At 49.7% G+C, this 57671-nt stretch carries 51 protein-coding genes and 2 pseudogenes; 5 read left to right on the forward strand and 48 right to left on the reverse strand.

The window, feature by feature from the left end:
- From xseA to TX85_RS10820, 22 genes are all read right to left on the reverse strand, one after another.
- Window positions 1–738: exodeoxyribonuclease VII large subunit (xseA, locus tag TX85_RS27560; RefSeq protein WP_233500685.1), on the reverse strand; the 738-nt coding region annotated here is incomplete at its 3' end.
- 86 nt (window positions 739–824) lie between these two features.
- Window positions 825–1682 carry a bifunctional methylenetetrahydrofolate dehydrogenase/methenyltetrahydrofolate cyclohydrolase FolD gene (gene folD / locus TX85_RS10720; RefSeq protein ID WP_044479113.1) on the reverse strand — a complete coding sequence of 286 codons (858 nt, stop codon included), beginning with the start codon at window positions 1680–1682 and terminating at the stop codon, window positions 825–827.
- A 119-nt stretch (window positions 1683–1801) separates the two neighbouring features.
- Window positions 1802–2251 (reverse strand): transcription antitermination factor NusB, encoded by a 450-nt coding sequence (nusB, locus tag TX85_RS10725; RefSeq protein ID WP_044479114.1) that lies wholly within the window; start codon window positions 2249–2251, stop codon window positions 1802–1804.
- 409 nt (window positions 2252–2660) lie between these two features.
- Entirely contained in the window at window positions 2661–2894 is a 234-nt protein-coding gene (locus TX85_RS10730; protein ID WP_044479115.1) for a DUF2273 domain-containing protein, read from the reverse strand.
- Between the two features lie 12 nt (window positions 2895–2906).
- On the reverse strand, window positions 2907–3446 hold the full coding sequence (amaP, locus tag TX85_RS10735) for an alkaline shock response membrane anchor protein AmaP (protein ID WP_044479116.1): 540 nt from the start codon (window positions 3444–3446) through the stop codon (window positions 2907–2909).
- 82 nt (window positions 3447–3528) lie between these two features.
- Window positions 3529–3936 (reverse strand): Asp23/Gls24 family envelope stress response protein, encoded by a 408-nt coding sequence (locus TX85_RS10740; RefSeq protein ID WP_044479117.1) that lies wholly within the window; start codon window positions 3934–3936, stop codon window positions 3529–3531.
- Between the two features lie 110 nt (window positions 3937–4046).
- Window positions 4047–5390, reverse strand: a complete 1344-nt coding sequence (accC, locus tag TX85_RS10745; protein WP_044479118.1) for an acetyl-CoA carboxylase biotin carboxylase subunit — start codon at window positions 5388–5390, stop codon at window positions 4047–4049.
- Window positions 5391–5446: 56 nt separating this feature from the next.
- On the reverse strand, window positions 5447–5935 hold the full coding sequence (gene accB / locus TX85_RS10750; RefSeq protein WP_044479119.1) for an acetyl-CoA carboxylase biotin carboxyl carrier protein: 489 nt from the start codon (window positions 5933–5935) through the stop codon (window positions 5447–5449).
- Between the two features lie 428 nt (window positions 5936–6363).
- Entirely contained in the window at window positions 6364–7140 is a 777-nt protein-coding gene (locus TX85_RS10755) for a SpoIIIAH-like family protein (protein ID WP_044479120.1), read from the reverse strand.
- A gap of 45 nt (window positions 7141–7185) precedes the next feature.
- The gene (gene spoIIIAG, locus TX85_RS10760; RefSeq protein WP_044479121.1) at window positions 7186–7833 is read right to left on the reverse strand and encodes a stage III sporulation protein AG; all 648 of its coding nucleotides are present in this window, start codon (window positions 7831–7833) and stop codon (window positions 7186–7188) included.
- Between the two features lie 13 nt (window positions 7834–7846).
- Window positions 7847–8599 carry a stage III sporulation protein AF gene (gene spoIIIAF, locus TX85_RS10765; protein WP_044479122.1) on the reverse strand — a complete coding sequence of 251 codons (753 nt, stop codon included), beginning with the start codon at window positions 8597–8599 and terminating at the stop codon, window positions 7847–7849.
- 34 nt (window positions 8600–8633) lie between these two features.
- A complete protein-coding gene (spoIIIAE, locus tag TX85_RS10770; RefSeq protein ID WP_044479123.1) occupies window positions 8634–9827 on the reverse strand; it encodes a stage III sporulation protein AE in 1194 nt (397 codons plus the stop codon).
- Between the two features lie 15 nt (window positions 9828–9842).
- A complete protein-coding gene (spoIIIAD, locus tag TX85_RS10775; protein ID WP_044479124.1) occupies window positions 9843–10232 on the reverse strand; it encodes a stage III sporulation protein AD in 390 nt (129 codons plus the stop codon).
- Window positions 10233–10242: 10 nt separating this feature from the next.
- Window positions 10243–10446 carry a stage III sporulation protein AC gene (gene spoIIIAC, locus TX85_RS10780; protein WP_044479125.1) on the reverse strand — a complete coding sequence of 68 codons (204 nt, stop codon included), beginning with the start codon at window positions 10444–10446 and terminating at the stop codon, window positions 10243–10245.
- Between the two features lie 57 nt (window positions 10447–10503).
- Window positions 10504–11022 carry a stage III sporulation protein SpoIIIAB gene (spoIIIAB, locus tag TX85_RS10785; RefSeq protein ID WP_044479126.1) on the reverse strand — a complete coding sequence of 173 codons (519 nt, stop codon included), beginning with the start codon at window positions 11020–11022 and terminating at the stop codon, window positions 10504–10506.
- The gene (gene spoIIIAA / locus TX85_RS10790) at window positions 11015–12007 is read right to left on the reverse strand and encodes a stage III sporulation protein AA (RefSeq protein ID WP_044479127.1); all 993 of its coding nucleotides are present in this window, start codon (window positions 12005–12007) and stop codon (window positions 11015–11017) included. The genes spoIIIAB and spoIIIAA overlap by 8 nt, the downstream gene beginning before the upstream one ends.
- A gap of 109 nt (window positions 12008–12116) precedes the next feature.
- Entirely contained in the window at window positions 12117–12383 is a 267-nt protein-coding gene (locus TX85_RS10795) for a YqhV family protein (protein WP_044479128.1), read from the reverse strand.
- Between the two features lie 144 nt (window positions 12384–12527).
- Window positions 12528–13781 (reverse strand): aspartate kinase, encoded by a 1254-nt coding sequence (locus TX85_RS10800; RefSeq protein ID WP_044479129.1) that lies wholly within the window; start codon window positions 13779–13781, stop codon window positions 12528–12530.
- Window positions 13782–15538: 1757 nt separating this feature from the next.
- Window positions 15539–16096, reverse strand: coding sequence for an elongation factor P (efp, locus tag TX85_RS10805; protein WP_044479130.1), 558 nt, complete (start codon window positions 16094–16096; stop codon window positions 15539–15541).
- 129 nt (window positions 16097–16225) lie between these two features.
- Complete coding sequence (locus TX85_RS10810; RefSeq protein WP_044479131.1) at window positions 16226–17296, reverse strand: M24 family metallopeptidase; 1071 nt, start codon at window positions 17294–17296, stop codon at window positions 16226–16228.
- A gap of 14 nt (window positions 17297–17310) precedes the next feature.
- A complete protein-coding gene (gene aroQ / locus TX85_RS10815) occupies window positions 17311–17754 on the reverse strand; it encodes a type II 3-dehydroquinate dehydratase (RefSeq protein ID WP_044479132.1) in 444 nt (147 codons plus the stop codon).
- Window positions 17755–17878: 124 nt separating this feature from the next.
- A complete protein-coding gene (locus tag TX85_RS10820; RefSeq protein WP_044479133.1) occupies window positions 17879–18373 on the reverse strand; it encodes a YqhR family membrane protein in 495 nt (164 codons plus the stop codon).
- A 147-nt stretch (window positions 18374–18520) separates the two neighbouring features.
- Between TX85_RS10820 and TX85_RS10825 the strand changes: the two genes are divergently transcribed.
- Window positions 18521–19525 carry a DUF1385 domain-containing protein gene (locus tag TX85_RS10825; protein WP_044479134.1) on the forward strand — a complete coding sequence of 335 codons (1005 nt, stop codon included), beginning with the start codon at window positions 18521–18523 and terminating at the stop codon, window positions 19523–19525.
- 7 nt (window positions 19526–19532) lie between these two features.
- Window positions 19533–19868 carry a hypothetical protein gene (locus TX85_RS10830; RefSeq protein WP_044479135.1) on the forward strand — a complete coding sequence of 112 codons (336 nt, stop codon included), beginning with the start codon at window positions 19533–19535 and terminating at the stop codon, window positions 19866–19868.
- A gap of 28 nt (window positions 19869–19896) precedes the next feature.
- Here the strand turns inward: TX85_RS10830 and TX85_RS10835 are convergent.
- The 17 genes and pseudogenes from TX85_RS10835 to adhE form a co-directional block, all read right to left on the reverse strand.
- Window positions 19897–20864 (reverse strand): annotated as a pseudogene (locus TX85_RS10835) (patatin-like phospholipase family protein).
- A gap of 71 nt (window positions 20865–20935) precedes the next feature.
- On the reverse strand, window positions 20936–22561 hold the full coding sequence (locus TX85_RS10840; protein WP_044479136.1) for a family 10 glycosylhydrolase: 1626 nt from the start codon (window positions 22559–22561) through the stop codon (window positions 20936–20938).
- Window positions 22562–22693: 132 nt separating this feature from the next.
- Entirely contained in the window at window positions 22694–23119 is a 426-nt protein-coding gene (gene mntR, locus TX85_RS10845; protein WP_044479137.1) for a transcriptional regulator MntR, read from the reverse strand.
- 130 nt (window positions 23120–23249) lie between these two features.
- Entirely contained in the window at window positions 23250–23963 is a 714-nt protein-coding gene (locus tag TX85_RS10850) for a cytochrome c biogenesis CcdA family protein (RefSeq protein ID WP_044479138.1), read from the reverse strand.
- A 27-nt stretch (window positions 23964–23990) separates the two neighbouring features.
- Window positions 23991–24794: a metal ABC transporter permease gene (locus tag TX85_RS10855; protein ID WP_044479139.1), complete on the reverse strand. Its 804-nt coding sequence runs from the start codon at window positions 24792–24794 to the stop codon at window positions 23991–23993.
- 23 nt (window positions 24795–24817) lie between these two features.
- Window positions 24818–25576 carry a metal ABC transporter ATP-binding protein gene (locus tag TX85_RS10860; protein ID WP_044479140.1) on the reverse strand — a complete coding sequence of 253 codons (759 nt, stop codon included), beginning with the start codon at window positions 25574–25576 and terminating at the stop codon, window positions 24818–24820.
- A 35-nt stretch (window positions 25577–25611) separates the two neighbouring features.
- Window positions 25612–26631 (reverse strand): metal ABC transporter substrate-binding protein, encoded by a 1020-nt coding sequence (locus TX85_RS10865; protein WP_044479141.1) that lies wholly within the window; start codon window positions 26629–26631, stop codon window positions 25612–25614.
- 223 nt (window positions 26632–26854) lie between these two features.
- Complete coding sequence (metG, locus tag TX85_RS10870) at window positions 26855–28834, reverse strand: methionine--tRNA ligase (RefSeq protein WP_044479142.1); 1980 nt, start codon at window positions 28832–28834, stop codon at window positions 26855–26857.
- Window positions 28835–29172: 338 nt separating this feature from the next.
- Window positions 29173–29418, reverse strand: a complete 246-nt coding sequence (gene yidD / locus TX85_RS10875) for a membrane protein insertion efficiency factor YidD (protein WP_044479143.1) — start codon at window positions 29416–29418, stop codon at window positions 29173–29175.
- Between the two features lie 233 nt (window positions 29419–29651).
- Entirely contained in the window at window positions 29652–31871 is a 2220-nt protein-coding gene (locus TX85_RS10880; protein WP_044479986.1) for a stalk domain-containing protein, read from the reverse strand.
- 214 nt (window positions 31872–32085) lie between these two features.
- Window positions 32086–33732: a beta-N-acetylhexosaminidase gene (gene nagZ / locus TX85_RS10885; protein ID WP_044479987.1), complete on the reverse strand. Its 1647-nt coding sequence runs from the start codon at window positions 33730–33732 to the stop codon at window positions 32086–32088.
- A gap of 23 nt (window positions 33733–33755) precedes the next feature.
- A complete protein-coding gene (locus TX85_RS10890) occupies window positions 33756–35363 on the reverse strand; it encodes a response regulator transcription factor (protein WP_044479144.1) in 1608 nt (535 codons plus the stop codon).
- A complete protein-coding gene (locus TX85_RS10895) occupies window positions 35360–37180 on the reverse strand; it encodes a cache domain-containing sensor histidine kinase (protein ID WP_044479145.1) in 1821 nt (606 codons plus the stop codon). The genes TX85_RS10890 and TX85_RS10895 overlap by 4 nt, the downstream gene beginning before the upstream one ends.
- A 39-nt stretch (window positions 37181–37219) precedes the next feature.
- Entirely contained in the window at window positions 37220–38590 is a 1371-nt protein-coding gene (locus TX85_RS10900; RefSeq protein WP_044479146.1) for an ABC transporter substrate-binding protein, read from the reverse strand.
- 171 nt (window positions 38591–38761) lie between these two features.
- On the reverse strand, window positions 38762–39505 hold the full coding sequence (gene pflA / locus TX85_RS10905) for a pyruvate formate-lyase-activating protein (protein ID WP_044479147.1): 744 nt from the start codon (window positions 39503–39505) through the stop codon (window positions 38762–38764).
- 78 nt (window positions 39506–39583) lie between these two features.
- A complete protein-coding gene (pflB, locus tag TX85_RS10910) occupies window positions 39584–41854 on the reverse strand; it encodes a formate C-acetyltransferase (protein WP_044479148.1) in 2271 nt (756 codons plus the stop codon).
- A 256-nt stretch (window positions 41855–42110) separates the two neighbouring features.
- A complete protein-coding gene (adhE, locus tag TX85_RS10915; protein ID WP_044479149.1) occupies window positions 42111–44726 on the reverse strand; it encodes a bifunctional acetaldehyde-CoA/alcohol dehydrogenase in 2616 nt (871 codons plus the stop codon).
- 398 nt (window positions 44727–45124) lie between these two features.
- On the opposite strand from adhE, the gene TX85_RS10920 reads away from it, so the two are divergent.
- The gene (locus TX85_RS10920; RefSeq protein WP_044479150.1) at window positions 45125–45841 is read left to right on the forward strand and encodes a Crp/Fnr family transcriptional regulator; all 717 of its coding nucleotides are present in this window, start codon (window positions 45125–45127) and stop codon (window positions 45839–45841) included.
- Window positions 45842–47083: 1242 nt separating this feature from the next.
- On the opposite strand, the gene TX85_RS10925 is transcribed toward TX85_RS10920, so the two are convergent.
- From TX85_RS10925 to TX85_RS10960, 8 genes are all read right to left on the reverse strand, one after another.
- On the reverse strand, window positions 47084–47884 hold the full coding sequence (locus TX85_RS10925; RefSeq protein ID WP_044479151.1) for a formate/nitrite transporter family protein: 801 nt from the start codon (window positions 47882–47884) through the stop codon (window positions 47084–47086).
- Between the two features lie 15 nt (window positions 47885–47899).
- Window positions 47900–48247, reverse strand: a complete 348-nt coding sequence (locus tag TX85_RS10930) for a nitrite reductase (NAD(P)H) small subunit (RefSeq protein WP_044479988.1) — start codon at window positions 48245–48247, stop codon at window positions 47900–47902.
- A 33-nt stretch (window positions 48248–48280) separates the two neighbouring features.
- Window positions 48281–50713, reverse strand: a complete 2433-nt coding sequence (nirB, locus tag TX85_RS10935) for a nitrite reductase large subunit NirB (protein ID WP_044479152.1) — start codon at window positions 50711–50713, stop codon at window positions 48281–48283.
- A 252-nt stretch (window positions 50714–50965) separates the two neighbouring features.
- Window positions 50966–51535 (reverse strand): FAD-dependent oxidoreductase, encoded by a 570-nt coding sequence (locus tag TX85_RS10940; RefSeq protein ID WP_044479989.1) that lies wholly within the window; start codon window positions 51533–51535, stop codon window positions 50966–50968.
- Window positions 51536–51597: 62 nt separating this feature from the next.
- Window positions 51598–51915, reverse strand: a complete 318-nt coding sequence (locus TX85_RS10945; protein WP_044479153.1) for a winged helix-turn-helix transcriptional regulator — start codon at window positions 51913–51915, stop codon at window positions 51598–51600.
- A 207-nt stretch (window positions 51916–52122) separates the two neighbouring features.
- Window positions 52123–53091, reverse strand: a complete 969-nt coding sequence (locus tag TX85_RS10950) for a sugar phosphate isomerase/epimerase family protein (RefSeq protein ID WP_044479154.1) — start codon at window positions 53089–53091, stop codon at window positions 52123–52125.
- Between the two features lie 35 nt (window positions 53092–53126).
- Entirely contained in the window at window positions 53127–54209 is a 1083-nt protein-coding gene (locus tag TX85_RS10955; RefSeq protein WP_044479155.1) for a Gfo/Idh/MocA family protein, read from the reverse strand.
- Window positions 54202–54972 carry a sugar phosphate isomerase/epimerase family protein gene (locus tag TX85_RS10960; protein WP_044479156.1) on the reverse strand — a complete coding sequence of 257 codons (771 nt, stop codon included), beginning with the start codon at window positions 54970–54972 and terminating at the stop codon, window positions 54202–54204. The genes TX85_RS10955 and TX85_RS10960 overlap by 8 nt, the downstream gene beginning before the upstream one ends.
- A gap of 144 nt (window positions 54973–55116) precedes the next feature.
- Between TX85_RS10960 and TX85_RS10965 the strand changes: the two genes are divergently transcribed.
- Window positions 55117–55950, forward strand: coding sequence for an AraC family transcriptional regulator (locus TX85_RS10965; protein ID WP_044479157.1), 834 nt, complete (start codon window positions 55117–55119; stop codon window positions 55948–55950).
- Window positions 55951–56033: 83 nt separating this feature from the next.
- Here TX85_RS10965 and TX85_RS10970 read toward each other — a convergent pair whose 3' ends face one another.
- A complete protein-coding gene (locus TX85_RS10970; protein ID WP_044479158.1) occupies window positions 56034–56741 on the reverse strand; it encodes a TerC family protein in 708 nt (235 codons plus the stop codon).
- 329 nt (window positions 56742–57070) lie between these two features.
- Here TX85_RS10970 and TX85_RS27955 point away from each other — a divergent pair.
- Window positions 57071–57562 (forward strand): annotated as a pseudogene (locus TX85_RS27955) (TVP38/TMEM64 family protein); the annotation flags it as partial.
- Window positions 57563–57671 lie beyond the last annotated feature (109 nt).

Raw genomic sequence — 57671 nt, forward strand, 5'->3', positions numbered from 1 at the left:
AAAGTCGGCGATCGTAAAGTCCGTCTCGTGCCCCACGGCCGAGATGACCGGAATCGCCGACTGATAGATCGCACGCGCGACCTGCTCTTCATTGAACGCCCACAGCTCCTCCAGCGAGCCGCCGCCGCGCCCGACGATCAGGACGTCGGCCTCGCCCTGTTCATTCATCGTGCGGATAGCCCGCACGATGGAAGGAGCTGCTCCTTTGCCTTGCACAAGCACCGGATAGAGCACCACTGCCGCGAGCGGATAACGCCGCTGCAGCGTTGTCAGAATGTCTCTCACCGCCGCTCCGGTCGGAGAAGTGATCACACCGATGACTCGCGGATACTTCGGCAGCTCGCGCTTGCGCTCCTGGGCAAACAGTCCTTCTCCCTCCAGCTTGCTCTTAAGCTGCTCATAAGCCAGATAAAGGCTGCCAATTCCGTCAGGCTGCATGTGAACGGCATAGAACTGATACTGACCGTCGCGTTCATAGACCGTCACATTGCCTCTGGCAATCACTCTTGCGCCTTCCTTCGGAACAAAGGGCAGGCGCTGATTATGGGAAGCGAACATGATGCACTTGATCCGGCTTCCCTCATCCTTCAGCGTAAAATACATATGACCGCTGGAATGATGTGTAAAGTTGGATATTTCACCGCGAATCCACACTTCGGACAGAAGCCGGTCGGACTCCATCTTCATCCGAATATACCGGTTCAATTCCTTAATGGATAAGACGCGCTGTTGTTCCATCATGGGCACTCCTTTCCTAACGGCTCCCTCTGCTGACATTGCAGCCCAGCAATATTAACAATGGCCTGACCGCTGCCTTCGGCTTTTTAAGCCAATCCGTTCAGCCTCTTGGCCGCAATCAATGTATTCTGCATCAGCATAGTAATGGTCATCGGGCCCACGCCGCCAGGCACCGGAGTAATAGGTCCCGAAACTTCCTTGACGCTCTCGTAATCCACATCTCCGGCCAGCTTGCCGCTGTCAAGCCGGTTCATGCCGACATCAATTACAACCGCACCGGGCTTCACGTAAGAAGCATCAACAAAATTGGCCTTTCCGATCGCCACTACAAGAATATCTGCTTGCGCGGTCAACTCTTTCATGTTAGCGGTTCGCGAATGACACATCGTTACGGTCGCATGCTCACGCTGAAGCAACAGGGATACCGGCTTGCCCACGATATTGCTGCGGCCGATGACCACAGCATGCTTGCCGGCCATTTCAATTCCTGTACGCTTAATCAACTCAATGACGCCTGCCGGAGTACAAGGAAGCAAGCTGTCGTCTCCAATTACGAGATTTCCGACATTGACCGGATGGAATCCATCCACATCCTTCTCCACCGAAATGGCATCGATAATCGCCTTCTCGTTGATATGCTTCGGAAGCGGCAATTGCACAAGGATGCCGTGAATGTTAGTCTGACGGTTCAGCTTGTCCACCAATGCCAGCAATTCCTTTTCCGTTGTGCTTGCCGGAAGCCGGTGCACCTCCGAATAGTAGCCAAGATCCTGGCATGCCTTCTCCTTATTGCGTACATAGACCTGGGATGCCGGGTCTTCGCCTACCAGCACAACCGCCAGCCCCGGCGTGATTCCCTGCTTCACCAAACGTTCCACTTCTCCACGGAGTCCTCCGCGGATTTCCTCCGATACTTGCTTGCCGTTAATTACCGGTGCTGACACACTAATCCTCTCCCTCAACATGCTCAATATTTTAAGTTATATAAGTTGAACTAATGATTATACGCTTGGACTTTCTGCGTAGCTTCTTTAGTTCAACCTATATAGATGAACTTCCACGATTAAATACGCGCCTTCAACTGCTCAACATCCTGGATCATCTTTCCCAGCACCCCGTTGACGAACTTGCCGGATTCCACGGTGCCGAAATGCTTCGCCAGCTCAATCGCTTCATTAACAACGACCTTGCCAGGAACATCATCGCGGAAAATCATCTCGTATGCAGCCACTCTGAGCACCTGACGATCGACCTTGGACAGACGGCTGATTTGCCAGCCCTTCAAATAATCTGCAAGCAGCACATCAATCGTCTCCTTGTGACCCCAGGTTCCATTCACAAGCTCCAATACGAAGCTTTTGTCTCCCTCCAGATCAGCGGGCTTGACCTCGCCTTCATTCTCTCCAACCGCTTCGCTGAGCAGCATGGTGACCGCCTGGTCGGCTTCGACTTCATTCATCTCCATATGATACAAGCTTTGTACTGCAATTTCTCTTCCCAATCTACGTTTCATGGGTTCCTCCTTGATATTGGTCCTGCAATTATTATTACTATAATAAGTTGAACTAATGAGTTTACGTTCTAGGGGCAACGTGTGAAGTGTTCTTACGATCGCTGTTGTTCGCGGATTTCTCTAATTGAACTAAGCCATGATAAGGTAGAAATCCACTCACAAAGGCGAACGCTTACGCTTTATGCTTTCGAAGTAGCTTTCTTACAGAAAGCTTTTAACACTTCACACTTATGCCCTCTCTACGTAGTTTTTTTAGTTCAACTTATAATTGGTCAAATAGTCATTTTTTGATCACGCACTACAATTATTTTACCCTGCTCCTTCGGACAAAAAAAACCTGCAATACACTAACTCCACAAAATGGCAAAATAAAAAGGCTGCTCTTTTCGGAGAAAGCATATCACAGGAATCATTTAAAAGGACGCCAGCGCGATACGAGCCAGTTCTTCAATTCGCTCCAGGGTACGATAGGACCCTGATCCAGATCCTTATACTTGCCGAAGGTATAGCCGATGAACAGCAAGAGCGCACAGAATAGCATGTTCCAAAATCCGAAAAACAAGTAAATCGGGCATAAAAATACGGCGGCCGCCAAACCGAGGACGCGTCCCCGGTGAGTCTCCCATAACTGCTTCCAGAACACCCGCAACGCCCCCTATTCAACCCGGCTTTTCATCACAGGCGATTGAACAAGGTTGGCAATATACACCGATACATAAGAAACAGGTATTCCCGTAATCTCCTGCACATGGTCGTGAACCTGCTTCTGGACCTCCTCGGTCAAGGACGGTATGGATGAATCGCCGTCAACAACAGCACGAATCATAATCTCAAGTCCGGCATCCGTGATGCGAATGCGGGTCTTCACTTCCCGAATTCCACGAACACGGCTGGCTGCTTTGTAGGACAGGTTCTCAATCGTATCTGTGGAAATCTGAATATCGCCATACTCCGTTCTCTGGTCAATCGACGTAAGCGCATGACGATCACGGCGGATCGAAATATAGAAGAAACGGATGCTTAACAGAAACAGGGCCGCGGATATGATGATCAAGCTGATAATCAGGCCTCGCTCCTGCTGTCTGCTCAGGTTCAGGTCAACGGTCTCCGTAAGCAGAAGAATGGCAAGAACGGATAGTATTCCGACGCTAATGCTGTACACAAACAGCAGGAGTCTGTCCAATATTTTAGCCACGACGAGTATAGCCTCCTAACATCTACAAATATGCTCAAACTATAGCAAACCCCTGACGCATCGGTCGGGGGTTTAGTCCGGATTACTTAACCCGGTTACTCAGTTCGATTTCTTCATTCTTTTCCGCAGTCTTGAAAATAACGTCATGGATATGTACATTAACTTCCACGACATTCAGACCGGTCATCGTCTCAATCGAACGCTTTACATTGCGTTGAATCTCCGTAGCTACCTCCGGAAGACGGTTCCCGTATTCCACAATGACAGAAACGTCGACAGCGGCTTCACGCTGTCCAACCTCCACTTTAACGCCCTTGGAAAGATTCTTTCTGCCAAGCAGTTCTACGATCCCTCCCGCAAAGCCGCCGCTCATGCCGGCAACGCCTCTTACCTCTACGGTAGCAAGCCCGGCAATCACTTCGATGACCTCGGGTGCGATCTGAATTTCTCCAATTTCAGTCCGTTCAAATTCGGTTGGTAAAGAGCTCATTCTATCATCCACCTCTCAATAAGCATGACGCCTCCCGGATCCCGAGAAAGCGCACTTATTATAATTACTATATCATTTCAGTCGCATTATGACAAACCATGCACCTGCTGTTAAACCTCATATTCTTCCAGAAATTTAATATCGAAATCTCCCTTGAGGAATACAGGATGCTCCAGCAGCTTCTGATGGAAAGGAATTGTCGTATGAATGCCTTCGATCGCGAATTCAGCCAAGGCGCGCTTCATCTTGGAGATCGCCTCTTCACGGGTTTTCCCCCAGACAATCAGCTTCGCAATCATGGAGTCATAATGCGGAGAGATCGTATAGCCAGGATATGCGCCGCTGTCTACACGAACGCCAGGACCGCCCGGCGGCAGGTAGAACCCGATTTTCCCGGGTGAAGGCATAAAATTGCGCGAAGGGTCCTCTGCATTTATGCGGCACTCGATAGACCAGCCATTGAGCACCACCTCATCCTGAGTAAAGGAGAGCGGATTGCCTTCTGCTACAGATATCATTTCTTGAATCAAATCAATCCCGGTAACCATTTCAGTAACAGGATGCTCCACTTGAATTCGGGTATTCATCTCCATGAAATAGAACTGCCCGTCCGGACCAAGCAAAAATTCCAGCGTACCCGCTCCCGAATACTGAACAGCCAGGGCGGCCCGAACAGCTGCTTCGCCCATTTCCTTACGTTTCTCCGGCGAGAGAACCGGACAAGGCGCTTCCTCCACCAGCTTCTGACGGCGGCGCTGCACCGAGCAGTCCCGCTCACCCAAATACGCTGCATTTCCATGCTTGTCGGCAATAACCTGGATCTCAACATGCTTCATGCCCGTCAGGAATTTCTCCAGATAGACTCCGGCATTGCCGAAGGCCTTTTGGGCTTCCTGCTGAGCTGTAGTAATCTGTTTAATCAGCGACTCTTCATCCTCAGCGATACGGATGCCTTTGCCGCCCCCGCCGGCAGTCGCCTTAATGATAACCGGATAGCCAATTTCACGGGCAACGGCCACCGCCTGGTCCAGATCATCGATCAAGCCGTCCGAGCCTGGAATAACGGGCACGTTTGCCGCCTTCATCGTCTGCTTGGCTACCGCCTTATCTCCCATCTTCGTAATCGCTTCCGGTGACGGTCCGATAAAGGTAATATTGCAGGATCCGCAAATCTCGGCGAAATCCGCATTCTCAGCAAGAAAGCCGTAGCCCGGATGAATAGCATCGCAATCCGTCAAGGTTGCCACACTCATCAGATTTGTAAAATTAAGGTAACTATCGCGAGCTAAGGTTGGGCCGATGCAATAGGCCTCGTCTGCAAGCCGGACGTGCAGCGAATCCTTGTCCGCTTCCGAATATACCGCTACTGTGGAAATACCAAGCTCCCGGCAAGCGCGGATAATACGAACCGCAATCTCGCCACGGTTGGCAATCAATATTTTTTGAAATTTCACTTCATTCCATCCTCCTTGAAAGCTTGCCGCCTATACTCGTAACGCGGCCCTTCCGATTACTCCGGCTTCACCAGAAAGAGAGGCTGTCCGAATTCAACCAATTGTCCGTTTTCGACTAGAATCTCTTTAATCTCGCCTTTGACTTCTGCTTCAAGCTCGTTCATCAGCTTCATGGCTTCAATAATACATACCGTCGTCTTCGGCCCGACCTTGTCTCCGATATTGACGAATGCATTTGCATCCGGAGAGGATGCGCGATAGAAGGTACCTACCATCGGGGAGAGAATCTTATGTAGCCCTGCATCAGGTTCTGCCGCCGGGGCAGCTGGCGCGGAAGATTCCACTGCAGCCTGAGCGGACAATCCCGGAGCGGGGGCCATACTCATCGGTGCAGTCTGCACAATAGGGAGCTGTGCTTGGATGGCCTCCGGTTTGCCCGGCTTGCGGATCGCCAGCTTGTAGCCTTCATTTTCAAGCTCGAGTTCATGTATCGAGGTCTTATCCACTAATTCAATCAGTTCTTTAATTTCATTTAAATTGAACATAAATCACTATCACTCCTTCAGCTTCTTCGAACTTATAGAGTTATATAAGTTGAACTAATGAATATTACGTTCTGGACAACGTGTGAAGTGTTCTTACGATCGCTGTTGTTCGCGGATTTCTCTAATTGAACTAAGCCATAGATAAGGTGAATTCCACTCACAAAGGCGAACACTAACGCTCAATGCTTCCGAAGCAGCTTTCTTACAGAAAGCTTTTAACACTTCACACTTATGCCCTTTTACGCAACTTGTTTAGTTCAACTTATATAGTCCAAAAAGTTGACTTTTTGAACACTCATTCTGGGACGTATCGAAAAATCTAAAATTGTATCCTTCGTCGTAACTTTATGTATTATATCACAATAGAATGAAATGGAAAGAGCCCAAGATTTCCTCGGACTCTCTCGCCTTTCTGTCAGGCCGTTTGATTATTGAGTTACGTATTGAACCTGCACTTTATCCTGGGTTACGCCCAGCTCCTTGATCACCAAATCCATGATGCTGACTGCTTCTTTTGCTTCAAGCTTTTCACTGACTACGACGATTTTGTAGCTATCGTCGTCATTTTCTGTTACAACCGCATTGGCGTATTTCTGCAGCAACTGCTCTTCTATGTTAAAAATCTTTTCTTCCTTTTCCTCCAGTGCATTCAATTCAGCTTGTGCCATTACTGCTTGATCCAGCGAAGGATCCTCGTTAATCTTCTTTATCAATTCATCCGTCTTGCGGGAGTTCTCTTCTGAACGCTGGAATTGATATGCTGTGAGGGTATCGGAGGCCGATACTCCTTGAGCCTCCAACTGCTTCAGTACATCTTCATCGCTCACGCCTTGCTTGGGCTCGGTATTTCCTGAAGCCGTGTCTGCAGGGTCTTCACCCGAATCCGCCGCACCTGTCGGTTGCTTATCCTCGCTCGTATTTGGGTCCGGCAGCACAGCGCCATCCCCTGATGCCTCCTCGTCCACTACAACCGCATCCTGCCCGTCTTGTGTCGTAACCTCATTCAGGATTACGTCGCTGCCGTCCGGCAGTTCATCGCCCATGGCCGTATCCGGGACTTTGCCTTGGTCCATTGACGTTACCTGCTGTCCCTCGGTCACCTGCTTTGTCTTAGGACCGTCCTCCGTAAACAAATAATACGCAGACAATACAACCATCAAGCTAAGCATGGATACGAGCCAAACTGTTTGTCTTTTTGATTTCATGTACAATTCCTCCTGAATTTTAATTTGGGATATAAGTTTAAACTTCTATTGGGACTGCTTGCGCGGGACTACCGAGATCCGATAGGCCGGGACATTCAACCCCTTTTCAACGGCATCAACAATGAGGCCCTTGACAATGTTGTTCTCCGCTCCTCTGGCAACGATCAGCACCCCGCGCACCTTCGGCTTGATCTTCTTCGTTACGATCGGCTGTTCATTTCCGGAGGCATCATAAGTGACGATTTCACCGTCTCTGGAATACTGCGTAATATTGCGGGTCCCTCCGTCAGCGTCAACTTCTTCCGTCATCTCCTGGGTGTCTCTCATGTTGCGCTGGACGATAACTTCCTCGGTGGATTCCACAGTAACCAACACATCCACATCGCCGACACCGACAATCTTCTCCAAAATCTCCTTGGTCTTGCTCTCGAGCGACGCCTCAATCTTGGCAAATGGTCCATCTCCCTCGCCATCCTCCTGAAGCAGGTTGCCCGAGGTTAACTCTTGCATGACCGGCGGCTCTCTCCCTGCCCCGTCGGGCTCCACATGCTTTACATTAATGAACGAATTGATCAGCATGAGCGCCAGTCCGAGCAGACCGATAATCAGCAGCAGGCGATAGGTTTGCATTTTCTTCTTGCCCTCTGTTCCCTTGCCCAGCCATTGCTCCAGCTTCTTCAACCATTTCAGCATGTGCTTCACCTCCTTAGCGTCCTTCTTGTACCCCTGCTATAACTGTTACTGCATCGGCTGAGATTCCCCATTCCCTTACCATCAGGTTCTGAATCGATTCTGTGAGCTTTGCCGTTTCAGTTGAATTCGCGGGTGACTCCGCATCACCATAAGACACACCGGATACCGCCAGGGTATCCTCCGTCTTCCTGCCGATCTTATCCGGCAGAGAGACATCCACCTTCCGGACCTTGATGGACTTGTCAGAGGACTCGGATGCGGCCTGCTCCGGGACTTTCATGACTACCTCAACCTTTCTTATATATAAAGTGCCTTCATCCGCCTGCTGCGCAGAACCCTGACCTTTAGCTTCCGCACTCGGATCCTCGCGGGCCAAAATCACCATTACCCTTTCTACGGGCTGCCCGGTTTCCAGCTCGATCTGCTGCTTCATCTGTGCCGCCGCCTGATCTCCGGCCAACTGGAGGGCTTCTGCTTCCTGCTTCTTGCGGAGGAGCTCCCCCTGCTTCAATATGGTCTCGGTCTCACCCCCCGTTCCTCCTCCGACATTTCCGCTAACCTGATCAAAGGCTGCAGCAATCATCTTCTCAGGCTCGCTGCCGGACAGGATGCGCATAACCGGCGAGAGAAGGGTCAGCAGAATGAGCAGGCTGACGACAAACTTGACATAGCGCTCCATCGCTCGATTAGGCAGGAGTAAATCTATGAAGACTGCGAATAGCACGATAATAATAATTTCCTTCAACCATTCACCTAGCATGCTCATGTCTCTGTTCACCGCCTACAACTTCTATTCAGTGTCACCGCATCATGACCGTTACATTTCCTGCCGTCAGCAGGATGGTAATGGCCAGGAAGAACATCATTCCGACCGCTGCCAGTGCTGCGAATACATAGATCATGCTCTTGCCGATCGTGTCGAGTGTCGTAATAATAGGTGAACTACCAAGCGGCTGCATAACGGCTGCTGACAGGTTATAGATGAGTGCGAGCATCAAGATTTTTATCGCCGGAAAAGCACACAGGAATAACAGAATAATGACTCCGACGAGACCGATTGAATTTTTAACCAGTAAAGAAGCCGAGATTACCGTGTCCGTTGCATCTGCGAATACCTTACCGACTACTGGAATGAAGTTCCCGGTTAAGTATTTTGCTGTCCTCAGGGTGACTCCATCCGCCACGGATCCGGCGATCCCTCTTACCGAAATCACGCCAAGGAATACGGTTAGCAGAATTCCAAGTAGCGCCATCGCCGTTATTCTTAGCAAATTGGCTAGCTGGGTCAGCTTATAGGTCTCCGACAGAGAACTGACAATGTGCAGAACAGCCGAGAAGAACAGGAGCGGGAACACGACCATGTGAACGACATTTCCAACCGTGTGAACCATGAATACTACCAGCGGATGAGCGACAGAGACGGTTGCGATATTCCCCATCGATGCAAGCAAGGTGAAGAGCAGCGGGACCATCGCCATCATAAAGTCAATCATGCCGGTGATCGCCTGAGTCGCGTAGGATATGGCGACATGGAAGCTGTTAATCGCCAGGACCAGGATGACCATATAGCAGATGGAGTAGGCGATCTTACTGACCTGCTTTCTTTCAAATGCAGTCTGCAAGGTTTCCAGAATCATGCTGAATACGGATAGGAGGACAATCGTGACCAGAATTTGTCCGTTGTACAAGACTTCCTGCCACATGTATTTTACGAGGCCGGACAGTACGGCATGAAATGAAAGCCCCTGATCATTCGATAAAAGCAGATCCATGAAGGAGGGCATCTCTCCATCCGGGAAAAATCCGCCATATTCTTTTATCAAATTCTGCCAATAGGCTTCAACCTGATCTGTCGGCAGCTCTTCTGTCTGACGCTGTATCCAATTGTCGGCCGGATCCTCGGCGGATGCCGGAAGCGGAAGGCTGAAGAGCATCAGCCCCAGGCATATAATCAGCCATGTTCGAAGGCGCCATCCGTTATCTATTGATCTCATATCCTCTTTCCTCACTTATGTCGGCAGCAGCTTGATTACCGTCTCAATAATCACACTGATGATCGGAATGGCCAGTACCATGATCATGACCTTGCCGGCCAGTTCAATCTTGGAGGCAATGCTCTCCTGTCCGGCATCCTTCACGATCTGTGCGCCAAACTCTGCAATATAGGCAATCCCAATGATTTTCAGAATTGTCTTCAAGTAGATCATCTGAACCCCCGAGGATTCTGCCAGCTGCTCCAGAACCTCGATGACGCCGCCTATTTTCCCAATGAGGAACATGAAAATGTAAATCCCGGTGCTCGCCCCGATCAAAAAAGCGAATAACGGCTTCTGCTCTTTGACGACCAGAATCAACACCGTGGCGACAAGTCCCAGCCCGACTATCTGAATCATTTCCACCTGCACTCACCTACTGGAAAAGAAAGATCGATTTGATTTCCTGGAAGAGGCTGTCCAGCAAGCGGATGACCATAAACAGTACGACCACAAAGCCGATCAGGGTCACCCAGTGAGCCATATCCTCTTTGCCCATCTGCTTCAATACCGTATGGATCATGGCGATGATAATTCCAATGCCTGCGATTTGAAATATTGCGTTCACTTCTAAGTTCATTGACTTGGCACCTCACGATCATTTTCACAGGCGATGACAGGAGTGAATGAATTAGCTTCAATACAGAATAATGACAATGAATGCTCCAAATAACAGTCCCAGGCTTTTGAACATTTTTTCATAACTTCCTTGCTCCTCGCGGGCGACGATTTCCTCATTCTCCAGTTGACGGACGGCTGTCGCAAGATGCCCGAACTGATCCTGTCTGTCGCTTGTTCCCAGGGTATGACTGAGTTGGCTCATGATGTCCTTCTCCGCTGTCTTCATCGCTGTCCCCTTCCATTCTTGGTCAAGCGCGCGTTGCAGACTGTCCTTGGCTGTATAGTTAAATGGAGCGTTCATTTGGGAGGCGGCGCTAGCAAAGATCGGCCGGATCGGATCGCCGCTCTGCTCACCGACCCGTAACAGCGCTTCGGGAAGCGGTGTATAGCCATATTGAATCTCGGTTTGCAATCTTCTCAGGGCAAGGATCAGCTTCCGAATCTGAACTGGGCGGTTCGCATATTGCTTTGCCTGGAACCAACCGGCTGCCGTGGCAGCGGATATGATCAATGCCGCTCCGAGCAATTTAAGCACGCTGCCTTCCCTCCTTCTCCTCTATCCCCAGAATCCTTCTTCTTTGTTCATCACGGACGGAGAATAGAAGCTGGTTCTCTCTTCGATACAGGACAATGTACCTTTGAAAAAAAGAGGCTCCAATCAGCTTCGACAGCACCGGGCGCGACTCCAAATCCTCTACATCTGTCCCATGTGCTGTTGCAATGACACGCACACCCGCATGCAGGGCTTCTGTCAGTGCCTCCGCGTCCTCCGGGCGGCCAATCTCGTCCACTACGAGTACCTCGGGAGACATGGATCGGATCATCATCATCATGCCTTCCGATTTAGGACACCCATCCATGACATCCGTGCGCGGCCCCAGATCAAAGCTGGGCACCCCGAACTTGCTCCCGGCAATTTCGGATCGTTCATCAATGACAGCCACCTTCTTCCCGGGCCATCTCGCTTCGGGATGCCTCCAGGAGCCCCCGCTAATCAAACGGACAAGATCGCGAACCAGGGTGGTCTTGCCCTGCTGCGGGGGAGAAAGGATCAAGGTATGCAGTACAGTTTGATGACGGAAATCAAGCAAGTAGGGGAGCAACGGGTCGCCAATTCCCTTCAATTCTCTTGCCAGCCGGATATTGAATCCGCTTATGTCCCGTAAATGCTCCACACGCCCGCCTGCCAGAACCGTTCTTCCCGAAAGCCCAACCCGATGACCCCCCGGAAGCGTGATAAAGCCCTTCCGCAGTTCCTCCTCCATGGTGTATAAGGAGTGATTCGTCAACAGATCCAGAAGTCTGCCGGTATCCTGCTTGTCAGGATGATAGGCTCGCGAGGGAACGCTGGTCATCTCTCCATCGGGCGTTAAAAATTGGTGTCGGCCCCCAGCATTCACTTCGAACGGCCTGCCTTCTCTGATACGTATTTCCTCTAGTTCAGCAAACAGCGATTCCGGAAGCTTGGCCAATAATCGACGGAGGGTGTCGGGAAATACGGACAGCCAGCTTTGATCCATAGGCGTCCCCCCCAAAACTTCTTACTTGCAAATCCTATTCAGCTTCATCATTTCGGTGTCTTATACATCATATCTATGCCTGTACTTCGTCTTTATGACGCCAAATCTATCATTTCTTTAAAATGCCGATTAAGAGACAACTCACTCCCAGACCAATCCAGAGCATTTTGCCCCAAGATAGTTTATCTGCCATTCCGGCAAGCCCGATCGCGGTGGTAATGAGGAGAACGCTTGGCCCGACAAAAGCCAATGCTGAATTAACGGCGAGCGCCTTATCTACCCGCCCCAGCTTCAGCATCAGAATCGCCGCAACGATCTCGATGCTACCTGATACGATCCGCAGCGAAGCCATTCCGGTTACGAATTTATCAAGCATATTGCCCTCCCTTGTCCATTCATTCTCTCTGATTCATATGCGGAAACATCTTAATTTAGAAAAAAGAAATAGGGGCAGTCTCCTTAGATCTCTGATCTATTGAGACTGCCCCTATTAAAATTGCAATTCTATTCAAGGAAAGGATTAACGGCGATCCTTCGGTCCTCCAACAAATGCTTGGTTATCAGTATCCAGCCCATAAGCTGTATGCAGCGCCTGCACGACTTCATTCAGCTTGCCGCCCGCAATCACGCAGGAGACTTTAATCTCGGAAGTGCTGACCATTTCAATATTTACGCCTTGCTTCGAGATGACATCGAACATTTGAGCCGCGACCCCAGGGTGACTGACCATACCGGCACCGACGATGGACACCTTAACCAGGCCGTCCTCCGAAGTCACCTCGCGGAACGGTACCTCTTCTGAAAGACCTTCAATCACTTTCAGCGCGTTCTCCCGATCGGACAATGCTACCGTGAAGCTGAAATCCGCCTTGTCTTCCTGGTCTCCGCTTTGCACGATAATGTCCACATCGATCTTGGCCTCGGCCAGTGAGCCGAACACCTTGGCCAGAACGCCCGGAACGTGCTCGACGCCTACAATGCTGATCCGCGCCACATTTTTATCATAAGCGATCCCGCTGACTACTACTCCTTGCTCCATATGAGCATCCTCCTTCACGACTGTTCCCTCATTATGATTAAAGCTGGACCGGACAACAAGCCGCACCTGATTATGCTTTGCATATTCAACGGCGCGAGGATGCAGTACCGCAGCACCCAGATTCGCCAGCTCCAGCATCTCGTCATAGGAAATTTCATTCAGCTTGCGTGCATTCTTGACGATTCTCGGATCCGTTGAATAGATACCATCCACATCCGTATAAATCTCGCATACATCTGCTGAAGTAGCAGCTGCAAGCGCTACAGCTGTCGTGTCAGAACCGCCGCGGCCAAATGTCGTAATCTCCCCGTCATCCGTCATCCCCTGGAAGCCTGCAACGACTACGATATTCCCCTCCTTAAGTGCCTCGAGCACTCTTGACGGCTGAATGTCGATAATTCTCGCCTTCCCGTGTACCGCCTCTGTTCTAAAGCCTGCCTGCCAGCCGGTGAAGGAAGTCGCCTTCTTCCCAAGCTGATGAATCGCGATCGATAACAACGCAATTGAAATCTGCTCCCCGGTGGTCATCAGCATATCCATTTCCCGAGTCGGCGGTTCCGGACTCAGCAGCTTGGCCTGATCGATCAGATCATCCGTCGTATCGCCCATAGCCGATACAACCACAATGACCTGGTGGCCTTCATCCTGCTTCTCCGCTACACGACGGGCTACGCGCTGCATCCGCTCCGTATCTCCAACGGAGCTCCCCCCGAATTTCATGACATATAAAGCCAAGTTGGACCCTCCTCATGTACTCAATCCTAATCCATATCCTAATTTTCTATCGGTAACGCTTTAAACCAGTATAATACGAATGCCCTGCGATTCGTCAATGCTTTTCAGTCCATCTGCAAAAAAAGAAGCCGGTTCTGCGTTGCTGGGGCAACGTGTGAAGTGTGCTTACGATCGCTGTTGCTCGCGGATTTCTTGATTGAATAAAACATAGCCGGGTAGAAATCCACTCGCAAAGGCGAACACTCCAAGCATATGCTCACGAAGTAGCTTTCTTTCAGAAAGCTTTTACTTCAGCACACTTCACACTTATGCCCTAACCTTACAATCTCATTATTCCGCTCTATAGCTGCTTGATGCACTATAGTAGCTCACACATGCCCCTTCATGCTGAGCCAAAGCACTCCGATTCATTATAGGCTCGCCATCCGGTTATACTGTGCCGGATGGAGCTGATGCACTGCAAGACTTCACTGAAGCGTGACCAGAATGAGGCTGATTAGGTAGGATGAGTGAAGTTCGAAGCAAGACTGGAATGCTAGTGAACAATGGCGGGACTAGGCGGGGTCCGTTACTAGGCCAAAGTTTCGCGAGTGCAACTTAATTGCTATCCGGCACTTGTTTCATCGCCATCCCGCCCGCACGCATGGCGAAGTGCAACCCAAGCGCGCGGGCGTTATACACTGCGTTCGCGCAAAAAGCGGATCGCGCTAGTTGCTGTGCAAGCGCTTTGCCCAAGGCTTGCGCTAAGATCCATACAAGCTGCTATAGGCGGTCGTAGGCTTGCGGGCAGTACCTGCTTGCTGCACAGCAAGTGCAAATTGCTCTGCAGCTACGGCACATCCATGTGCAAACTGCATTGTAGTTAAACTGCAGAGGCGAAGTAGTTAGGGCGGTTGATCGATCACATGCAAATACAGGCATGCAGTGAAAAAAGTTACTCTAAATTTAGGTGAAATGGTGGGAATGCGGATATAGTGAAATTTTTGTACTTAAAGTTGACTAAAACGTGGATTTGGCTAGTTACTGGCAATCTAAGGCAAGTTTTTTCACTAAAATTGGGTTTGAGCGCCGAATGAAGAATTTAAGGTAAGAAATTTCACTGGAGCGTGCCAGAATGAAGCTGAATAAGCGGGATGAGTAAAGCTTGGATCAAGACTGGGACTGGAACACCTAGTAGGATAACGAAATTCCGCGTTTCGCACAAGGCCGTAGCAACGTGCGACTGGGCGCAACTCCAGGCATTCAATGTTCCATTGGCTATGCGTAAAGTGAATCGCGTAGGCTCCCATTCATATGTCTAGCCTAAGGCGTGCTTGCCAGCAAGGTAAGTTGGGAGGAAGTTATTGGCTCGCGGAGTACCCTGCTGCATGCCACAGGTGACCAGCTTACTGTAATGCGACATGTGAGCGCAGGCACGTGCAAACTGCGCCTCGAAGTTGAACTGCAAAGGCGAAGTAGCCAGGGCAAAAGTGTGAAGGGTTGTGAAGAAGCGGAGCGTTCGCCTTTGTGAGCGGATTTCTCCCTTGTCAGAACTTAGTCCAATTAAAGAAATCCGCGAACAACAGCGATCGTAGCAACTCTTCACACGTTGACCATCTAAATCGCCCTCCAATGTTTTGACTATATTCCGCTGTTACTCACTTCCCTGCAAGTACACATACGGCCGACTGAGTAAGCCCCTAACAAAACAGGGCCTCCCGCCAGAACAAGTCTGTTGGGACGCCCCTCCTGGTACTATATTGCTGCCAATCATAAGCCTACGCGCGGGAAATATATTTACCTTCGCGGGTATCAATCAGCAGAACATCATCTTCATTAATGAAGAGCGGAACCTGAACATTCAAACCGGTCTCTACCTTTGCATTCTTCGTAGCGCCAGTAGCCGTATTCCCTTTAATCCCCGGCTCAGTCTCAACTACGCGCAGTTCAACGCTGTTAGGCAGGTTGATACCAAGGATTTCGCCTTGGTAGCTGACAATCTTAACGTTCATATTTTCTTTCAAGAAGTTAAGCTCCCATTTCAACTGCTCTTCCGTCAAAGTGAACTGGTCATAGGTTTCGTTGTCCATGAATGCGTGCTCTTGACCGCTGGCGTACAAATATTGCACATCGCGGTTTTCGATCAATGCACGGCCGATAGTCTCGCCCGCACGGAACGTTTTTTCCACCGTGTTGCCATTGCGGAGGTTTTTCAATTTGGAACGAACAAATGCCGCACCTTTACCCGGTTTTACGTGTTGAAAATCAAGAACGGTATAAATATCGCCTTCCACTTCAACGGTTAATCCTGTTTTAAAATCGTTTACTGAAATCACAAAAGAACCTCCTCAGGGGTTATAAAGTGAACTATGATGCAGATTGCATGAGTTCACCTTACATAAAAAATTGTTATATTAATTTTAGAATTACCCAAATTTTAAGCCGTACATGCGCGAGAGACCGTATTACAGGGTGATAAAGTCCTTGGTCGATTCAGTCAGGCGGCGTACACCTGTATCGGTAATTACAACATCATCCTCAATCCGGACACCGCCGAACCCAGGAATATAGATGCCAGGCTCTACGGTTACTACCATTCCAGGCTGAAGGACCGTATCGCTCAGCTTGGACAATCTTGGCTCTTCATGCACATACATCCCCAAGCCATGCCCAGTGGAATGTCCGAACAGCTCTCCATAACCGTACCGGGCAATAATATCGCGGGCCAGAGCATCTCCTTCGCGGCCGGTCATCCCGGGCTTCAGGTGCTCCAGTGTATGCATTTGCGCTTCCAACACGATATCATAAATTTCCCGATGCTTGGCTGTAGGCTCTCCAAGAAATACAGTACGCGTAATATCCGAGCAATAACCATTCAACAATGCTCCGAAGTCCATTGTGACAAATTCGTTATTCTGCATAATTCTGCTGCTGGCAACCCCATGCGGCATCGCAGAACGCTCACCGGAGGCCATAATGGTCTCAAAAGCCGTACCGGATGCGCCATGCTTACGCATGAACGTCTCCAGCTCCAAGGCCATATCCCATTCGGATACTCCCGGCTTAAGCAATTCCAGCATATGCAGGAACGTCTTGTCCGCTAAATCGGCAGCTTCCTTCATGAGCTCCAGCTCACCGCTGTCCTTGAACATCCGCAAGCCTTCAACCATTCCCTTAACAGGCACAAGCTCGCAAGACTTCAGATCGCTTTCATATTTGCGGTAGGTAGAGAATACCGTGTGATCTTCTTCAAAGCCCAGACGGTTGATTCCTGCTTCTTGAAGCAGCTGCTTCAAATTTTCATTTACAGAAGGTCCATGCTCCACAATCACAAAATCCTTTGCCTGCTCAGATGCCTGCGTCATATAGCGGAAATCGGTAAGCAGATATGCATGATCAACTGTGATTAGTACATAACCCGATGATCCGGTAAAACCCGTCAAATAGCGGCGGTTCACGTCATCAGTAATCCAGACGGCTTCAATTTGCTGCTGCTTCATTGCTTCGCGAAGCCCGGCAACCCGTGTATTCGCCATGTCAGAACTCTCCCTTATCTATTAGCTTTCAGATGTTGAAGTAAAGCCATCATCCCCATCTCATATCCATAAGCTCCGAATCCCGCAATCTGCCCAACCGCAATCGGTGCGATGACCGAATGGTGGCGGAAGCTCTCACGGGCATGGATATTAGACAGATGCACCTCGACTGTCGGTATCGCTACCGTTGTGAGTGCATCTCTCAACGCATAGCTGTAATGAGTCAATGCGCCAGGGTTGATCAGAATGCCGTCACAGGCTCCATATGCCTCATGAATCTTATCAATTAAATAACCCTCATGATTGGATTGGAATAGCTGAAGCTCAATGCTCTCAGCCTCGGCCAACTTTTGCAGCCTGTCCTCAATCGCTCCGAGTCCCACTGAGCCGTATATTGCAGGCTCTCGCACCCCAAGCATATTCAAATTTGGACCATTTAACACCAGGATGCGGATCATACTGCTCACCCTTCCCTTTTAAGAAGTTGTTCAATGGGCTGGGAACCGGCTGATTGAACATCAACAGTAAAAATAACCAAAAGTTATTTTACCATAGAAACAAGAGAATTGAGAAGCACTTTGTCTACTCCAAGGCCCGCTCCGGCTCGCGATTTCTTTCGTCAGTAAATTCCTCTGCCGTAGAATACCCGATAAATAATCCCCACAATAAATAGAGACAGAATTCGCTGAACAGCGTATCAAAGGACAACTGAGACTCCGGCGCCGTAATCTGCGCCAACGGACCGATCACAACAAAGATTAGCATCCACCATACAATCCCATATACTAGCCCTGGAAAAGGTCCTCTCAGCTTTCGAAAAGTCAGCGTGTAAACGAGGGTCGCCACAATGGAAAACAGGATGAACGACAGCCATCCCACATAGTATCCTGGCTGGGTATTCAAGAAGCTGTGCTTGAAGAACGGCTCCACCAGAAAGCCAGGTATCACGGTGGTGAATCTCAAATAATAAAACAGTCCCTTGACCCCTCCCCAGATCAATCCGGCAAAAAAGCCGATCATAATCGAAAAGCCCAACAGATTCGTCCTCTTGCTCTTCCTTTTTTTCGGGTTCTTCATAGTGCGATCGCCCTTTCCTTGCAAGTCGTATCATTCATTGCTAGTATGCGCAAATCGAAAAAGACTAATCAAACTAGAATTTGACCGTAAAGTTCGTTACAATGTAATTATTCTATGAAAACCAACACTCCTAGGAAGGTGAATTTATTGTCAGAGCAATCTGTACCTAATATATATGGCGGTCAAGCCGTCATGGAGGGCGTTATGTTCGGCGGCAAGCACGTGAATGTTACGGCTGTGCGCCGCAAGAACGGTGAAATTACATTTCTCGAAGTACCGAAACAGGATAAGCCATGGGTGAAAAATTTGCGTAAGATTCCTTTTTTGCGGGGGATTGTCAGTATTATTGATTCCAGTGCGAAAGGATCCAAGCATCTGAACTATTCGGCCGAGGCGATGGCCGATGACGAGCTTGAACCGGAGGAACGTGCCAGACAGAAGGAGAAGGAGCAATCCGGATGGTCGTTATCCATGATTATCGGAGTCGCTGCCGTAGGTGTCTTGTCCTTTATTTTTGGCAAGCTGATCTTCACGCTGGTTCCTGCCATTGTAGAACAGTATCTATTCCAGAATGCATTTGGCAGCCAATCACTGCATAGTCTTGTTGAAGGGCTTATCAAGGTTATCTTCTTGCTTGTCTACCTGTGGATCATGTCCCAGACGCCGATTATCAAGCGCTTGTTTCAGTATCACGGCGCAGAGCACAAAGTGATCAGCGCCTATGAGGCCGGTGAAGAATTGACCCCTGCCAATGTGCAAAAATATAGCCGACTTCACTACCGTTGCGGCAGCAGCTTTATCATTTTAACCGTCATCGTCGGCATTATCCTTTACTCGCTGCCGATATTCAGTTGGGATTCCTTGTGGGAACGGGTTTACATCCGGTTGCTGCTGCTCCCGCTAGTCATCGGAATTTCCTTTGAATTGCTCCGGTTAACGAATGCGGTAAGAGATATTCCGGTTCTGCGTATTCTGGGTTACCCCGGGCTTTGGCTTCAACTGCTTACAACCAAGGAGCCCCACGATGATCAAGTAGAGGTCTCCATCGCTTCGTTCAATCGGATGCGTGAACTGGATGCCATCGTCGAGAAACAGGGAACACTGGTTGATAACGTTTCTGCCCCTTCTTCACTTGATCCTGTGAAAGGATGATAATGACATGAAAAAACAGTCCCTTCTATTATGGATTTTAGGCATCCTGTCCGTGATTGGCATTTTAGCTGGACTGTTTGGGTACGGTCGTCAGATCCGGCTTATGGATTTTCTTATTCCGATCATTCTGATAGCGGTCATCTTCTTCCTCTACAGGTTTCCTCCCGGCAAAGCGCGGAAGCGAAGCCCCAAGATCAAGCCATCGGCCAGAACGATGGCCAAGGTTGCTCAGGCCAAGCGGGGGAATACCTCTGCTGCCAAGAAGCGGAAGTCGTACCCTTTTCAAGTCATCGAAGGGAATAAAGGCAAGAAATCAGATGATGATGTGCCAAAGTATCATTAATCGATCAAGTCAGACCAGCTTCTTCATACTAAATCTTAAGAGCCTGCTGATACTTTATGAACTGCTCCTCGTAGTACTGGACACTCCAGTCTTCGAAGAAGCGGTCTCCGGATCTTACACCGGATTCATAAAGCAGCAGGCTTTCTTCACGACTGAGGTCAAATTGTGTGGTGGATATGCCGAGCGTAGGGATTTTGATGGTACGATATCGATTGGACTGTTCGATGTATCGCTCATCGTGTGCGGAGAGCATGGTCTCTACTAAGGCTTGCAGCATAGAGAACGGCCCCTGAATGATATGCGGTTTATCAGAGTTCTTTCCGACCATTTGAAAGCCGACTGTTGGAATCATTTTTTTCGAGACCCGGAAACGGAGCGATCAAATATCCACAATGGCAAGTTGCTTAGCAATCCGCCGTCAACGATATGCAGGAACTGGTCCGAGAACCTCTTTCTTTTGCTTATACTCGACGGCAGCCGAAGCAGCACCGGATCGAAAAAGTAGGGGATGCTGCAGCTCATACGGATAGCTCGAGCCACTTCAAACGACTCCGGCCGAATCCCCAATTTGGCCAGGTCATCAGGCAGTACAAGAATTTTGCCGCTTGTAATATCCGAAGCAATAACCTTGAGCTTGCCTTTAGGCAAATCGGCGAATGTGCGAACCCCCTTTTGCTGGAGAAGTTGCCTAACCCAATGTTCAAGCGCTTCTCCGGAATAGAGCCCCTTCTTTAGCATCACCCGAATGGCAGGCCCGATCAGCGCCAAATTAAAGATAGGCGATCTTTTCAGAAAGCTGGCAAAGGAAGTGGCAATGATTAGCTCCTTCATCTCCTCCGCCCTATAGCCCGCAGCAATCATGGCCGCAATGATGGAACCGGACGAGGTGCCTGCGACCTGATGAAATTCCGCACCGTATTTTTCAGCCGCACGAACCGCACCGGCTAGCGAGATTCCCTTTACCCCGCCGCCTTGGAATACTCCGTTAATCTGCATAAAAAACCCCCATCCCCATACACAAGTCTAATGCTTATGTATGTTGACGGAGGTTGTATATATGCTGAAAACTAATGAGTGCGGTAATAGTCTGTTAGCCGTTGAATAATTCCAAGAGGGTTTCTTCTCAAGTCCTTCGCACTAAAGAAAATACTGCCTGAGATTCCGGAGTTGCTGCGGTTATATTCCAGTTGAGAAATAATCTCTCCCGCACTGTCCCATCCGATCTCCGGCGTGGCCAGCTTATAAGGAGCGTGACCGATATACAGCTTGACCTGGGTTCCTCTTACTTCATTCGCCCACCAGTCAGCCAGGATGTCATAGCGAACCTCCTGCCTGGACATGCTCCAGTAAATCTGCGGTACGACATAGTCAATCCATTCATGCTTGATCCATGCGCGGACATCGGCATAGGTGCTGTCATAGGCTGTAATGCCTGCCTTCGTATCCGATCCGGTCAGATCACTGCTTTTATTCCGCCAGACGCCAAACGGGCTGATGCCGTAAGCCGCATCGGGCTTGGCCTGATGAATGGCTTCTCCCAGCTCCTGAACGAATGAATTAATGTTGCTTCGCCGCCAATCGCCTTTATTACTTATCTTGTTCGGGTTGTACAGCTTGAAGGTCGCATCATCGCTAAACTGGGACTTCGTTGTTTCTCCGGTTGGATAGAAGTAGTCATCCAGATGCACGCCATCGATATCATAGCCGTTGACAACCTCCATAATGGCCTCGATGATATGGGAACGGGCCTCTGGAATACCAGGATTGATGTACATTTTCCCGCCGAATGTAACGATCCAGTCCTTGTGGGCATTCGCCACATGATTGGCCGGCAGCTTGCTTGCATCACTTCCGGTGCTCGCCCGGAACGGGTTAAACCATGCATGGAACTGTATCCCTCTGCGGTGAGTCTCTTCAATCATGAACGCAAGCGGATCATAGCCTGGATCCTTCCCTGCAGCACCTGTCAGATAAGTACTCCACGGCACCAGCTTGGACGGGTATAGACTGTCCGCAGCCGGCCTTACCTGAACGAATACCGCATTGATGCCCATGGCTTCTACCTCGTCCAGCAGCTGGATGTATTCCTGCTTCTGCTTTTCGATCTGCCCGTAAGATGCTTTACTTGGCCAGTCCAGATTTGAAACGGAGGATATCCATACTCCTCTCATCTCCTGATCCGCCGAGGGTGAAGTAACCGTTCCAGCACCGCTTCCTGGCTGCGGCGGCAAGACGACCGCGTCTCCATTTGAAGACTCCGTGGTAAGGGTGATGGTCTTTGCAGCGGAATTCCAAATGACACTTAATCCGAGCTGCTCGCTCACAAACCGGAGCGGAACCATGGTCCTTCCATTGATATTCTCCACAGATACGTCCAGGGAAATGTCATTGCCATCCACCCGGGCGGTGTTGCTTCCCATGACAAGAATTAATTCGTGTTCTTCCTTTTGGATTGTCGCGCTCTTCGCCGTGGAAGACCAGGTTACATGAGCGCCCAGACTTTCGCTGATAATGCGAAGCGGGACCATCGTTACATTTTCTTTAGCCTTGACGTATGGAGGAGTATCACTCTGCAAAATGCTTCCATCCAGGAAAATAGTAATTTGATCCCCGCTCTCGGCCTTGGCGCTGCCGCCTGGCCAGATCAGCATCAGAATCAGCAGAGGAATCATCCATGCTCGTAAAAATTTCATCAGTTACCTCCATTGTGTAGATTAGACAAACTGCCCTATGTCAATGTAAACGACATTTACGGGTAAAGAGTTGCGGAAAATGAGCAAAATAAAACCCCGCATCGCGGGGAATTGCTCTTTATTTCATTTACCTCAGGCATCGCCAAGCAGTTCCTGACTGACACTTCTTAATTCTGTAACCCGGGCTTCATCGCGCTTGAAGTACTCTACCAGAGAAGCAATGCAAGTAATGGAGTCCCAGCTCAGATGGTGCTCGATTCCTTCCACGTCCTTATAGATATTGTCCTGATCGACGCCGATCAGTTCAAGGAATTCTTCCAATAAATCATGGCGGTCTACAAGGCGTTTTCCGATCTTCTTCCCTTTATTAGTTAGAACAAGACCTCTGTATTTTTCATAGATGAGATATTCATCCTTGTCCAGCTTCTGGATCATCTTGGTGACCGATGAGGGATGAACCTCCAGCCCTTCAGCGATATCGGAAACCCGGGCATAGCCCTTCTCATCAATCAATTTGTAAATACGCTCCAAATAATCTTCCATACTGGGCGTTGGCATATACTGAAAACCTCTTTTCTCTGAGCTTTCGCGGAACTCATATCCAAAATGAACCGCATTCTGTACCAAGTCTTACTAGTTAATGATACATGTTAGGCTCGTCTGTTGGCAAGTTAACCCGCTCACGAAGTTAGAATTTCAGCCACTCCGGCGTAATCTGCTGCAGCCAGATCGTGATTTGGGCCATCTTATTCGTAAAGAGAAGAACACCCATCAGCAGCATGAGAGCCCCGCCAATTTTCATGATCAAGCCGGAATATTTCAAAATCCATTTGGTGGAGCCGATAAAAAACGCCAGCACGAAAAAAGGGAGCGCGAAGCCTGCAGAATAAGCGGTAATCAATCCTAACCAAGCCCCTGGTTCACTTGCAGCAAGCGCTATAATGGCGGCAAGAATCGGCCCTACGCACGGAGACCAGCCTGCCGAAAATCCAATACCGAACACAAAAGAGCTTATGTATCCTGAAGGCTTGAACTTCAGATTCAGCTTGCGTTCCCTAAGTAAAAATCCCGGTTGAAAGATTCCAAGTAAAAATAGACCCATTAATATAATTAGAATAGCCGATAATTGGCGGATCAAGGTCCGGTAGTTATTGAACAACTCCCCGAAGAGTCCTGCTCCAAAGCCAAGCGTGTAGAACACCACCGAGAAACCAAGAATAAAGGCCAGCGTATGGGTCAGCGTGCGGAAGCGCACTTCCTTTTTGTGCTGCTCGGTCTTCAGCGTCTGGACGGACATTCCGGTAATATAAGACAGATAAGAAGGATATAACGGCAAGCAGCAGGGGGAGATAAAGGACGCTACCCCGGCTCCAAAGGCAACCATGATATTGATGTCAGCCATGTGAACCTCCGCGACTCTATTTTTGCATCAGGTAGTGAATCCTCGCTTGCCGACCAAGGTAAGAATCAGCATAGCAATCAGCAGCAATACAATCGTAGCGCCAGGAGCAAGGTTCCAGACTCCGGCAATAACAAGCCCGGCAACGACCGCAATCTCAGCGATAATAACAGAGAATACCACCGACTGCTTGAAGCTTCTGGCGATAATAAGACTGCATGCCGCCGGAATCGTCAGAAGTGCGGACACCAGCAACGCACCGACAATCTTGATCGCTGTACTGATCACCAGGGCGGTCATAACCGTGATGATCATATTCAACAGCTTGACCGGAAGTCCGCTGACCGCTGCCGCGTCCTCCTCGAAGGACAACAGGAACAGTTCTTTAAAGAATATGAAGACCGTGACGGCAACCAGAACCGTAACCGCTCCAACAACATACAGATCCGTCATATCCAGGGTATAAATACTCCCGAACAAATAGCCAACTACATCATTATTGTAACCCATCCCGAGCGTAAAGAACAATGAAGCTAACGCTACTCCGCCCGCCATGATCACTGCAATCGACAACTCTGCATAGCCTTTATATGCCTTGCGGAGCTTCTCAATGGCAAAGGAGGCGAGCACGGCGAATATAATGCCCATTCCGATCGGATATACGCCGGTCAAAAATCCCAGAGCAACCCCCGCTATCGTAACATGAGCCAAAGTATCGCCAATCATAGACAGGCGGCGCAATACAAGAAAAATGCCGATCAGGGGTGCCGTTAACCCGATCAGCAGACCTCCTGCCAGTGCGCGTTGAAAGAAATCCGCAGTAATAATCTCCAATAGTCACATCTCCTAATACCGGTTTAGAGAATCGAATGCTGCAGTCCGGGAATCACGCAGTCCTGCTCGTGCGAATGACGGGCATAAAATTTAATGCTTCCGTAAGTATCTCGAGGTTCTTTTCCCAGCTTGCCCTCGATCATCTCGATATCATGGGAGACCATCAGGAAGGTCATCTGATGATGGGCATGCATATGGAAGATCAAATCAAAGAAATCCGCCTGGGTCTGCGCATCAATACCAACCGTAGGCTCATCCAGAATGAGCAAATCCGGCTGATTGATCAACGCACGGGCCAGAAATACACGCTGCTGCTGTCCGCCGGATAATTGCCCGATTCGTTTACTCGCCAGATCACTGATATGCATGACTTCCATTGCCTCAGCCAGCTTGCGCCGGTCCTCCTGATGGACTCTCTTAAAAATCTTCTTGTTGCTATACAATCCAGACAGAACTACTTCCTGTACTGTAGCCGGAAAGAGCGGATTAAAGGCATTCTTCTGCGGCACATAGCCGATCCGCTCCCAATCCCGAAAGCTCCGTACCGGCTGCCCGAACAGCATGATCTCCCCATGGGTCGGCCGAAGCAGACCAACAATCATCTTCAGTAGCGTGGTCTTTCCTGCGCCATTGGAGCCGATGATCCCGACGAAGTCTCGTTCCTTGACAACCAGGTTCAATCCTGAAATGACCTGCTGGTCCTGATAAGCGAACGAAACCTGATTCAATTCAATAATATGTTGATGACATGCTTCTCCTATAACTCTGGTAAGGGATGTCATAAAGGTCCCATCCTTCCTGCTGAAAATCCCATCCTTTATTGTAGAGCGAGCTTGAGATTTTGCAAGTTCTTTTCCATTAATGTGAAATAGTTGTCCCCGGCCTTCTCCTGCTCCTTCGTCAAGCCTTCCACCGGATTCAGCACCATAGTCTCTACTCCTGCTTCAGACGCCAGTGTCTTTGCGAGGCGATCGGATACCAGTTCTTCAAAGAAAATGTATTGGATACCCTCTTCCTTCACCAGCTTCGACAGCTTGACCAGATCCTGTCCGCGCGGCTCGGCATCCGGAGACAATCCCATAATCGCATGCTGCGTCAGGCCATAATCACGGCATAGGTAGCCAAACGCCTGATGGGATACAACAATTTCCTTCTTGGACATGCCTTCCAGCTCCGAAGTGAATTTGGCATCCAGCGCATCCAGCTTCTCAGTCAATTCCTTATATCTGGCCTCATAGTTCGCTTGATGAGCAGGGTCCGCTTCAATAAAGCTGTTCTTCATATTCTCTGCCATAATCTTTGCCGATTTGGGACTAACCCAGGTATGCGGATCAATATGGGTAGCAGCATGGTCATGGTCATGCTCTTCATTACCCGCTTCGTGCCCGTGATCCTCATCATGTTCCTCTTCAGCAGCCTCTCCGTGCCCATGGCCGTCATCCTCGTCGGTATAGATCAGCTCGATCCCTTGAGACACCTCGACCGTCTTCACTGTACTGTCATTGCCCAAGCCCTTGAGAAAATTCGGTACCCAGCCTTCAAGGCCGGCACCATTATAGAAAAACAGCTGCGCTTTCGATGTATTTAAAATGTCCTGACTCCGCGGAGTCCAATCATGCGGTTCAACGCCGGTTGGGAGCAGATTAATGACGTTAGCCTCCTCTCCTCCGATTGCCTTAGCAAATTCGTAGATCGGATAGAAGCTCGTGACAACATTCACCTTGCCTTCCACAATTCCATTAGCTTGACCCTTCCCGCATCCTGCCAGCAGAAGCAGCATCGCTAATCCCAGTATCAGTATGCTTGCACTTCCTTGTATATAATGCCTTTTACGCATATTGGTTCTCTCCTTTTATCTCTTAAGCAATTAATCGTAATGATTACTAATACGATTATAGAGATCACCATCTGCCCTGTCAACCTTAATTCTATGCAAATTGAACTAATGATTCTACATTGGAGGCAACGAGTGAAGTGTTCTTACGATCGCTGTTGTGAAAATAAACCCGAAGACAAGGGATGCGGATCGCACCCTTGCCTCCGGGCAGCTTATAACAACCTTATTTTACAATCGCTCCGTTCGGCATGCTGTCCGGTACCGTGGCGAGTGTCAATTGATCTCCTTGAGAGGCGGCAAGTATCATGCCCTGCGACAATTCTCCGCGCAGCTTCACCGGCTTCAGGTTCGTCACGCAAATCACCTTGCGTCCAACCAATTCCTCCGGCTTGTAATGCTTAGCGATGCCTGAGACGACCTGGCGCTGTTCAAATCCCAGATCAAGCTGCAGCTTTAGCAGCTTGTCGGCCTTCGGCACCGGCTCACAAGCAACAACCTGAGCCACCCGGAGCTCGACCTTGGCAAATTCGTCAATGCCGATTTCTTCCTTCAGATCCGGCTTCTCCTGAGCCTCTTGCGGCGCCGCAGCTTCTGGCTTAGCTGTCTCTGCAGCGGCTGCTCCGCCGGCCATGGAGCTGGAAATAAACTCGATTTCCTGCTCCGCTTCAAGTCTTGGGAAGATGGGCTCCGCCTTGCCGACCTTGGTTCCGCCGGATACAACGCCAAGCCGCTTCGTACTATCCCATTCCGTCCATTCGCCTGCCGAAATGCCAAGCTGGCTCCAGATCTTGGCCGGAGCCTCCGTCAGGAACGGCTGCAGCAAAATCGATGCAATCCGCAGCGATTCAACCAGATGCGCCATGACAGAAGCCAGCTCCTCCTGCTTGGCTTCATCCTTCGCCAGTACCCATGGCTGGGTCTCATCAATATACTTATTGGTGCGGCTGATAAATGCACCGATTGCAGATAGAGCCACGGAGAACTCCAGGTTTTCCATAACCTCTTCTACCTTGCTGACGGTCTCAAGCGCCAGCTTCTCCAGCTCCGCGTCAAAAGCTGTAACACCCGCTTTAAACGCAGGAATGGTGCCATCGAAATACTTCCCGATCATCGCAACCGTCCGGTTGAGCAGATTCCCCAGATCGTTGGCCAGATCGGAGTTCACACGCTGTACGAAGCTCTCCGGGGTGAAGGAGCCGTCAGCGCCGAAGGGAACCTCACGAAGCAGGTAATAGCGTGTTGCATCCAGTCCATACCGGTCGATCAACACAAGCGGGTCCATAACATTTCCCTTCGACTTGGACATCTTGCCGCCTTTCATCAACAGCCAGCCATGTCCGAAGACCTTCTTCGGGAGCGGCAAGTCCAGAGCCATCAGCATGATCGGCCAATAAATCGTATGGAACCGGACAATCTCCTTACCGACCAAATGCACATCTGCCGGCCAATAACGGTTAAACAGCTCTTCATTTTCACTGCCGTAGCCTAGTGCCGTTATATAATTTGTCAAGGCATCGATCCACACATAGACGACATGCTTCGGATCTCCCTTCACCTTAACGCCCCAATCGAAGGTTGCCCGGGATACGGCAAGATCTTCAAGCCCTGGCTTGATGAAGTTGTTGATCATCTCATTCTTGCGGGATTCCGGCTGAATAAATCCCGGATTGTCTTCGTAGTATTGAAGCAGACGGTCCACATATTTGCTCATCCGGAAAAAGTAGCTCTCTTCCTTCACCAGTTCTACCGGGCGTCCGCAATCCGGACAATTGCCGTCCACAAGCTGGCGCTCCGTAAAGAATGATTCACACGGGGTACAATACCAGCCTTCATATTCACCTTTATAGATATCTCCCTGCTGCACCAAACGGTCAAAAATATCAGCTACCGCCGTTTTATGCCGCTCTTCCGTAGTACGGATGAAGTCATCGTTTGAAATATCAAGCTTCTTCCACAAGTCCTTAATACCGGCCACAATATCATCCACGAATTGCTGCGGCGTCTTGCCCGCCTTAAGCGCATTGCGTTCAATCTTCTGTCCATGCTCGTCCGTACCGGTCAGGTAGCGCACATCATATCCGCGCAGCCGTTTGTATCGGGCGATGGCGTCACCGGCCACAGTCGTATAGGCATGACCGATGTGAAGCTTGTCGCTCGGATAATAGATCGGAGTCGTAATGTAATACGTCTTTTTTGTTGACATGTCTTCATCTCCTTGATTCAGAAAATAAAAAAACCCGCCCCTCTATGGGACGAGATTGCTCACGTGTTACCACCCAAATTTCCCGTCACCTTACGGCTGCGGGCTCGGCAGGTCAAAGCTTGACCGCTCCAGTAACGCCGGATTAAGCGCCGCTGCCTCACCTCCACAGAACTTCAGGATGGCTCAACAGCAGTTCTCCAGGACCATTTTCCAAAGCGGCTCCAGACCGGTTTTCAGCTTCCCCCGGCTCTCTGCAACTGGCGCACTTTCTCTGTACTTATCCGTTCATCGAATCTGTATCGAATATGATCTAATATTAAGAAACTCCTCACAACATGTCAAGGGGCCGCGTCCTTTTGCCGCTTCGGCGGAACCGGATCCAGCCCGCCCGGATGAAAGGGATGGCATTTTGCAATTCGTCTTGCTGCCAGGTAGCTTCCCTTCAATGGCCCGTGTACTTCTATTGCCTCTAAAGCATAAGCCGAACAAGTAGGATAGAATCGGCAGGTCGGCGGCTTCAGTGGGGAGATGAATTTTCGGTAAAAGCGAATCGGAGCCTGAAAGCTCCGTCTGACAAGCTTCATTGTGCGCATCCTCCGTTCAAGACTGTCCAGCTTCCCAGCCCTCCTTCTAATAATGCCGCACTTTTCGCACAGCGTCAACGAAGCCGGCCCCTGAAATAGGGGCCGGCTTCGTCAGTAAATAATATTATTGCTATATAAGTTAGTTCAGTCAGAGAAATCCGCGAACAATAACGATCGTAAGCACACTTCACACGTTGCCCAATACGTACAATCATTAGATCAACTTATATCATCTATTTCATCGCGGGCATTTGCTGGAACAGCAGATTGACCGAAAGGTTGCTTCCCGGAGCGGCAGTGAATACCAGATTCAAGCTCTGCTCGTAATTACCTGTGCGGAACAGAACCGCCGTTTCGTTCGGTGCATTCAATCCGGTTGTCGCAGACAGCGGAACCTGAACCCCGTTCACCAGAATCCAGCCGGTATAGAATCCGCCGCGTGGATTGAAGGTAACCAAGGTATTCGGTGCAACCCGCTTCAATGTAATGTTATACACAACACCGAAGTTTCCGGCATTCAGAACAGGTTCAGCAGCAGACATCGTATCTTGCCCTGCAAGGAACGGATCGCTTGAGTTGTCCCCTAGCAGCAGTCTTACAGGTGTCAGACCAATTTCTTCGGAATATTCAATCGTTCTGGTAGCATCCATAAACGTTCCTCGGTTATGAACATCACGCGGCAGCAAGCTCAGATAAGGCAGCGATACCATCGGATCCTTATCCGCGCCTATCATAATGACATCATATTGAAGGGTAGAGTCGCTGTGCAAATCTGCAAGCAACGAGATGACATCCCCATTTTTCATGTTAGATGCGCTCAGCTCGTTCAGGATGATCTTGCTTTCTCCCGGAGCAATCCAGATATCCTTATACTGGTTTCCGGTCAGCATGGAATCATAATAACGTTCAACGGAGGCTTTACCCACTCCGGTTGCATATTGATTCGGTCCGGCAAAGCCCAGGTTGCTCTGGGTCAAACGGGCGCTAACATCGTTATTATTAGTGGCAATTACGTACATTTTCACATTTTTGCCGGTAGCATTCGCATGGTGAATCATAAACCGGGTAGCGCCAAGGGCTGTCTCCCGATACAGTACACCCTCAGAATAAACCGTCTCCGGGCTATTGCTTCGGATCAGCGTAGTTGCGTTGGAAGTATATGAATAATTAACCTTGTCCCAGCTCGGAACCGCTTTTCCGTCGAATCCATATTTTTCTCCGACCGGAGTATAGAGCTGGTTGAATTCATCCCGCGTATAGAGGGTTTCATTCGTAATCGTGATGGTCTTCTCGATCGTCGATGTAAGCCCAAATACATTCACTACAGTCAGTTTAATAGATACCGGACCCGGGCTAAAAAAGGCACGCTGATTATTTACCCAATTGCGGTCCTGGATTCCTACCTCATCCGTACTGTCATCGATATAAGTGATCAGCTCACCCATCTTGTAAGTATCTTTATCCGTTGTAAAATTAGCTATTGGCGGAGTATGCGGCTTCACCACGGTAATCGTCAGGGAGAACGGATCGCTCCATTGGCCGCTTGCATCCTGAACGCGATAAGTGACCACGTAGTTCCCCGGCGTCATGAACGTTTCCTGACGGCCCTGCCACTCTTCACTGACAATCTGCTGGCCTGTAGGAGAAGATGACTGAGGCAAGTATTGAACTATCGTCTCTCCGGAAATGACCTCTTTATTCCCGATCGTAAAGCTTGCCACCGGTTTAGTAGATAGATTCATAATGACGCGCTTTCCCTTTTGGTCCCATGTATACGGGATTTCCAAGGCTTGAGTAATCGCAGTCAACGGCACCATGAAATTATTCTGAACGGAATAGGATTTGCCGCGCATAGTGGAGGTAACACCGTTAACTTTATAGCTTGTTGTATTCAGCTTGAAGCGAAGCTCATCGCTGCCGCGGACAATAATGGTTTCCTTGGTCTTGCTGTCGTAAGAGATTTGAAATCCGGCCCGCTCGACAATCGCCCGGATTGAGACGTAGGATACTCCGTCCTTTACTTCCATGGGATAATTAGCGAGGTATTCTACACCATTATGGTACATTTTCTTGCTGTTCATCAAAAGGATCAATTCATCGCCGCTTGAAGAGGCAGCCCCGGAAATGACGGCTCCTTCATTGGACTCACCCTCTGTTGTTGGCTCTGTTGTTGGCTCTGTTGTTGGCTCTGTTGCCGGCTCTGTTGTTGGCTCTCCCGCTTCACCTTCAACTGTCCCAGCGTCCTCTGTATCCGGATCAGTCACTGGATCTGTTGAGGAAGCCTCCTCACCGGAATCGGCCTGAGACTGCTGCTCATATGTCGCTTCGGTAATCGTCGTCTCATTTGCCGAATTGGAGACCGGCACATTCTCCTCTGCACTTGCAGGCAAAGCCAGTGCGGCTACCTGCGAAGCAACCAAAATCGTAGTCATAAGCATTTTCTTGAAATTCATGCTGGCAATACTCCCTCTCTCCCCCATTTTGGAACCTTCTTCTGTAGACTCATATACTTTAAACGCATCTTCCCTGAAAAAGTTTCTACAAATATCATAGCATGCAAGCACAAACATTGGACAAAAAGTTCCGTATCCACGCAAAAGCCGGCACAAACCGCGTTATATCGCGCGATTCTGCCGGTTTTGGCTTTGCATGTATCGCCTGAAATTATTAGTTAAGAGGGTAACTAAAGCCTGCCGGGTAGCTGCTGTTCAGACCAACAGGCAGAACTCCGGTCGGCTTCAAACGACCTGTAATCACCTTAGCCAATGCATCCAGAGCGTAGGAACGATTTTCATAAAGACAGAGATAGGTTTCTGCCTCAGGGAATTCATTAATGTCATAAGGATTCCGTGTCGATACTGCAACAATCCGGTCTTCATGAATCCGGCACAGCTCTTGGATAAGTTGCTTTTGGCCTTCGGGCAGAGCTCCTTCTGCGGTATAGGTTACGGCTACAATCTGATCATAGGCCAGGCTTGCCTTCAACACCTGTTCCAGCTCTTCATCCTCCGGATATGTGCCGATGACTGCCAGCTCCACTTGAACTCCGCATTTCTCCAATGCATCAGCAAGGGTGAAGCGATGAACTGCCGGTTCGTCGACCTCAGTCCGATGCCGAAGCTCCGGCCAGACGACAAGCACGGGCTTCGCTGCATTCAGCGGGAAGTTCGAGCCCTTTTTCACTAGCGTCACGCTCTTTTCGGCAATTTGTGTAAGGAGCGGCACACGTTCCTCATCAGGAGTCAAGGGGATCTGAACTGGAACTGCAGGGACTTCCTTCCCCGCTTCAAAGGTCGGCGTCCCCAATCTTTGCTCCTTCAGCCGAAGAACTCGTTCTACGGATTGATTAATTCGCTCCTCGGTAATTCTGCCCTCTTTAACTGCCGACTTCACGGCCTCAATCGCTGCAATCTGGTCACTCAGCGTATGGCTTACTAGCACAAGATCTGCTCCGGCTTGAAGCGATTGGACGGCCCCTTCGGCAATTCCGCTCTCCTTGGAAATCGCATGCATCTCCAGGCAATCCGTAACAATAACCCCCTGATAGCCCAGCTCGGTTCTGAGCAAATCCGTCAGTACCTTCCGGGATAATGTAGCCGGAATACCATCCGGCTCAAATGCCGGGAAGATGACATGTGCAGTCATTATCGCATCTACCCCGGCCTCGATTGCATGCCGGAATGGCAGCAATTCAACGGCATTCAGACGCTCCTTATCGTGAGGCACCGAGGCAAGGCCTCGATGCGAATCCACTGCCGTATCCCCATGTCCGGGAAAATGCTTGGCCGTAGCAATAACTCCCTGCTGCTGATAGCCTGCAATTGCAGCCACACCATGCTCCGCTACCTTTAGCGGGTTCTCCCCGAACGAACGCACTCCGATGACAGGGTTGGCCGGATTATTATTCACATCGATGCAAGGCGCGAAGTTGAAATTAATGCCGAGCGCCAGCATTTCCTTGGCTGCCAGCCGAGCGGTAGCTTCCGTTAACGACAGATCATCGGCTGCGCCAAGAGACATATTCCCCGGAATCCGGCTCATGCCCTCATGGTCCAGACGAGCAACCATCCCGCCTTCCTGATCAATGGCAATGAACAACGGAACATCCGCATGATTCCTCGGAAGCCGCTGCAGAGCGGAGGACAATGCGGCCAGCTGCGGCACAGACTCGATATTGCGCCGGAAATACACCGTCCCCCCGACATGGTAGTCCTTGATCAAGGTCAAAATCTGTTCATCCGCCTCAAGACTATGGAAACCGCAAATAAACAATTGGCCAATCTTTTCCTCTAACGACCACGCTGATTCATTCAACTTCAAGCCTCTCACCTCTTAGATTAGGATACGGTTGATTCCCTGGAACGATATTCCGAGGGCGTCATTCCGGTGTATTTCTGAAAGACCTTCGTAAAATACCTGCGTTCCTGATACCCGACAACAGCTCCGATGCTGGTTATTGATTTACTGCTGCTCTGGAGCAAGGTCTTGGCTGTTTCGATTCGCTGACGTGTTAAATATTCAACAAATGTCTCTCCGAAGTGATTTTTGAACAACAGGCAGAAATAACTGCAGCTAATTCCTAAATAATCTGAAATATCCTCGATCCCGAAGTCTTTGCCAAGATGTTGCAGGATGTAGTTCTGAGCCGTCATCATCAGGGTTTCCGAGGATTTCTTAGCTGCCAATGAATCTCTGGACTGATCAAGCATGGCCAGAATGACCGTAAGCAGTTCCTTAAGGCTGAGCGTTCCCTGAAGCAGCGCCCAAACCTTCTTCTCTTGGTCTGCAGCCAGCATTTGCAATTCACGCATCTCCCGAAGCAGATGTATGAGCAGATAATGCAGGAGCTTCTCTGCATGAGCGCCTGAGCTTTCGACGGAGTGGGCGATATAATGCTTAAGCTCGGAGGATACACGAAGCAGCATATCCGGATTGCCGTTCCTTAGTCCATTCGTCATTAATTCCGTGAACCGCCATCCTTGCATCCCATCGTCTGCCTGTATCTCATTCCGCTCGGGCAGCAAGCCATTCGCATCCACAATCCATTGATCCGGGGAATGCAAGATGAACAGCTTCTGCATACGCTGATAAAGAGCAGGCAGCTCACGCAGTGGAACAGACTCCTGCTTGACACACATCCGCAGGCTTAGCTCGGGCTGCGTCTCCCGGACCTCGTTCATCAGCACGGTATGCATTTCTGCGAGCTGCTCGCGGGTGACACTCTGCCACTCTGCGGAATGCAATACCAGACACCATTCGCCCTCTCTCACTTGCAGCACCATGCAGTTGGGTACAAGCTCCCTGAACAGCTCGGTCAACAACCGCTTGATATGTACATTCCAAGTCTTTCGTTCATGCGGGGTCCAGGACAACGAGCAACGCGCATAGTCTTCCAGGTCCAACAGGAGCATGCCGTCAACCGATGGCTGCTCGCCCCGCTCCTCGTCCGGGAGCCATTGCATCCTCTCGTCTGTCATTTGGCCTAGTAAAGCATGCAGCATATAATTTTCGTTAAACAGCATCGCCGCCTGTTCCAGCCACTCCTCCTTGGTCTGCTTCCTTCTGGCTTCACGGATATGGGCAGCGATGCTCCTAACCACATCCTCCAGCTCGAAGTAATTGATCGGCTTGCAGATATAGTCTTTCACCCCGTACTTGATGCCTACCCGGGCATACTCAAACTCCTGATAGCCTGTCAGTAAAATAATCTCACTGTTCAGCTTGCACTCCCTGGCCTTCTCGATGAACTCCAGCCCATCCATTACCGGCATTCGAATATCGCATAGGATTAAGTCCGGCGCATGCAAGACGGCGGCTTCCAGCGCCTCCACCCCGTTTCGGGCCAATCCCACAATCTCGAAGCCCATGTCCTCCCAGGGCAATACCTTCGACAGGTTGTTTAAAATATGAACTTCATCATCCACCAACAGCGCCTTCAGATTCATCCCTGATCACCCGATTCTGTTATTGGAATCACACACTGGATTATCGTTCCTTCTCCGGGCTGCGAGCAGATGAACAGACCATAGCGGCTTCCATATCGCAGCCTTAATCTGTCATGCACACTCCTTAGCCCAAGCCCCCTCCGCTCATGATTGGGATACACAGAGACGGAATGAAGATCTAGGTCAGGGTCGGCATACTGAATGGATGAGAGCTGTTTGCCTGTCATGCCGATCCCATTATCTTCTACCTGGAGCACCATGCTATTATTCCGCAGCATGCCTGTCACTTTAATCTGGCCCCTGTAATTGATGCCCTCGAAGCCATGCTGGATGCTATTCTCTACCAAAGGCTGAAGCGTCAGCTTCATCGCCTTGCAGCTCATCATGCTTGCCGGAATGTCAATCTCATAATCGAATAGCTCTTCAAAACGGAATTTTTGAATCTCAAGATAGCTCCGAAGATGCTCCACTTCAAGCCCAAGGCGAATCTCTTCCTTGTCCTGAATACTGATGCGAAGAATGCTGGCCAGCCGCACCACCATCTCGCTGACCTTCCGCCCTTCATTCTGCACGGCCAGCACATTAATCGACTCCAGTGTGTTGAACAGGAAGTGAGGCTTGATCTGCGCCTGCAGCACTCTTAGCTCTGCATTGGCCTTCTGAAGCTGCTCCTGTTTGACTTGATGGAACAGTTCATTAATCTTCTCCATTTGGCTGTTAAAGCCCTTCTGCAGCAGCAGAAGCTCATCATCGCCCTTCTCATCGACCCTGGCCGTCAGATCGCCGCTCTCAACCTTTCTCATAAAGCGGACTATAACCCCTATTGTCCCTGTAATCCGGTTCATAAAGAAAATATTAAAGAGCATGGCCGTAACAACACATATGAGAATAATAGCTACAAACCACTTGGAGAACGTCGTAACTTCTTGGGACAAATAGTGCCATGACGTTACAGACACCAGCTTCCAGTTATATTCCTTCAAATGATAGATGGAAATGACGCTTTCCTCATTCTCGAATTTCCCCTTAAAGCTGGAATACTCTGTGATTGCCGAGAGCTTGGACTGAATGCCGGATTCCAGCGTCTCGCCGCTTAGCTCCGACTGGAAGTCGTAAAGCACCTGACCGTTGTCATTGACCAGAAAGAAACGGGTATCCTGCATCCTGCTCCCGATCGTCAAGTTGCGGTAAATACTTTCAAACTCCCAATTTTTAATCTGAACCACCAGCACGCCCACCTTGCGAAACGTACCCAGGTCCTTAATCAGGCGAATCTGGGTGAACACATCCTCCGAACCGGTTAATTCGGGATACTCATGAGGCGCTATCCATTTGGGAACCCCGTTCAGGGACATCACTTCCTGGTAGAGGGGATGTTCCTGAAATTGCTCATAGGGCAAGGTCTCGAAGTTTTCTTTATTAAAGATAGAAATAACATTAGAATCCCCGGTTCCATGCACATTGTACAAAAAAGCATAGTCAATCGCAGGGTGGCTATACAGCAAAGAGCGGAAGTTGCGCTGATTTGCATTCAGTTCCAGCTGGCTTGCGGCCGTTAAATCCTGTGAATCCGGATCCTGAGAGCTGAGCGCTTCCTGGAATACCCCTGTGGCGATGCCGTTGTCCGTGACATTATCCATCTCCTGAAATATATTCTTGATGCTGTAGCCAATGGCCTTGAGCGAATACTCCGCCTGCTGGCTATACTTGGTCTCAATCGAATTGAATGTAACCAGAAAGGTAATAATACCGAGTATGAACAGCGGAATGATGACAAGCCCAAGGAAGGCGGTAAACAGTTTGATTCGCAGGTTCATAGCGTTTTTCTCCCGAATTCGTAGTACGCTTGCTTAGCTCTATTCAAGCGCATTAGCCGTATTCTGAACGGCTTGAATGTGCTCAAGCATCTTAGCCGGTTCAATCTCGCCGCCGATGATCTGCTGTATGCCTATGCTCAGCGCCGTATTTACCTCGGCTTGTACAAGCGCATCATATGCCGGAAAGGACAGTTCAATTTCGCTGACCGCCGTGAAAATATCCTGCATCAGCGCATCGTCAGATGTTGTCCTCATCTGCTCCAGATCCATCTTGATTGCTGGCAGCACACCGTCTTCCTTCAATCCGCGAAGCTGCATTTCCTCGGTCCACATATTTTTAATAAAGCTCTTCACGGCGGCCAGCTTCCGGGGATCGTCGGCAACTGCGCTGGAGAACCCGTAGCCATTATTCGCATCCTGCATAACCACAACAGGATCCCCCTTCTTCAATGGAGGCATATTAAAAAAACCGATCTTACCCGCCATCGGTCCAGCCTGAGCCGGATCTCTGAACACCGAGTTCGCCCAGGAACCGTCCATCATCATGATCGCTTCCCCCGTGATCATCTGGTTCCGCATATCCGCATATTCGAGACCCAGCTCCCCTTTTTTGAAGTAGCCTTTCTCTACCCATTCCTTGTGCTTGGCGATCGCCTTCACCATCCTTTCATCATTCCACTGGCTCTCGCCGGTCATAAAGCCATAGGTAATTTCCGGGCCGGCATAGTATGACCATAGATTATTCGTTGTCATCAGAGGAATCCATGCATCCTTGGAGGCTTGGGCGAACGGAATTTTGCCATCAGCTTGAATCTCTTCAGCCAGTCTGTCAAGCTCATCCAGCGTTTGGGGGATCGATAGCCCTTTTTGCTCAAAGTAATCTTTATTATAGAAATAACCTTCAATGGATCCGCCGATCGGCAGACCGTATATGTTACCGTCCAGTGTAAATGAAGCCAAGGTTGTAAATTTGTCCTTCAAGCCAAGCGCATTCAAAATTTCTGAAAGATCAAGCATCAGGCCCTCTCGGGCATAGAGCTGGGCCTCCGGGCTGCCGAACACATCAAATACTTCCGGGGGCTTGCCAGCGGCCATCTCTCCCCTCAGCTTCTCCTTGCGGTTCACCTCGGAGTCGACTGCATCCAGTCTGATTGTCAGCCCGGGCACTTCCGCCTCCGTCTTGGCAACGACCTCCTCGAGCAGAGCAAGCCGGAACTTCTTGGAATCTCCAACCTGCGTATGGCGGATCGTAATCTCGAACGGCGCTGCGCTGCTCAAAGCCTCATTATTCGCAACCGGGCCTTGATCTTCACTTTCGGATGCAGGGTTACGAGAATCACTGCAGCTCGCAAGCAGGGTAGAAAAAGAGAGGCTCAGCAGCAGGAGAAGCGGAAGTATGCCTTTCTTCATTTTCTGGGACCCCTCCTGAATTTAGAGTTACTACCCCTTATTATAGAAAACGATTTCAAATCCGTCAGGAGGTTATTTTTCTATATCAGGGATAATTTCTTCTTATTAACCACAAGAAAGCGGTTAAACCTGACATCTACAGTCAAGCCTAACCGCTATCGCTATACTTTGCTAATTCATAATTACTTCTGCCTGCTGACGACCCTTCTCGATCATAGCATACGCCCAATCCACCTGTTCCGATGTCGGGGAAGGCACGCCTTCCAACGGGTATGCCCAGCCAAGCTCCTGCCATTTGTATACACCCATTTGGTGATAAGGGAGAATCTCCAGCTTCTCTACACCTTGAAGACCGCCGATAAACCGACCTAAGCGGACCAAATCCTCTTCCTCATCATTAATGCCGGGTACAAGCACATAACGGATCCACATATTTCGATGATGACTAGACAGCCATTCAGCCATTCTAAGCATTCGATCATTGGGCTTGCTAGTCAATTTGATGTGCTTCTCATTATCGATGTGCTTCAAATCAAGAAGAACCAGATCCGTTACATCAAGAAGATCCTTGATCTTGTCGCCTTCGTTGTAACCATTCGTATCCAGCGTGGTATGCAAGTTCCAGCGCTTCTTGACTTGACGGAACAGCTCGGTAACAAAAGGAGCCTGCAAGGTTGCTTCTCCTCCAGATACCGTCAGGCCGCCGCCGGAGGAACGATAGTAGGTGAGGTATGGCTCAATCTCCGCCAACACCTCATCTACAGTCATCTCCTTGCCATCCGTCAAGCTCCATGTATCCGGGTTATGGCAATATTGGCATTTCAGCAGGCAGCCCTGCATGAAGAGAACGAAACGAATACCTGGTCCATCTACCGTTCCGAAAGTTTCCAATGAATGTATGCGACCTTTAAGCATCTTTCGTCACCCTTTCCAGTTAGGCTGCCTCAATTTATACTATTGAACAGCATTTATTACGAATCTACCCGAAGCTCCTTACATCGAACCGTGGAAGGTACGGTTGATTACGTCGAGCTGTTGCTCGCGAGTCAGTTTGATGAAGTTAACAGCATATCCGGATACGCGGATGGTCAGCTGAGGGTAGTTCTCAGGATGTTCCATAGCGTCCATCAGTTGCTCACGATCAAACACGTTGACGTTCAGGTGATGGGCGTTGCTGCCGAAATATCCATCCATCATCGATACAAGGTTGGATTTGCGGATTTCCGCTTCTTTACCGAGCGCCTTAGGCACGATCGAGAAGGTATTCGAGATCCCGTCAAGGCTGTGCTCGTAAGGCAGCTTCGCTACCGAGCTAAGCGATGCCAGCGCACCCTTCTTATCGCGGCCGTGCATTGGGTTTGCACCAGGAGCGAACGGCTCGCCTGCTTTACGTCCATCCGGAGTAGTACCTGTCTTCTTACCGTACACTACGTTGGAAGTAATGGTCAATACGGATTGTGTAGGCAGAGCATCACGGTAAGTCTTGTGCTTGCGAATCATTTCCATGAAGGATTCAACCAGGTTAACGGCAATTTGGTCAACACGGTCATCGTTGTTACCGTAGCAAGGGAACTCGCCTTCTGTCTCGAAGTCAACAGCAATGCCTTGTTCATTACGGATAACCTTAACCTTGGCATGTTTGATTGCGCTCAAGGAGTCGGCTGCAACCGACAGCCCCGCAATACCGCAAGCCATCGTACGGAGAATGTCGCGGTCATGCAGCGCCATTTCGATCCGTTCGTAGCAGTACTTGTCATGCATATAGTGAATTACATTCAAGGTATTTACATAGGTTTTAGCCAGCCATTCCATCATCGGCTTGAAGCGTTTCATCACTTCATCATACTCAAGGTATTCGGAAGTAATCGCCGGGTATTCAGGACCGACTTGCGCGCCGGATTTTTCATCCTTACCGCCATTGATCGCATACAACAGGGCTTTCGCCAGGTTCGCACGCGCTCCGAAGAACTGCATTTGCTTACCGATCTTCATTGCGGATACGCAGCAAGCGATACCGTAGTCGTCACCGTAGATCGGACGCATCAGGTCGTCGTTCTCGTATTGGATCGAGCTGGTTTCGATCGAAACCTTGGCACAGTATTTCTTGAACGCTTCAGGCAATTGCTCGGACCAGAGAACAGTCAGGTTCGGTTCCGGAGCAGGACCCAGGTTGTACAGGGTGTGCAGGAAGCGGAAGCTGTTCTTCGTTACCAATGTCGAGCCGTCTACAGCCATACCGCCGATCGATTCTGTAACCCAAGTAGGGTCGCCGCTGAACAGATCATTATATTCAGGAGTACGCAGGAATTTAACGATACGAAGCTTCATAACGAAATGGTCAACCAGTTCTTGAGCTGCTTCTTCAGACAGGGTTCCTTCAGCCAGATCGCGTTCGATGTAAGCATCCAGGAAGGAAGATACGCGGCCCAGGGACATTGCTGCGCCGTCTTGCTCTTTAACAGCAGCCAGGTAGCCGAAGTATACCCATTGGAAAGCTTCCTTCGCATTTTCAGCAGGTCTTGAAATATCGAAGCCGTACATTTGTCCAAGCTGCTTCAGTTCGTCCAGCGCACGGATTTGTTCGGACAGCTCTTCGCGAAGACGAATGACAGCTTCATCAATAACGTCAACCTCAAGGCTTTTCAGCTCGTTTTTCTTTTGTTTGATCAGGAAGTCTACACCGTACAGAGCTACACGGCGATAGTCGCCGATGATCCGGCCGCGGCCGTAAGCATCCGGAAGACCTGTGATGATGCCGGCCTTACGAACGGCTCTCATCTCGGAGGTATATGCATCAAAAACGCCTTGGTTGTGGGTTTTACGGATATGTGTAAACAGTTCAACAATTTCTTCCGGCAAATCAAAGCCGTATGCCTTACAGGAATTAAGAACCATATTGATACCGCCGAAAGGATGAATAGTACGTTGGAACGGCTCATCCCCTTGAACACCGACGATTTGTTCCTTAGCTTTGTCAAGGTATCCAGGCTTGTGGGATGTAATCATGGATGGCTTGTGAACATCTACATCCAGCACGCCGCCAGCTTCTCTTTCTTTCTTCGTGAGATCGGAAATAATATCCCACAGTGCTTTAGTGTTGTCAGTTGCGCCTTCCAAGAAGGACTCGGTGCCTTCATATGCGCTGATGTTGTTCTCGATGAAATCGCGGGTGTTCACTTCTCTCATCCATTTCCCTTTTTTAAAGCTTCTCCACGCCGATTGTACTTCTTGTGTTTTTTGAACTTCTCTTTCAATCACCGACATCTTTATTCCCTCCATTTATAGTTTAAAGTACGCGGGTTGAAGGTTATATATCCGCGCCTTGTGATCCCTAAAATTTGTGATACTTTTCACATTTCTGACACTGGTGAGCCTCAGCGAATACATTTTATATCCACTGCACTTACCTTTTTATTAGGGATCATTTATAGCTTTATATTATAATAATCCCCATATAAAGATTGTGACAAATATCACTTTCAAGGTGATATTTGTCACTTTTTTCATTCTATTTGTTCACTTATTCTTCAAATCTTCCGTAGAAGGCATCGCGGTAAACCTCCGCCAGTTCCGTAACCAATGGCAGCTTAGGATTGGCTGTCGTACATTGATCTTCAAAGGCACGGTCTGCCAGATAATCTACCCGCGACTCGAAGTCATTTGCGTCAAATCCTAGCTCCTGGAAGCTTGCCGGAATCCCGAGCTTCTTGTTCAGATCACGGATGGCGTTGATCAGGCTCTTCACGCCCTCCTCTGTTGTACGGGCAGGCAGTCCGAGAATCCGGGCGATTTCCGCATAGCGTTCATCTGCTACAAAGTTAGTGTATTTAGGCCATGCTGCAAACTTGGTTGGCTTCTTCGCATTGTAGCGAATGACGTGCGGCAGCAAGATCGCATTGGTACGACCATGAGCGGTATGGTACTGCCCGCCCCATTTGTGTGCAAGGCTGTGGTTAATACCCAGGAATGCATTCGCAAATGCCATACCTGCCAGCGTTGAAGCGTTATGCATCTTTTCACGAGCCAGCTTGTCGCCAGTCAGCGCCGATTTCTCCAGGTATTGGAACACCAGTTGAATGGCCTTAATTGCCAGTCCGTCCGTAAAGTCATTCGCCATCACCGATACATAGGCTTCGATCCCATGTGTCAACACATCCATGCCTGTATCAGCAACCGCTGTTTTAGGCAAGCTATATACAAATTCAGGATCAATAATCGCTACATCAGGAGTCAGCTCATAGTCTGCCAATGGATATTTGGTGTTGCCATTGATCTTGTCAGTAATAACTGTGAATGGCGTTACTTCCGACCCTGTACCCGAAGTTGTCGGGATTGCTACAAACTTCGCCTTTTGTCCCAGATGAGGATATTTGTAAGTCCGTTTGCGAATGTCCATGAATTTTTGCTTCAGATTATGGAACTCGGTATCCGGATATTCATAGAACAGCCACATGCCCTTGGCAGCATCCATTGGCGATCCGCCACCGAGAGCGATGATGCAATCGGGTTGGAATTTAGCCATTAACTCAGTCCCGCGTTCAACCGTAGTTGTCGACGGATCCGGTTCTACATCCGAGAACACTTCAATCGCTACCGGCGTTTGGCGTTGACGGAGATAGTGCTCCACTCTTTCTACATAACCCAGTTTAACCATCATCGGATCCGTTACAATCAATACGCGGCTGATATCCGGCATTTTAGCAAGATATTGGGTCGAATTTTTCTCGAAATAGATTTTTCCCGGCACTTTGAACCATTGCATATTCACGGTACGACGATTCACCCTTTTCACGTTGATCAGATTGATAGCCGTTACGTTCGACGATGTCGAGTTGCGTCCATAAGATCCGCAGCCGAGTGTCAGGGACGGCAGGTTCGTATTATAGATATCACCGATACCGCCTTGCGACGAAGGCTGGTTCACCAAAATCCGGCAGGTAGGCATGCTGTCCGAGAATTTCTGAATGATCTCTTCATTATTGGAATGAATAACCGAGGAATGCCCCATGCCTCCGAATTGAACCACTTCCAGTGCGCGTGCGATACCTTGTTCAGCTGTTTTTACTTTGTAGCAGGCCAATACCGGGCTCAGCTTCTCAGCGGACAATGGGAATTTAGGTCCTACGCCTTCGATTTCAGCGACGAGAATCTTTGTTCCTGCAGGCACGTCGATACCGCACATTTCAGCGATTTTCACAGCAGGTTGACCTACGATGCTTGGATTTACGGCACATTTATCAGCAATGATAGCTCCGGCAGTCAATTTTGCAGCCTCTTCCTTATTAACGAAGTAGCAGCCGTTTGCGATCATTTTCTTTTTCACTTGGTCAAAAATAGGTTCTTCGATAATAACCGCTTGCTCCGAGGCACAGATCATGCCATTGTCAAACGTCTTCGAGAGAATCAAATCGTTCACCGCTTGATCCAGGTCGGCGGTCTTCTCAATGAAGCAAGGAACGTTACCAGGACCTACGCCGAGCGCCGGTTTGCCGCAGCTGTAAGCCGCTTTAACCATCGCAGATCCGCCGGTTGCCAGAATGCAGGCTACGTCAGGATGATTCATCAGCGCATTGGTACGGTCCATCGAAGGATTCTCGATCCATTGAATACAATCTGCAGGCGCACCATGCTTCACGGCAGCTTCGAGCAGAATCTTGGCAGCTTCCGCACTGCAGCGTTGTGCAGATGGATGAAAACCAAAGATAATCGGGTTGCGTGTCTTGATCGCGATCATCGCTTTAAAGATGGTAGTGGATGTCGGGTTGGTCACCGGCGTAATTCCCATGATGATACCGACAGGCTCAGCGATCTTCTGGAAGCTTTCATAAGGATTATCTTCAATCACGCCGACGGTCTTGTTGTATTTGATGCTGTTGTGGATATACTCCGTTGCAAACATGTTCTTGATAATTTTGTCTTCGTATACACCGCGTCCGGTTTCTTCGACCGCCATCTTGGCAAGGTACATATGCTTGTCAAGTCCTGCCAGTGCCATAGCCTGTACGATCTGGTCGATTTGCTCCTGGGTCATGCTCATGAACGCTTCGGATGCTTTCTTCCCCTTGTCGATCAATGTCTGGATGTAGTCTTGTGCGGTAGGCTCCGTGTTTGCTTTCACTTCGTTCTTAACGGCCATTTCTCTCATCCTCCTAAGGTGGAATGGACAACCTCTTATGTTAGTGATTTTTTTCACTTAAAGGTGTGTCCTTATGAAGCTTTGCGCTTCTCTTTATGGTTAAAGCATATCACAGCTTTTTCGGTTTGTATAGTGAATTTTTTCACGTACTTTAAAGTAAATGAAAACTTTCAGTAGAATGTTCAAATTTTCAGGCGCAATTTACAGTTTTTGACTTTGACTCCTTATTCTTTTTCTTGTATTGTGAGAAATATCATTTCTCCATTAAAGTGAAATTAGTCACAATGTTGAAATTTCGACACTTTTTAAGGACTTCTAAGCGTCTCAAAACTCTAAAAAAGTTATATAATTAATTTAAAATTTTCAGAAAAATTTGGAACACAAAGGGGAAATTCATAATGAGCGAAATGATGAGCGTCACTCTGCCCCGCGGCAATACGAGCTGTTTTACCGAGCAAAACTTCAACCGTCTCCTTGTCACGATGAAAGAAAAAGCGTACCCTGAGGGAACGCATCTTTTCTGGGAAGGCGACTTTTCCGATAAACTATTTTATGTTAAGCGCGGGCGCGTCAAGCTGACCAAGTCTACCGATGAAGGCAAAGAGCTGATCCTCTACATGTACGGCCGCGGAGATATGGTGGGTCAGGCGGATCCTTTCTTTAGCACCAAGCACAGCTTCACTGCTGAAGTCATTGAGGACAGTGAGGTTGGCGTCATCGAGCAGAAGGATCTGGAGATCATGATCTGCCAGCACTGTGATTTTGCGATTGATTTCATGAAATGGATGGGCATCCATCACCGATTGACACAGACGAAATTCCGCGACCTGATGATGTACGGGAAGCCGGGCGCGCTTTGCTCTACTCTGATTCGTCTAAGCAATACTTACGGTGAACAGCATGGGGAGAACATTCTAATCAATAAGAAAATCACCCATACGGATTTGTCCAATATGATTGGCGCGACCCGTGAAAGCGTCAACCGGATGCTGAGTGATCTTCGTAAGAAGGATGCGCTGGAGTATGATAACGGCATGATTGTTATTAAGGACCTGGTAATGCTGCAGGATATTTGTCACTGCGAGCTCTGTCCGAATGAAATCTGCCGGATCTAGTCCCTCCTCGCTGGCGGCGTAACAAACTACTAAAAAGGGGCGCCCAACAGACTTGTTCTGTCGGGACGCCCTGTTTGTGTTAGTGTGCAATACACGGGGAGCAGTTAAACATGAGAGGGCCAGTTAAGTGGGGCAACGTGTGAAGAGTTGCTACGTTCGCTGTTGTTCACGGATTTCTATGATTGGACTAAATTCTAACAGTGGAGAAATCTTCTCACAAAGGCAAACGCTGACGCTCTATGCTTTCGAAGCAGCTTTCTTGCAGAAAGCTTTTACCTTCACACTTTTGCCCTGGCTACTTCGCCTTATGAGTTCAACTGCTATGCTAACTGCACATGACTGCGCCACGATAGCATTACAGTAAGCTTGAAGCCTGTGGCATGCACGCAGGATACTCCGCGCGCCAATAGCCTTCTCCCAACTTCCCCTTGCTGCCAGGCCCGCCTTAGGCTAGAAATCACAAATGGAGGCCTGCGCGATTCAGTTTACGCACAGCCCCATGGAACACTGGCACCTGGAGTTACCCCAGTCGCACGTTGCTTCGGCCTTGTGCGGAACGCGGAACTTCGTTATCCGACTAGACCTTCCAGTCTTGTTCCGAGCTTTACTCCTCCCACTTGTTCAGCCTCATTCCGGTCATGCTCCAGTGAAATTTTTTACCTTAAATTCTTCATTCGGCACTCGAATCCAATTTTAGTGAAAAAATTTACCTTAGATATCCAGTATCTAGTTAAACCCACGGTATAGCTCACTTTAAGCGAAAAAATTTCACTATATCCGCATTTCTATCATTTCCACTGAATTTAAGGTAACTTTTTTCACTGTATGCGTAAGATTCATATTTCATGCGGACGACCGATCACCGTCATACCGCAAAACACCACACGCTGGAAGCTGCGCTCGGTGCAAGGTAACTCATGCGTACTTGGTCGGTATTATGCAGAATCTACTTGAATAACCCTTGCTCTGTCGACTTGTTGCAAATTGGGGTATCACCCAATGATGATACGGTGTGTCTATTTACTGTTTGTAATGCACCACGCGTAGCTCCCAGCGCGCGGTGGGACGGTACGGGTGTCACCACACGCCTGCCCTTCAGTCTCATAGAGAGTGCAGTGCATCCGGTACCTATAAAGCCGAAGAATCTACGTTAAAAGGGTATAAGTGTGAAGTGTTACAAGCTTTCTGTAAGAAAGCTACTTCGTAAGCACACTTCACACGTTGCCCCAGTACGCAGATGACTTAAGCCGCTTTACGTGCCTTCTCCTTCTTGCGAACCGGTGAGATGAACCAGTAAGCCATACCGACGAAGATGGCGCCGCCAACGATATTGCCGAGTGTCACCGGAATCATATTATGCAACCAGCCGGCCAGCGTAACGGTATCCGGGTGATTAGGAAGCAGCAAGGAAAGGCTGAGCAGCGTCATATTCGCTACACTGTGCTCATAGCCGCTTGCGATAAAGGCATAAAGACACCACCAGATCAGAATCAGCTTGCTGATATCGTCCTTGGCCCGATTGCTCATCCAGATCGCAAGACAGACGAGCCAGTTACACAAAATGCCGCGAAAGAACAATTCCATGACGGGAGCTCCCATCTTCTTAGCGGATGCGGCAAAGATCAGATGCTCCGGCCCCGCAGCCTTGAATAGCCCGGAGCCGACGATCAGGAGACTGAGAACAACAGCCCCCGCAAGATTTCCGAGGAATACCAGCATCCAGTTCTTGGCTGTATCCCCGATTGTCGTTCTACCCGCTAAGGTGCTTGCCGTAAAGAACATGTTATTGCCGGTGAAGAGCTCGGAGCCTGCAAAGATAACCAGGGTCAGGGCAATCCCGAAGGACATGCCCATCACCATGGGCTGAAACGGCGACTTGATCGCTGCAAGCGGTGCGCCCACCGAGAAGATCAGAATAATTCCGAGGCCGACATAAGCGCCGGCTAGCATGGCTGCCACCATATATCTCGGCAGGCTCTCGTTCATCAAGTCTCTTTTTTTAACCGCGGCTTCTACGATGGCTTCAACATTTTGTGTAAACATGGAGATCCCCTCCGTTTATGTCGTTTGGAGCTGCTGCTCCAATGCGATCCATACTTGACCGTTCTCTACCTTCACCGGACACATGCTAGCCCGGCCCGTATCGGGAGCCTGCACCAACCCGGTAGTCAAGTCAATCTTCCAATCGTACAGCGGATCATACAGGTAATGTCCCGACAAGATCCCTTCCGCAAGCGGCCCGCCTTTCGGATGCGGACTCTGGTTCAAAGCGGCAAAGATTCGTCCATCGGAAAGCGGGAAGACGGCGATTTCCTGCCCGTTGATTTCTACGACCCGCCCGATCTGCAGGAGGAACTCATCCACTGACCCTGCGGCATAGAATTTCAGATTGCTCTCTTTCTCCATGTTCATATTTCATTCTCCTCTCCATGTCACGATTTACAGCTGATTGCTCATTTCCAGGCGATTGTACAGCTTCTCTCGATGCTCGGTATCATTCAGCATCTTCTTCCAAGGGTCTTCTACCTGCTGCAGTGCGAACTCGATTCGTTCCATCAATGCCTTCCGGTTCTCGTGATCATCAACGACATTCGCTTTAATCGCATCTAATCCGATCCGTTCCACCCATTCCGAGGTTCTCTCTAGGTAATTGCCGCTCTCACGATAGTACTGCATAATTGCGCCAACAATTTCGATCAGCTCATCATCCGTCTTCACCTTGCAGAGCGGATCTGCAAGACGTGCCTTGATACCACCGTTCCCGCCGACAAAAATCTCCCATCCGCCATCATTTCCGACGATCCCGATATCCTTCGTGCACGATTCCGCACAGTTCCGCGGACAGCCGTTAACTGCCAGCTTGAATTTGGCCGGGAAATCAAGCCGTTCGAACTTACGCTCCAGAATCGCGCCCATCCCCATGGAATCCTGAGTTCCAAAGCGGCAGAACTGCGAGCCTACGCAGGTTTTTACCGTACGGAGCGACTTGGCATAGGCATAACCGGAGGGCATATCCAGCTCTTCCCATACCTTAGGCAGGTCTTCCTTCTTCACGCCGATCAGATCAAGACGCTGACCGCCGGTTACCTTGACAACCTTCACATCATACTTCAACGATACGTCTGCAATGCGCTTGAGTTCCTCCGGCGTTGTAACTCCGCCATACATCCGCGGCACGACTGTATACGTTCCGTCCTTCTGGATATTGGCCGCCATCCGCTCGTTAACAAAACGGGATGGTTTCTCGTCCTCATGGGTGTCAGGATGCAGCATTCCAAGGTAGTAGTTCAGTGCCGGACGGCATTTCGAGCAACCCTCCGGTTGGCTCCATCCAAGGACGTTCATGACTTCCTTCGTCGTCTGCAGACCCTTCTCCTGAATCTCTGCTACGATTTCATCCCGGCTGAGGGTGGTGCAGCCGCAGATGCCCTGCTTGGCAGCCGCAGTAAAGCCGTCGCCAAGCACATACTGTAAAATCTGCTCTACAACGGGCTTACAGCCTCCGCAAGAACGGGTCGCCCCGGTACAAGCCTTGATTTCGTCGACAGTAGTCAAGCCTTGATTGGTAATGACATCTACAATCGTTCCTTTGGTTACCCCATTACAGCCGCAGACGATCTCTTCATCCGGCATGGTCTCAACAGCAGCTGTCTTCTTTCCGCCTCCGCTGCAACCTGTACCCATCAGAGAAGCATACAGCTCGTCGGTCATCTCTGCTTTGTTCTTCACCAGCTTCTGAAGCTCATTTGCATCATCGATATCACCGAACAATACTGCGCCTACGATGATACCGTCCTGCAGCAGGATTTTCTTGTAGGTGCGTTTCCAGTCATCTTTATTGGAAATGACCGTATGCTCCGGTCCATCGATAAATACGCCGGTAGAAAATACATCGACACCTGATATTTTCAGCTTCGTGGACATGACGGACCCCTCATATGGGGCGGTATCCACTCCACAGATATGCTTAGCAAGAATAGAGCCTTGTTCAAATAGCGGCGCTACCAGGCCGTAACAGGTTCCCCGGTGCTCCGTGCATTCACCTACGGAATAGACGCCTTCCATCGAAGTCTGCATATAGTCATTCACTATGATCCCCCGATTGACGGCGATGCCGCTTTCCCGGGCTACAGCCACATTCGGCTTGATACCGACTGCCATCACGACGAACTCCGCTTCCAGCACCGTATCGTCGGCAAAACGCAATCCGCTGACCCGGGTATCCCCCAGAAGCTCGGACGTTTGCGCGCCCATTTTAAATTTAATGCCTTGACGCTCCAGCTCTCCCTTCAACATGGATGCGGCCTGGTGATCAAGCTGACGCTCCATCAAGTCCTCCATCAGGTGAACCACCGTGACGTCCATTCCCAATTGAACCAGACCCTTTGCCGCCTCCAGTCCCAGCAAGCCCCCGCCGATGACAGCTGCTTTACGGTAAGTTTTCGCCGCTTCCAGCATCTGATTACAGTCCGCGATATCCCGGAAGCCGACAACACCTTCCTTGTCGCTGCCTGGGATTGGCAGAATGAATGAATTCGAGCCTGTTGCGATCAACACCTTATCATAAGGAACTCTCATGCCCTGCTCGGTTACGACTTCCTTACTCTGCTCATCGATTCTGGATACAGCCGTACCCATATGGAGCTTAATCCCGTTATCTTCATACCACTGCAGATCATTCAGGACGATATCGTCGATGGTCTTGCTTCCTTCAAGCACATAGGACAGCATGATCCGGTTATAGTTCGGGTGAGGCTCGCTCCCAAAGACAGTAATATCGAATTTCGTAGTCAACTTTAAAATTTGCTCCACGGTGCTGATTCCGGCCATCCCGTTTCCAATTACCACCAGTTTCTCTTTTGCTGCGTTCATCGTAGAACTACCTCCTCAACCTCGTTGTTCTCTATTGGAGCTCCGCTCCTTCAGATTACATACAAATTATACATTTGAAATTTTAAATTAATTGTGATATTTTTCACATTTCAAGTGTATAATTTCACAATCCCTTTATTTAGTTTGCGGGATGGACAAATTAATGTTTGTGCGTGGAGTCACAATAAATATGTCAAAAATGAAAAAAGACTTTCCGCAAGCGCTAGCTTACGGAAAGTCTGGCACGTACTTTTATGATTTCAGTATATCGTGATCTACGTAGCGTTCGCCGTTCAATTCACTCAACAGCTCAATCGCCACCTTGGCTCCGTCTCCGGCTGTAATAATCGTGTGAACGCTTACGCCGGCAAGCGTGCCTGCAACCCAGACCCGAGGGTTGCTCGTTCTCCCGTAACCGTCGGTCTCTACCACCGCTTTAATGCGCGGCTCGCGGCCCTCTTTCAGCCCCAGACCGATCGAAGCCGCCAACTCTGTCAATGCACCCGTAGCCAGGATGACATGAGAGGCCTCGTAGCTTCTTCCGGATTCCGTCTTCACGGTCACCTTGGAGCCTCCGTTCGTATCGACAACGGTCACTTTCTCTTCAATGAACTTTGCCCCCGCCTTCTGAGCCTGCTCCCGGCCGATCTTCAGCAAATCCGGACCGCTGATATCCTTGGCTCCATAGTGGTTCTCAATCCAGGCCCGCTTTGTCATGCTGGCATTGCTGTCGAGCACCAAGGTTTCTTTGCCCGCCTTGGCCAGAAACAACGCCGCGCTTGAACCTGCAGGTCCCGCTCCGATTACGATTACCTCAGCCACAAGTACACCTACTTTCATTATATTTCGTGCCGCTTCGCCACACGAATACGGCACGTCACAGCTTACTCAATCCACTGCTCTGCCCAGCACTGTACTTGCTCCATGACTGGATTCAGCGCTCTTCCCTTTTCTGTAAGCTCATACTCAATTCTTACGGGAGTTTCCGGATAAACATGCCTAATAACAATTCCTTCGGTCTCCAAATCTTTCATACGCTCGGACAACATCTTGTCGCTCATCGCTGGAATCCCGTTAGAGATGTCCTTGAACCGCTTCGGGCCGCTAAGCAAGGTGCGGATAATCAGGCCATTCCAGCGTTTACCCAAAATTACGAAAGCGGATTCAAACCGGGGACACATCGCCGTATGATGCTCTTCCATGTTAATCTCACCTCATACTTTCTACATAGCCGGTTAATAACTTACGAATCGTTAGTATATTTCATAGTACCACAATTTATGCGGAATGCATACAGGTGAATCCCTTTTTAACCGCTCCAGTATTTGTTATTATACCCGATTCATCCGCACATGAAAAAGCGGCTGCGAAAGGCAGCCGCCAAGATCCAAATGAAGAAATAGAACGTATTAGACCCACCACATCTCCGCAGCGGAGTCTTCAATCATAATCTGCTGCAGATTCTTAACAGCCTTCGAGAAGCCTTCCTCAATCGACATCAGGCCGTCTTCATGCTCAATGCTCACGACATAGTCATAGCCATAGAGACGAAGCGCGCTGATCATGTCCGCCCAGGTCTTCAGATCATGACCATAGCCGACCGTACGGAACTGCCATGCGCGGTCCTGCATCAAGGTATAGGACTGCATGTCCGTGATTCCATGACGATGCACATTGACCGGGTCAATCGTCGTATCCTTGGCATGGAAATGATGAATCGCGCCCGCCCGGCCCAAGATAGAGATCGCCTGAACCGGATCGATGCCTTGCCACCACATATGGCTTGGGTCCAGGTTCGCTCCGATGACTTCACCTGCCGCTTCGCGCAGACGAAGCAGTGTTCCCGGCGTATGTACCGAGAAGCCCCCATGCAGTTCCAGACCAATCTTAACGTGGTGGTCTGCCGCATATTTTCCCCATTCTGTCCAGTAAGGGATCACTTTGTTCGTCCATTGCCAGTCCAGAATTTCCTGGTAATCATTCGGCCACGGCGCTACAGGCCAGTTCGGATATTTGGCATCCTCATGATCTCCCGGGCAACCCGAGAACGTATTCACCACCGGAACCTCCAGCAGCTCGGCGAGTTGCACCGTCTTTACAAAGGTATCATGAAAGCCTTGAGCGATATGCTTCTGAGGATGGAGCGGATTACCGTGGCAGCTCAATGCACTGATCGTCAAGCCGCGAGCTTCAACGGCCTTCTTGAAGTTCTCACGCGCTGTCTTGCTCTCCAGCAGCTCATCCGGCTTGCAATGCGCATCCCCTGGATACGCTCCAGTCCCGATCTCTACAGCCTTAACTCCTTTGGATGCAACCAGGTCCAGCGCTTCCTCCAGCGGCCGGCCTCCGAATAGAACCAGAAATATGCCTAATTTCATTTCAATAGCCTCCTGTCATTTGCGTGTCCGCCGAATTAATCAAAATATACGGTCTTGCCCGTTCTTGCCGATTCATAGATCGCTTCCAGAATTTCAGTAACGACCAATGCTTGCTCCGGCTTCACGAGCGGCTCTTTATCTTCCAGAATGGCTTGAACCCAGGATCTGGCTTCCCGCAAGGAATCGGTCTCCTGCTCGCCGCTGAAGAAGGCCACGCCTCCGCTGCCGAAGTCTACCTTCGTCTCATACAGGCGGCTCATTCTTTCGCCATTCAGGCGAAGACCGTCATTCATGTCTGCTCCGCCTTCGGTTCCGCAAAGCAGTGTTCTTGCTTCGCCAAAATCAATGACATTCAGCGCCCAGCTCGATTCAAGCGATATGGTCGCTCCATTCTTCATAGTAATGAAGCCGAAAGCGGAATCCTCAACCTTGAATTCCTCCGGATTCCAGGGACCGAAGGCATTGGCTGCATTTTCGCGGCCGCCCAGCTTGTGGAAGACTGAACCGGTAACGCTCTTTGGCTCATAATTGTCCATAAGCCAAAGTGTCAGATCAAGGGCATGGGTGCCGATATCGATCAACGGACCTCCGCCTTGCTTCTCTTCATCAAGGAATACGCCCCAGGTAGGTACTGCACGACGTCTGAGCGCAAGCGCCTTCCCGTAGTAAATGTCTCCGAGCTCTCCTTGCTCGCACAGCTGCTTCAGATACAAGCTGTCGCTGCGGAAACGGTTCTGGTAAGCGATGCTGAGCTTTTTGCCGGTACGCTTCGCCGCATCCAGCATTTGTCTCGCCTGCTCGGCGGTCTTGGCCATCGGCTTCTCACACATGACATGTCTGCCGGACTCCAGAGAGGCTACCGTAATTTCCGCATGGGAATCATTCGGAGTGCACACATGGACAACCTCGACATCCGTCTCGCTAAGCAACTTGCGGAAGTCCGTATATACTTTAGCTTCTGCTGTTCCGAATTCCTTTGCGGCTTTCTCCGCACGCTCTTCAACGATATCGCAGAATGCAACCAATTCTACCTCTTCAAGCTTCGCCAAAGCCGGCAAATGCTTGTTATTAGCAATCCCTCCACAACCCACAACCGCTACCTTCAACTTCTTAGACATGAATGTTCCCCCCGTTATTCGCATAATTGCGTATCCATTTCATACTTTCTTCAATACAGTCGAGCGGATTGCCGGCACAGTAATCCTGCTCAACCACCAGCCAGGTTGCTCCCGCTTGGATTGCGGCATCCGCAATCGCCTTAATATCGACTTCGCCATGCCCCAGCTCTACCGTCTCGGCCGAGCCATCCTCGCGCTTCGCCATATCCTTCCAGTGAACCAGCGGCAGACGATCCGCATACTTGGTTATATAAGCAACCGGATCAAGCCCTGCATAATGAACCCAGCAGCTATCAAGCTCCATTTGCAGACGTTCTGCAGGCAGCTTCGAGAACATTACGTCCAATACAGGCTGGCCATCCAGATGCTGTGTAAGCTCGAATTCATGATTATGATAGCAGAAGGTAACCCCCGCATCCGCACAGCGTTGACCGATCTTATCCATATCCTCAAAAATGTCATGCCAGCGATGACGATCTTCCTCTCCCAAGTAAGGCATGATCAATGTAGTGTTGCCGATCGCTTTATTAAACGCAATCTCCTCATCAAGCGCATCGCGCAATCTAACAAAAGGTGTATGCGCTCCCAAAGCAATCAAACCGGTTTCATCTAGAATAGCCTTGACCTGCTCGGCTGTCCGGCCGAAGTATCCCGCAAATTCCACCCCTTGATATCCCAGTGCTGCAATCTTGCGCAAGGTTCCTTCAAAATCCTGTTCCATGGCATCGCGAACTGTATAAAGCTGAAGACCAACTTGTGTCAAAATTATCACCTCAATCTTTTATTAAACGAATTGATCAATTCTTCTACATGGTATTCCAAATTGCTTTACAGTAAAATGAATAATATGATTGAAACATGAACAATCTGGTCATTATTTTTTTTAGCACTTGGGAGAGTGGCATTTTTGGACAATAAAAAACTGCAAATTCTGACCGCTGGCTATTCTCTTCACAGCAAGCCGTTTCATATTTTCCAGCCGGAAGGGCTGGAGAATTATCTAATACGACTGCAGACTACAGGCCGCTGCCGCACCCGTATTGAAGGGAAGCTGGAGCGGCTGGAGCCCGGCGACCTGCTGCTTGTCGCCCCCGGACAGCCCTACGAGCTGCGGATTGAAGGCGAGCCTGCCATCGGCGCTCAGTCACAGGGACCTCCGTTAATTAACAGCGGAGACTATCATATCTTCCCTTCAGGGGAATGGATTGAGGAGTGGTGGCAGAAACAGCCCCGTCCCCGCATTATCCGGCTTCCGCTGTCAGAGGGGGTTGTCGGGGCTTTCCGGCAAATTATGCTGGAGCGGCAGCGAATCTCCAATCCTTCTCCTGAAATCGCAGAGTATTACTTAAAGATTCTGTGTACGGATATTGACCGGAATTTGCTCCAACAGCCAACCCGGACCTATCCCACTTATCTTGCCCACCGGATTAAGAATTATATTGAAGAGAATGCGGCTGAGCCGATTCGCCTGGAGGATGCGGCGGCCTATGCCGGTATTAGCGTCTCGCGGGCGGTGCATCTGTTTAAAGAAACATTCGACACCAGCATTATTCAGTACACGCTCGAGGTCCGCCTGAATATGGCGCGGGAAAGAATCATTTTCAGCCCGCTTAGCCTGGAGCATGTAGCGGAAAGCTCCGGCTTTCCAAACTACAATTATTTTCACCGGGTATTTCGGAAGCGGTTCGGGATGTCGCCCAAACAATTCCGCCAGCATGCCCGCACGCCAGTGGAATCCTGACTTTGTCTGCGGAGTCTATGTTCCAAAAATAAGAAGAACCTTTCCCCGGAATGGAGAAAGGTTCTTCCCTGTAACACGTATAACTACAGCGGGAGGTTGCCTTGATTCAGCATTTGCTGAATTTCGCGCTCGCGCTCAAGCTTCTTCTTCATTAAAAGTCCCAAGCCTACAACAAGAGCTATAATAACCATTTCAAATCCGTATTTGATCCAGCCGCTAGCGAACCAGTCAAGAATCAACGGCTCAGCAACCAGCATTTTGGACGCCGTCCACGCCAGCACGGCCGCTCCGATCGTGATGACGACCGGGAAGCGCTCTGTCAGCTTCAGAATCATCGTGCTTCCCAGCACCATAATCGGTATGGAAATGGCCAGACCAAATACCACCAGCAGAATGTCTTCATCCGCAGCGCCCGCAACCGCGAGTACATTATCCAAACCCATCATGGTATCGGCAACGATAATCGTACCGATAGCCGCCCACATGCGGTCCCCGCTCTTAATATCATGACTTTTATCGTCAACCAGAAGCTTATAAGCAATCCAGATCAAAGCCAGTCCGCCGGCAAGCCGTAACCCCGGGAGCTTGAGCAGCTCCAGAACAAGCAGGGTCATGATCACCCGAACCACGATCGCCCCTATAGTTCCCCATACAATAACCTTCTTCTGGTCCTCCTTTCGAACATTGCGCGCAGCAAGCCCGATTACAATCGCATTGTCACCTGCAAGCACAAGATCGATCAGAACGATGGATAGCAAGGCTGTCCAGAACTCCAACGTCAATAACTCCATATTCTCTCTCCTCTCCTACGATCCGGTTCCGGCTTTCGATATGAAAAAATGCACCTTTGCTCGTTAAACCGGGCACAGGTGCATTTTATTTTATACAAAATAAAAAGACCTTCACCCAATACTCGCATCAGGCAAAGGTCTCGCTAACAACGACAGGTTGCCAATAAAGCCGGGGTGTGAACCCGTCATGACGACTTTATTGTAGTAAGCTACTCCCCTTTGGGAACCATGCATATAAAATTCTTAGTAATTATAGCATGGCCATGAAGAATACGCTAGATTTAATTAAGGGAAGACTTTGTATCATGGATGGGCGGAAAGGAGCCGTTATGAGAAAATGGATCGTACTCACAGTGTATGCCCTTGCTTTTGCCTTGGCTTACCTGTTCAAGGAGGAGCTTAATGGATGGATCACGGGCGATCCTCCGCTCTGGAGCCTGTTAGCTCTATCGACCTTGCTCGCCTTTGTTCCAATCCTGCCCTACCGCGTCGTTATTGCCGCTGCCGGATATATGCTGGGAGGATTATTCGGGGGAATGATCACCCTGATCAGTTCTACGCTAGCCGGAGCGCTAGTCTACGCCGGAGCGGCCTACGGTTTCCGGGATGTGGCCTCACGCTGGACGGAAAGACTCAAGCCGCTGGAGCGGATCAGCAAGGTTATCGAACAGCGTCCATTTGCCACAATCGTCTTGTGTAAATTAACGCCGGTATTCCCCCAAACGGCAATCAATATCTATTCGGGAGCTTATAACATCCCCTTCTTCACCTATCTGGCCGCCTCTGTTGTGGGCAAGCTGCCAAGCGTGTTTTTCTACGCCTTCCTGGGCGCATCTTTATGGGAGGAGCCGAAAACGGCGTTAAAGGCAGCTCTCGGATATATGCTGGTGCTTCTGCTGGTAACTGTATTTTGGGTATATATTAAAAAAA

This window comes from Paenibacillus antibioticophila (assembly GCF_000455265.1).
GTDB classification, from domain to species: Bacteria; Bacillota; Bacilli; order Paenibacillales; family Paenibacillaceae; genus Fontibacillus; species Fontibacillus antibioticophila.

Coding starts and splice junctions, on each gene's coding strand:
- nusB (WP_044479114.1), bottom strand. CDS start 2,251: ATGAAACGTAGATTGGGAAGAGAAATTGCAGTACAAAGCTTGTATCAT.
- TX85_RS10740 (WP_044479117.1), bottom strand. CDS start 3,936: ATGAGCTCTTTACCAACCGAATTTGAACGGACTGAAATTGGAGAAATT.
- accB (WP_044479119.1), bottom strand. CDS start 5,935: ATGTTCAATTTAAATGAAATTAAAGAACTGATTGAATTAGTGGATAAG.
- TX85_RS10755 (WP_044479120.1), bottom strand. CDS start 7,140: ATGAAATCAAAAAGACAAACAGTTTGGCTCGTATCCATGCTTAGCTTG.
- spoIIIAG (WP_044479121.1), bottom strand. CDS start 7,833: ATGCTGAAATGGTTGAAGAAGCTGGAGCAATGGCTGGGCAAGGGAACA.
- spoIIIAF (WP_044479122.1), bottom strand. CDS start 8,599: ATGAGCATGCTAGGTGAATGGTTGAAGGAAATTATTATTATCGTGCTA.
- spoIIIAE (WP_044479123.1), bottom strand. CDS start 9,827: ATGAGATCAATAGATAACGGATGGCGCCTTCGAACATGGCTGATTATA.
- spoIIIAC (WP_044479125.1), bottom strand. CDS start 10,446: ATGAACTTAGAAGTGAACGCAATATTTCAAATCGCAGGCATTGGAATT.
- spoIIIAA (WP_044479127.1), bottom strand. CDS start 12,007: ATGGATCAAAGCTGGCTGTCCGTATTTCCCGACACCCTCCGTCGATTA.
- TX85_RS10795 (WP_044479128.1), bottom strand. CDS start 12,383: ATGCTTGATAAATTCGTAACCGGAATGGCTTCGCTGCGGATCGTATCA.
- TX85_RS10810 (WP_044479131.1), bottom strand. CDS start 17,296: ATGGCGAATACACGGGTTGCCGGGCTTCGCGAAGCAATGAAGCAGCAG.
- aroQ (WP_044479132.1), bottom strand. CDS start 17,754: ATGATCCGCATCCTGGTGTTAAATGGTCCAAATTTGAATATGCTTGGG.
- TX85_RS10820 (WP_044479133.1), bottom strand. CDS start 18,373: ATGAAGAACCCGAAAAAAAGGAAGAGCAAGAGGACGAATCTGTTGGGC.
- TX85_RS10830 (WP_044479135.1), top strand. CDS start 19,533: ATGAAAAAACAGTCCCTTCTATTATGGATTTTAGGCATCCTGTCCGTG.
- TX85_RS10840 (WP_044479136.1), bottom strand. CDS start 22,561: ATGAAATTTTTACGAGCATGGATGATTCCTCTGCTGATTCTGATGCTG.
- mntR (WP_044479137.1), bottom strand. CDS start 23,119: ATGCCAACGCCCAGTATGGAAGATTATTTGGAGCGTATTTACAAATTG.
- TX85_RS10850 (WP_044479138.1), bottom strand. CDS start 23,963: ATGGCTGACATCAATATCATGGTTGCCTTTGGAGCCGGGGTAGCGTCC.
- TX85_RS10860 (WP_044479140.1), bottom strand. CDS start 25,576: ATGACATCCCTTACCAGAGTTATAGGAGAAGCATGTCATCAACATATT.
- TX85_RS10865 (WP_044479141.1), bottom strand. CDS start 26,631: ATGCGTAAAAGGCATTATATACAAGGAAGTGCAAGCATACTGATACTG.
- metG (WP_044479142.1), bottom strand. CDS start 28,834: ATGTCAACAAAAAAGACGTATTACATTACGACTCCGATCTATTATCCG.
- yidD (WP_044479143.1), bottom strand. CDS start 29,418: ATGAAGCTTGTCAGACGGAGCTTTCAGGCTCCGATTCGCTTTTACCGA.
- TX85_RS10880 (WP_044479986.1), bottom strand. CDS start 31,871: ATGAATTTCAAGAAAATGCTTATGACTACGATTTTGGTTGCTTCGCAG.
- TX85_RS10890 (WP_044479144.1), bottom strand. CDS start 35,363: ATGAATCTGAAGGCGCTGTTGGTGGATGATGAAGTTCATATTTTAAAC.
- TX85_RS10895 (WP_044479145.1), bottom strand. CDS start 37,180: ATGAACCTGCGAATCAAACTGTTTACCGCCTTCCTTGGGCTTGTCATC.
- TX85_RS10900 (WP_044479146.1), bottom strand. CDS start 38,590: ATGAAGAAAGGCATACTTCCGCTTCTCCTGCTGCTGAGCCTCTCTTTT.
- pflA (WP_044479147.1), bottom strand. CDS start 39,505: ATGCTTAAAGGTCGCATACATTCATTGGAAACTTTCGGAACGGTAGAT.
- pflB (WP_044479148.1), bottom strand. CDS start 41,854: ATGTCGGTGATTGAAAGAGAAGTTCAAAAAACACAAGAAGTACAATCG.
- adhE (WP_044479149.1), bottom strand. CDS start 44,726: ATGGCCGTTAAGAACGAAGTGAAAGCAAACACGGAGCCTACCGCACAA.
- TX85_RS10920 (WP_044479150.1), top strand. CDS start 45,125: ATGAGCGAAATGATGAGCGTCACTCTGCCCCGCGGCAATACGAGCTGT.
- TX85_RS10925 (WP_044479151.1), bottom strand. CDS start 47,884: ATGTTTACACAAAATGTTGAAGCCATCGTAGAAGCCGCGGTTAAAAAA.
- TX85_RS10930 (WP_044479988.1), bottom strand. CDS start 48,247: ATGGAGAAAGAGAGCAATCTGAAATTCTATGCCGCAGGGTCAGTGGAT.
- nirB (WP_044479152.1), bottom strand. CDS start 50,713: ATGAACGCAGCAAAAGAGAAACTGGTGGTAATTGGAAACGGGATGGCC.
- TX85_RS10945 (WP_044479153.1), bottom strand. CDS start 51,915: ATGGAAGAGCATCATACGGCGATGTGTCCCCGGTTTGAATCCGCTTTC.
- TX85_RS10950 (WP_044479154.1), bottom strand. CDS start 53,091: ATGAAATTAGGCATATTTCTGGTTCTATTCGGAGGCCGGCCGCTGGAG.
- TX85_RS10955 (WP_044479155.1), bottom strand. CDS start 54,209: ATGTCTAAGAAGTTGAAGGTAGCGGTTGTGGGTTGTGGAGGGATTGCT.
- TX85_RS10970 (WP_044479158.1), bottom strand. CDS start 56,741: ATGGAGTTATTGACGTTGGAGTTCTGGACAGCCTTGCTATCCATCGTT.